Here is a 57,671-nt window from a genome sequence, read left to right as displayed (position 1 = left end):
GAACGGGACCCCGGCCCGGCGCAGCGCGTTGGTCATCACGAAATTGCCGCTGCCCACGACCCCGAAACAGTGCCCGGCACCCAGATCGGCCAGCACCCCGCCGACCACATCGGCGACTGTCGGGCCGTGGACCACATGTTCGGTTCCCGCGGGCAGCGGGGGGTTCGCCGATCCCGCGGCGGTCATGCGCCCGCGCTGCCGCGATCGAGCACCGCCAGCACCCGCGACGGGCTACCCGTGCCGCCCACGATCGGTAGCGGGCTCACCACCAGCATCGCGCCCACCGCGGGCAGGCGGCCGAGGTTGCGCAGCGAGGTGAGACCGTATTTGTCGTTCCCGAGAAAGTAGTGGTGGACCGGGAAGGCGGGGTCGAAACCACCGGCCAGACCGGCGTCCACCCCGACGGTTTCGACACCCAGACCGGTGATCGACCGTTCGGTGGCCAGCCAGCGCGCGCAGTCGGATGCCACCCCGGGCGTATGCGAGCCGGTCTCGTCGGTGTTGAGGAACTCCGCCTCCGAACCGCCGCGCGACTCCCAGCCGGTGCGCAGCAGCAGCCATGTTCCCTCGGTCAGCCTGCCGTGTTCCTGCTCCCACGCCTGGACCTCACCGATCGTGAGCAGATGATCCGGATCGGCGGCGACAGCGCCGGTGAGATCCAGGACAGCGGCGGGACCGACGAGCCGGCGCACCGGAATCTGCGAGACATCGTCTCCGTCGCGCCCGGTCACCCAGTGCACCGGAGCATCGAGATGAGTGCCGATGTGTTCCCCGGTGTGGATGTTGTTGTGCCGCCAGAACGGGCCGGGCTCGTTATAGGCGCTGACCTCCTCGAGACTGAAATCGATAAGATTCGCGAACGGTTCGGGCAGGCGCAGGGCCGGGGTCGAACTGCTCAGCGGAGTGGTCAGATCGATCACTTCCAGCTGCCCGGTGGCCAGGGCATCGAGGAAGGCGGGGAGTACCGAGGTCTCGGGGTTGCTCATTCCGGCACCCTATTCCGGTTTTCCGCCGCGCGGCACAGCCGGCGAGGGCCGCGCGGCGGCGGTGAGCCCTGATTGACACCCGGGACGGCCCGATGACAATGTGATCATCTCGAACACCGATCCGGCCACAGGGGAGCGCGCGATGATCACACTCTCGTCCGGAGTGTTGATCAATTGGGAAGAACTCACCGGTCAGAGCAAGTTCGTCGTCGATCTGATCAGTTTCCCGATATTCAGCGCCGCCGCCGGCTGGCTCACCAACTGGACCGGCGTGCTCATGCTGTTCTGGCCGCTGATGTTCCGTGGAATCCGAATCCCTGGTCTCGACGTGCTGTACCCGTATCTACCGCGCCGTGTCCAGGTACTGCCGACCTTTTCCGAGGACGGGTCGCGGCTGGGTTTCCAGGGGTTCATTCCGGCGCGCGCCGAGAAGATGGCGAGTATCTGTGTCGACAAGGCCCTGCTCCGAATCGGCAGCCCCCGGGATTTCATCCACGAGCTGGATCTCGACGGTATAGCCGACTATGTCGCGGCGCTCGCCCGTAAACAGGTGAAGAGCATCGTCGACGAGGTGATGAACCGGGAGAACCCCGATCTCTGGAATGCCGTACCCCGCGCGATGCGGCAACTGATCTATCAGCGGGTGGAACGGGAATTACCGGAACTCACCGGCCGGGCGTTCGATTCGCTCGGCGACAACGTCGATCAGCTCGTCGACGTGAAGGGTTTCGTGATCCGGTATCTCCAGGAGAATCCGGAGATCCTCAAAGACCTCACCACCACGATCGCCGCGCCGGAACTGAAGTTCATGGTGCGGATCGGCCTGCTCGGCGCCCCGTTCGGTCTGCTGCTGGCGCTCTACCTGCACATCCATTCCGATATCCCGGTCTGGGGCTGGATTCCGTCCTGGGTGATCGTGCTGGCCGCGTCGGCACTCATCGGTGTCGTGGTGAACATCATCGCTGTCCGGGTGGTGTTCACCCCGGGTGATCCGCAGCCCCGGTACAAATACATCTGGAAACAGGCCCTGCTGGCCAAACGGCAGCCGCAGGCCGCCACCGATCTGGCCCATATTCTCGCGTATCAGGTGCTCACGCTCCCCAATCTCTCCAACGAGTTGCTCAACGGACCGAACGGCGACAAGACGCGGCTGCTGCTGGAGCAGCTCATCTCCGACGAGATCCACCGGCAACTCGGCCGGACCACCTCGGTGGTGCGGGCCGCGTTCGGGCGACAGCAGTTCGACAACCTGAAGGTCGGCGCGGCAGGGGCGGCCGTCGGACTGGCGCCCTCACTGGTGGAGGACGCCGATTTCATCCGGGAGCAGGCCGAGAACATCGACGAATTCGCAGCTCGCAAACTACAACTGCTGACCCCCGGCGAGTTCATGGAGATGTTCTACGCCTCGGTCGAGCAGGACGCCTGGCTGCTCTATCTGCACGGCGCCGCGCTGGGGCTGCTGGTGGGCGCGACCCACCTTCTTCTCTTCGGCTGGTAGGCGCTCCGCACACCCGGGTTCTCGGTAGCGCGCGTCCGCGCCCATCAAATCAAGCAAGCGTGCTTGTATTTTTCTCGCGCCGCTGGAATGCTGAACCGCGCACGATGCCGTGTGCGACGGAGGTGAGGAACCGATGGCAGATCTGGACGCGCTACTACGCGACCTCGCCGCGGAGAGTGCCGACCTGGAGAGCCTGGTCGTGGGACTGCCGGAGCCGGATTGGGCCCGCCCCACCCCCGCGGCGGGCTGGACCGTCGCCCATCAGATCGGGCATCTCGCCTGGACCGACGAAGTGGCCGCGCTGGCCGCCACCGACGCACGCACCGACGGCACCGCATTCACCGACCTGCTGACCGAAGCCGCGGCCCGGGTGACGACCTTCGTGGACGAGGCAGCCGAGGCAGCCGCCGCCACACCGCCGCCGGAACTGCTCGAGCGCTGGCGGCGCGGCCGGATCGAACTCGCCACGGCACTGCGCGCTGTACCCGGCACCGCGAAGGTGCCCTGGTTCGGCCCGCCCATGCGGCCCGGTTCGATGGTCACCGCCCGCCTCATGGAGACCTGGGCGCACGGCCAGGATGTCGCCGATGCCCTCGGAATCCACCGGACGCCGACCGAGCGACTGCGTTCGGTGGCACATATCGGCGTGCGGACCCGGGATTTCGCGTATGCCGTCCGGGAGTTGCCCGTTCCCCTTACGGAGTTCCGGACGGAACTGCGCGCGCCCTCGGGTGAACTGTGGTCGTGGGGCCCCGAGGACGCACCGGAACGGGTCACCGGCCCGGCATTGGACTTCTGCCTGCTGGTCACCCAGCGGCGGCATCCCGATGATCTGGCGCTGCACACGACGGGCCCGGAGGCAGCCCGCTGGCTCACCATCGCCCAGGCCTTCGCCGGGCCGCCGGGCAGCGGCCGGGAGCCGATCCGGCAGGACTGAGCGGAGAGCCGACGAGCGTCACACCAGGTTCCCGCGGCAGCCGGACATCGTTGGCCGGATGGGCACTCACGGCAGTGGAGTACGGCGCTCGCCGGCGGGTGATAGGTACCCCCGGCGCGGTCGCCGAAACCCCGCCGCGGTCACGGATGCGACACCACCGGCTCAGCTGTGACACTCGTCTCGAGTGTCGAGGCCACTTGTTCGGCAACGCCGGGCCGCCACCTGCTCTGATACGCTCTCCGAGCGTTTCGGCCCTTTGTCACACATGGTGTCCTACGGCTATCGAATCCTCAACTGCCTGAAATAAAACGGAAAGCTATAGTACTTTTGTCGGGCAGCCGTGGAGGGAGGGCCCGTGGGCTTCATCAAATACGCGAGCGACGTGACGGCGCCGATCACCGTCGCCTTCGCTTATGCCGACAACCCCCTGTCCATCCCGAACTGGATGGCGGGAGCCACCGAGATCACTCGGCAGGGCGATCCGGAGCGCGGTATCGGCGCGCGGTACGAGATCCGATATCGGCTCGGCCCCTGGCGGCCCGTACTCCACTGCGAGATCGCCGAACATCGTCAGGACGCCGTACTGGGTTACCTCCTCACCGGCGGGCTCCTCAGCGCACAGCTGACTCTGCGATTCGACCCGCTCGGCCGCGGCCGCTCGGTACTGACCACCGAGCTCGACTACCCCAGCTCCAGGGGAATCACCGCGATCCTGCGCGATCGGCCGCGCGACGCGCTGCTGCGCCGGGTGTTGAGGCGAAGTGAATCGCGATTGCGCAGGGCGATAGAGGAATTCCACGGTACCGATCTTGTCGGCCGACTTGCGTAGGGTACATCCATGATCATCGTGAGTACCGACGGATCGTGTCTGCGAAACCCCGGCGGAGCGATCGGCTGGGCGTGGGTGGATCACGCGGGTGGCGCGGAGAGCGGCGGCGCGGCATCGGGTACCAACCAGATCGCGGAACTGCGTGCTGTACTGGAGGCGGTCCGGGCCCATCCGGGATCGGATCCGCTACTGATCGAGAGCGATTCGCTGTACGCCATCAAATGCGCGTCGGAATGGCTGCCGAACTGGCGTAACAACGGCTGGCGCACTTCGAGCGGGTCCGCGGTCAAGAACGTCGAGATCATCCGCGAGATAGACCACGTCATCGCGGGCCGTCCCGGACCGGTGCGTTTCCGCTGGGTACGTGGCCATGTCGGGAACTATTTCAACGAACAGGCCGACGCACTGGCCGGCGCCGCCGCCCGTAAGGCGGCGGCCTCGGCGCCGACGAACCGAATGACCATGGTCGCCCCGGCGGCCTCCGAAACCTCCGCGGCGGCAGGGAAGGCCGCGGAACCGGCGACCGTACCGGCCGCCGACTACGCGACAACAGCGCAGGCGCTCCACCTGTTCTGAACCCCGCCGGGACGCCGAGCGCCCGCGCTGTTGTCGCCGTAGTACTCGTAGTGCAGATACCACCCGAATAGCCTCCGGCGGTGGTGGCTCGACCCACCGCCGGAGGCGCCCGGACCTCAGCAAATGGGCGTCTAACAGGCAATATGCTGAAATCGACATCACTCTAGATCAGGGTAAATCACCCTAAATCCGGGTAAGTTGTGCCCAAAATGTGCCCACGGAAGGCGCCTTCGTCATGAAGGTGACCTCTTGCGGCCCAGGGGAGTTGCTGAACCCAACGCCCTCCGAAGGTCGGTGCTCCTCACCGAGGACGCTTTGGGTAGCAAAGTCCCCTGGTCGATTTCGGTGATCGCCGAATAACTCCAGCTCAGGAACATATTTCCGGCGCCGACAAAATGATCGGCCGGGGTACTCGATGGTGAGTACCCCGGCCGATTGCGGGATCCCGCAAGATTCGGGTTGTCGACGTCGGCAAGCTGAGCGACCTGGGGGTACTCGCTGAGGGAGTACCCCGGCAGTTGCGGTCAAAATGACCGTGACTCACTCCCGGAACAGCGCCACGGTGAACCAGGCCAGCCCGCCGGCGAGCAGGACCAGGGCGATACCGTGGCCCGTCACAGCTGCACGACCGGCCACCGGTGCCCGCGCGGGTAGACCCGGACCGGAGTCACCAGGGCGGCAACGTCGGTGATCGCGTGCCTCGCCGAATCCGCGTGCTCGAACGACGGGACGACGACTGCGGCCGCGGCGTGTTCCATGACGGCGCCGGCGATGATCAGAGCGCTTGCCAGCGGACCGGTATCGAGCCGTACCGTCCACACCAGGCGGTAGCCGTGGCGCTCGGCCACCTTGTAGACGTCTACCCCGTCGCCCTGCACATCCTTGCGAATCATCGCGATCGCCTTCGGCAGTTCCCCGACCATTGCATACCCCTGCGTCCCCCGACCCTGCAGATTGGAAGGCACCCGCCGCCGAGGTGGTCGGGGTATCAGCCCGGCGGCGAATGCTGCCAAAGAGATTCGCGTTTTGCAAGTGCCCAGAGGGACAGCGAGGGGACAGCGGCGCAGTATCGATCTACCCTCGGGACATGGGCGAGAACGTAGGCCAGCGGGTCGCATCCGAACGCAAATCGGCCGGACTCAGCCAACGGGCATTGGCAGCGCGAGCGGCGTACAGCCTGTCCATGGTCAAGGCGGTAGAGCAAGGACGGGAGCCGGCCTCTCCCGGCTTCATCTCCGCGGTTGCGCGGGTCCTGCGGGTCACCCCCGAACAGCTGACCGGCGCACCGTACGACGACGGCCGCCCGCTCTCCGATGCCGTGAACGAGCTCTCGATCCTGCTGACCGAAGGCCGCTACGCCCGAGCGATGGAACCGGGCACTCTGGCGCAGCTCGAGGCAGATCTGTTCGCAGCACAGCAGCTCTACCGCCGCGACCGCACACGCCAGACCATCGAGGTATTGCCGGGGATCATTCGGCGGCTGCACGGCGCTACCCGGGAGATGACCGGGGATCACAAGGCGCACGCCTTCACCCTGTTGACCGCGGCGTACGTGCTCGCGGAGTGGTCGGCCCGGCGCACCGGTCACCTACTGCTCACGCTGCCCGCGCTGGACCTGGCCGATACCTACGCGCCTATGGCCGATGATACGAACTGGGGCGCGTTCTCCATCCTGGCCCGCGCCCGGGTGCTCACGCACTACGGGGAATCCGAGGTGGCCGGGCAGCTCATCGACTCGGCGATATCGTCGGCCGACGAATCACACCGCGGGTTGATCCTGGGCGGATACTCCCACCTCGCCGGTGCCGTGAACGAGGCCCGGAAGCTGAACTACTCCGGGGCATCCGACCACATCGAGGCCGCGCGGGAGATGGCCGGCCGGACCGGCGAGACAGATGACTACCTGGTGAGCTTCGGACCGCTGAACGCCGAGATCCACGCACACGAAGTCGAGCTGGAAGCCGGAGACCCGAACCGGGCCGCGGTCGACGGAGCAAAGCTCACCTACCCCGACGACGCACCACGGACCCGGGTAGCGCACCACTGGCAGGACAACGCCCGCGCGTGGCTGATGTCCGGGAAGCCGGACAAGGCACTCAGCGCGTTGATCAAGGCACGGCTCGCAGCACCGCAGCAGACCCGCCTGCATCCTTCGGTCCGGGAGACGGTTCACGGTATCGCGGCCGCTCAGCGTCGACAGAGTGAAGGACTGGTCGGGTTCGCCTCCTGGCTCGGAACGTCACTGTGACACCGGTTGGGCAACACATCCCCTTGGACCGTGCGGCATTGGCCCTGAACCGTCACGGGTTGAGGACCGCTTCGATACACCCTGGTCTGATGTCACTGTTGCCAGCGTCGGGACCCACGGTTCATCGCGACCGAGTGCGACGAAGCGAAAATAGCGGGCATGTCAAGCATCTCGAGGATCTTTCTGGTTGCGGTAGAACGGCTATCGGAGGCCGTACCCCGCGTGGGATCGATTTTCGCCGGCCACTCCCGCAACGCAGGGAGCGCCGTCAACACGGCCGTGGATATTTTGGAAGCAGCCTCCCGGAAACGAATCGAGAGTGTGTACCGAGCCAGGGTGCAGGCCCGGCTCACAAGCGAAGAGGGGGAGCAGCGCTCACATTGGTTGGTATCCAGAGGCGACAATGTGTACGCGGCGACGGTGCACAACAAAAACTACGATCTGCCCCAATCCCAGGCCTTGATACGCCATCTGGACGATTGGCTCGACGCGACCTTCGGGAAAAAACGCATCATGATCGTCGAAGGACGCGTACCCGACCCCGAAATGCCCTCGGCGTTCCGGAAGGCATACGACGGGCTTCTGAAGAGAGCGTTCGCCTCCGAGCGCGGCGAGGTAGCGGCCTTAGTCCTCAAAGGGAAAGTGAACGGCGTCGAGGTCATAACGGGGGAGGAGGACCAGGCCTTCCAGTTCGCCGAGCTACTGCGCAACCATCGACCAGAGCATGTTCTCGGATATTACGTGCTGCGCCAGATGCCGCAGGCGCTCGCGGCGCGGAAGCAAGCGATCAAAATGGGGAAATCTCGTCTCGAGCTGGAACAGTACGATATGGGAAAATACCTGGATGAGACGCTCGACAGGTTCGCTCCGTATATGCCCGAGCGTACGGATGTTCGGCAGATGTTCGACGATTTGATGTCCCGCGAGTATGCCCACACCGGCTTCAGCGGGAAGTTCAAGGAAGGTGACGAACATTGGCTGATGAAGGAAACGAACGATCCCGCCGTGACAGGGAAAGCCGAGAGCCCGGTACAGAAAGTCTCCTTTGAATGCAATCAGCGGCGGGACAGACACTTCGCGAATCTTTTTCAAGAAAAGGCGGACGAGGGTTACGCTGTGTTCGGTCAGTTCGGCATAATTCACCTGCTCGACGTCGCGCCCAAGATACGCGCATTGGACAACGCTGCGCTGATCGAGCTCGGCGCCTGATCCCCGACCAGGCCGTGTGTCGAAGTGGTGAGCGGTGGGCGGGCCGATCGATCGAGAAAGGCGCATCCGGTGCCGCCCAGCATCGCCAGCTCCCACTGGTTCACGATCCAGCGGTCGCCGTCCTTCTCCATACCCGAGCGGGTCCGCGGTCAAGAACGTCGAGATCATCCGCGAGATAGACCACACCATCGCGCGCCGCCCCGGACCGGTGCGTTTCCGCTGGGTACGGGGCCATATCGGGAACTATTTCAACGAACAGGCCGACGCGCTGGCCGACGCGCTGGCCGGCGCCGCCGCCCGCAAGGCCGCGGCCACAAGTTCGCCGGCTGCCCGAACAGTGGCCCAGGTCGCCCCGGCGGCCCCGAATCTCCGCGGCGCCAGGGAAGGCCGCGGAACCGGCGATCGTAGCGACCGCCGACTACGCGAATAGCCTCCGGCGGCGGTGGCTCGACCCACCGCCGGAGGCGCCCGGGCCAGTTGTTTCCCGACGAATGCCGCAGCCTCCTGCCACTTGGCGGCGGTGATCCTGCCAAAAAAGTTCCGTGTTATATGCGGGTCCATGTAATGTCGTCGACCGAGGTATGCGATGAGCGAAGTCGGACGTGAGTTGTTGATGCGCCTCCGCGACGACATGATCGAGTTGCTCAGTCATAGAACCAGTCCTCATCTGCACGACAGATGGGCCGATTTGGTGCTGCAGGCGGTCAAGGCAAGAAGACTCCAGGCTGCCGATCACGATGGCCGCGCGCTGATCGAAGCCGACGTGGGGCGACCTGATCCGTCGATGGTGCACGGTGATCGGATCGAGCGGGATCTCGGCGATATTCCTGGTATCCAACGGGTGAACGACGGGCTCTATCGCGGCGGCGGCTACCTGATCGAACCGCGACCGGACGGCCTGCGCCTGCATCAATCCCTCGCGACTCGCGAGCGAACTGTCGCCGTGCGAATCGAACCGCACGGTGACGCATTCCGCGTGTACACACGATCGATCTATACCTACCACGGCCCGCAGACCCTGCGAGCCGAGGTATGGCGCCGTGGCGGGATGGGCAGCAGCGGGCTGGACCGGAGCTCCACAGAACAAGTCGCTGGGGAGGCAGCGCTGGATCGTCTAGAACGCGCGAGAGTTCCGCTCCACCGGCAGCTGATGGAGTCGGGATTCGACCCGATCGGCGACAACATGCTGCAACGACGGCACGGCGACCTCACGCTGACCGTCACCCTCGGCCCTGACGACACACTCACGTTCCACAGACCGCTCGAGGGCCGCGCCGGGGAGCTGGTTGCGCAGTCGCGAGTCCTGCGTGTCGAGACCATAGAACGAGAGAGTTGGCGCGGCGGCGGTACCGAGCCGGTCCTACGCCTGTCCAACGGCTGGCTCGACTACACATTTACCCCCCAGGGGTTTGTGACCGATCCCCATGTGCTGCGTGCGGTCACGGCGGCCGATGTCGGTGTCGCACCGACTGTTCCCCATACAGAACCGAGCGGTTTCGTCCGTGCCGGAGACAATCCCACCAGCAGCTTCGAGCAGCTCACCGAAATCAACGGCTACCGAATCGCCGACCTCGAACAGTGGATGCGCCCCCAACGGCCCGGCGAACCCTGGTTTCCCGGGGTGCCCAGGCAGATCGGTTCGACGGCGGGATTTCTCGGCCCACACGACAGCCTGCGCCAGACCCTGGCGCGCGACAACGACCTCGTGCGCAGTCTCGGGCTCAGCCACACAGACCTGGCTGAAGCCGTCCAGATCAACAACCGACTCGCCAACCGCTACTCGGTCCGGTCATATATCGGAGAAGGCGGGCACACCTACACCATTGGAGGAACTGGCAGTTTGGGTGTGCAGAATTCGCCGTTCCGCGACGGTACCCATGGCTCCGCGAACCGTCACATCACGAACGCCACAACCGGCGCCTCGGTCCAAGTGTCCGACCTCAGCGGTCATATGATCGAACAATACGGCTTCTACCAAGGCCCCGGCACAAGCTATCGGTCCGCGCCCGAGGACATCATCTCCACCTACGGGCACCTCCTCGACCGTGTCGGCGGGCCGCAACAACTCGAGCAAGCGCTCACCGAAATCAACGCCCGCCACCAGTGGGAACGGGAGGCCGCTCATCCATGGGATCCGTGACCACCATCTGAACAGCCTCCGGCGGTAGTGGTTCATACGCCGAGCGTCGATCACCGGAGAAGCGAGGGCGGTGAGCGATCCTTCCTGATCCGCCAGGATCGCTCACCGGATGTGATACAGGTCAGTTACCTGGCGCCGGGGCGGGTTGACCGCCCTGAGGAGCGGCCGGCGCGGGGCCCGCCGGAGCCTGCGCGGCACCCTGGCCGGCCAGGCCGCCCAGCATCGCCAGCTCCCACTGGTTCACGATCCAGCGGTCGCCGTCCTTCTCCATGCTCGCGACAACCGCGATGTCCTGGCGCTTCGGCTCGGGAGTCACCGAATTCGTCTTCATCAGTCCGATATTGACGAGCACTTTCGCGCTCTTCTCGTCACCGGACTGGAAACCGCAGGTCGCGTCGTCGACCCAGGATTTCACCTTGGATTCGGTGAGCAACTGCCGCAGCACATCCCAGTTCTGCTCCAGCGAGGAAACGACGTTGTCGGTCGCGCCGTCCTTCATCGCCTTCATGAAGCCGTCCAGATCACCCTGGTAGTCATAGGTGTTCGTGGCGCGCGCGAATTCGCACGCCGCCCGGGTGGACTGGTCCTGCGCGGACAGCTCACCTCGGTTCTGCTGGAAAGCGCGGAAATACACGACTCCCGCGACGACCAGCGCCACCAGTACCACACCCGCCACGAAGGCGGCCACCACCGGCAGCAGTCCGGACTTGTCGTCGTTGCCCGGTGTCGCCGCGGTCTCCTTCTCAGCCATAGCTTCGAGTCCTAACTTCTGTTCGTCTCGCGGCTGCAACTACTGCTGCATCATCGGTGTATCGAAGTCGGCGACCAGCCAGGTGCCGTCGACCTTCTGCATGGAGACATCGGCCGCTACCTTGACCTGCCCCGGCCCCTGTTCCTGCGGAACGTTGGCGGTGGTGAACTGCTGGTCGATGACCAGGACCACCCGCGCCTCGTCGCCGGAGCCGGATTCGTAACCGCACTGCACCGAGGTCGCGCTGGAGCTGACCTTCGATTCGGCGAACCGGGTCTTCAGGTCCGGGCCGATCTGGGCGACCAGATCCTTCCACTTACCGGTGGAGGACTGATCCAGGCGTTGCAGGTAGTCGTCGGCTTTGTCACCGGTGTAGGTGGCGAAATTGTTCCCGAAATCGCAGGCGGCCTTGGTCGCCGCGGCTCGGCGGTCCAGTTCCTCCTGCTTGTTGCCGGCGAGGAAGAAGAAGACCCCGACCGCCACCAGGGCCGCGACCAGCACCACCGCGGCTCCGATCAATGCGGGCAACGGGAACGGCAGGCCGCGACCGGCCGGTTTTTCCGCATCGGACTTCTCGCCGGCCCCGGCCTTCGCGTCGGGCGCCGAAATCTTCTCGGTGGCATCGTCCGATTTCTGCTCGGCGGCGACCGCGTCGGATTTGCTCAATCCGACCGTGGCGGCGGAATCCGGCTTCTCCGGATCGGCATCCGTCGCGGCCTCGCCGCCTGCCGCGGTCGCATCGTCGGCATCGGCGGCGGCATCGGCATCGGTGGTCGTCGTTGACTCCGAAGCCTTATCCGTCGCCCCCGCGGCAGCCGCCTTGCCGGCCTCCGGTTCACCGGCGTCCGCCGTATCGGTATCGGCCTTGTCGCTGCTGGTCACAGCATCGTTCTCATCTTTTCCGGAAGTGGCGTGCTCAGCCGCGGCGTCCGCTGGCACACCGGTGCCTTCCGGCTCCAAGGGGTCGGAGACGGGTTTTTCTGAGGACATCTGTACTGTTCACACCTTCCCGGCGCGGCTGGAGACGCGCCGTAATCTACCGGTCGAAAACGACCGCCGGGTGTGGCGGGCATCTCTGCGAGAGTATGCACCGTCGCACCCGGCGCTCCACGACCGGTCCTTCTACCGCACGGGCGGCAGCGTACGTTCGTTCGGGTCCACCCCCGGCGGAATGGTGGCACCGTTGTCCGGGATGTTCGGACGCGGCGCGTTCACCGCGCCACGGATCTGCTCACCAGGCCCGGGGCTGTCGCAGTAGTTCCACATCGGCAGCGTGCCGTCCTGCACCACCTGGGTCTTCATCGGGGTGCTCTGGTACTGGCAGTACGGCCGGAACCAGATATCGAGGATGGTGTGGAACTCGTTGTCGTGAGCGGGGACTCCGAGAGCCGCGCCACCGACTTCGAGCGCCGGGAACAAGGCCGCCAGCGCCGGGGTGCGCAGCTGCGCCGCCCGGGTGACCGCGAGGAAGTTGTTGGCCAGCGCGGTGATCGGATCACTGGTGCTGTCCAGCGTCGCGGTCACCGCCGCGAACTGCCCCGGCGCCTGGTCGAGCACCTTGATCAGTTCGGCGTTGGCCTTGTTGAACTGATCGAACAGCACCCGCGAATTGGCCGTCAGCGTTCCCAGATCCGGCTGCGCCTGCGAGGTGGTGGCCGCGATGGTGCGCAGATTGGCGATCAGGTTCGTGGTCTGCGGCAGCAGCGAATCCATTCCCGCCGTCACCAGGCTCACCCCTTCGATCAGTGAACGCAGCTGATCGGGACCGCCACTGAGCGCGATATCGAGTTCGTTCAGGATCACCGCGAAATGTTCCGGGTCCACCTGGGCGATGAGGTCGCTGGAGTTCTCCAACACCGACGAGACCGGAACCGGCGTGCTCACTCGCTCCGGATCGAAGTCGATCGACGAGCCGTCGGTCAGGAACGGGCCCTGGTCGGTGGCCGGCCGGAAGTCGATGTACTGCTCACCGGCACCCGACAGCGCCTGGACCGCGACCTTCGTATCCAACGGAATGTCGTACCGGGAATCGATCTCGGCCTTCGCCCGGATCCCGGCACCTTCACCGACGATTTCGAGGTTGCTCACCTCGCCCACCCGGTAACCCCGCAGCGTCACATCGTTACCGGGTTGCAGACCACCGGAGCGGTCGAGATTGACGGTGACGGTGTAGGTACTGCGCAACGGATTGACGCGCATGACGTTGACCAGCAGATAGGTGCCGCCGATCAGCAGCGCCAGGACCAGCCCGATATTCGACAGCAGGATCTTGTTCCGGGACAACATCACTGGCCTCCTACGCGATACTGCACGACCTGGAGGATCTGGATCAGACTGCCCGCGAAGTCCTGGAGATCGCGCACATCGTAGAAATGGCTGGTACCGGGCGCGGTCAGCATCGCGATATCGAGGTTGGTGACATTCACCTGAGCCGCCAGGCTGCTGCCGCGGAAGGTGGCGTTCACCGGGGCCTTCAGATCGTGCAGCGCGTCCAGCAGGGCGCCGAAGTTGTCACCGGTCGCCGCGAGCGCCGACATCAGGTTGTTCAGGTTGTCCAGGGTGCCGGCCAGATCGCCGCCGGTGGTGTCGGCGTAGTCGCCGAGCGCCGCGCTGGTCGTGGCGATCTTGCCGAGTAGATCACCGAGCGCGCGGTTGTTCTCCGCGATCGCGCCGATCATATCCGGCAGAGTGTCGGCCACCTGGCCGAGTTCGGTGCGCCGGGCGTCGAGTGTATCGGCCAGCACATTGAATTCACCCAGCACACTGTCGATCTGCGCCGAGTTGGCATTGATACTCGACACCACGCCGGTGATCTCGTTGACCAGGTGCACCAGCTGATCGCTGCGCCCACCGACGATCGAGTCCAGTTCGGTGCCCAGCCGGGTCAGGTGGGCGATACCGCCGCCGTTGAACATCAGCGATACCGACAGCAGCAGTTCTTCGACCGTCGCACCGGCCGAGGTCTTGTCGATGGCCAGCGTATCGCCGTCGGTGAGCAGCTGGCTGTTCTGTTCGGTGGGCGGTTTGGAGACCGCGATGAACACATCGCCGAGCGGAGTGGCCTGGCGGAGTTCGGCCGTGGTGCCGACGGGGAGGTCGATATCCTTGCGGATCTGCATATCGACGATCGCCTGGAAGTTCTTGGTCTCGATATTGGTGACGACACCGACATCGGAACCACCGATCTTCACCTTGGCCTGGTCGGGCAGGTTCAGCGCGTTCTCGAATACCGCCTTCAGGGTGAAGGTGTCACCACCGATGCCGGGCTTCGGCAGCGGTATGTCTTCTACGGTCAGCCCGCAGCCGGAGGCCAGTACCACCGTCCCGGCCGCCACGAGGGCGGCCATGGTGCGGCGGGCCCGGCGGATCGTTCGCATCATTTCGTCAGTCCCAGCAGTGCGGCGGTGAGTCCGAAGTCCGGTCCGAAATCCTCGGGGCGGCCGGTGCGGCAACCGTCGGCCTTCATCTGGATCCGTTCGCAGAACAGGCTGAGCAGCTCACCGTTGGCGAGGTTCGTGCCGATCAGCGCGTGCAGCCGGACATAACCCTGTTCGTAGTTCATCGACCGGTGGATACTCTGCAGCAGCATCGGCGCGACATCGACCACCTCGGTGACCCCGTGCGCGTTCTGCCGCAGCTGGTCGATCACCCCGTTCATCTTGGTCAGCGTGTCCACCAACTGATCCTGATGGTCGGCGAATACCGAACTCGTATTGTTCAGGAAGTCGTAGAGCTGCTGGAGGGTGGACTGCAGACCGGGCGCCTGCTCGGCCAGCATGGTGGTCATCTGGGTGGCCTGGTTGCTGAAATCGCGGACGGCCTGATCGTTCTCGGCCAGCATCGTGGTCAGCTCGTTGAGCTTGATGATGATGTTCGAAATATGATCCTTGTTGTCCACACCGACCTTCAGCGCACCGGACAGCGCGTTGAGGGTGTCGCGTAGCTTCCCGCCCTGCCCGTTGAGCATCGGGTAGAGCACCCGGCCCGACAGCGGGCCGACACCCTCCTGCCCCTCCTGGGGTTTGAGGGCGTCGGCGAATTTGTCGATGGTCTTGAGCATCGTATCCAGCTCCACCGGAACGTCGGTGCGTTCCAGCGGCAGGTGATCGCCGCTTTCGAGCGTATCCCCCTCGACGTAGCGGGGAGTGAACTCGATATGCCGGTCGGTGACGATGGAGGGCGAGACCACCACCGCCATGGCGTCCTTCGGGATCTGTACATCGCCGTCGATGGTCATATGGACCTCGACCAGATCCCCGTGCGGCACGATCTTGTCGACCTTGCCGACTTCGAGCCCGAGCACGGTGATCGGGTTGCCCTCGAACATGCCGGCGATGTTCTCGAAGTCGGCGGTGATCTCGATATCGCCGCCGGTGACACTGTTGACCACCGAGCAGCTACCGAGCGCCACCGCCGATACTCCGATGACCAGCGCCTGGGCAGCGCGTTTCACGATCCCGGTCTTGTTCTTGATCATCCCTGGCACCCCTCGGCGACTTCGGCGAAGCACAACCAGTTGTCCGGGAACAGCCACGGAATACCGACCTCGGCGTAGTTGCCGTTACCCCAGGCATTGGCCAGGTAGCGCACCGACGGCGGCATGATCGACAGCAGCCGATCCAGATTGTCCTTGTTCTTCTGCAGGCCCGACGCCATGGTGTTCAGCTGATCGAGCGTGCTGCCGAACTGGTTGTTGTTCTGGGCGCCGATCGCCTGCAACTGCGCGGTCAGCGTGGCCACATTGTCGAGCAGTGTCCGCAGCAGCTGCTGGCGTTCCACCACGCGCGAGGCGATGGCCTCGCCCTGGGTGATGATCAGCAGGGTGCTGTTGCGGTTGTCGGCCAGGATGGTGGTCACCCGGTCGAGATCCTTCAGCAGCTGGGCGACGTCGTCCTTGCGGTTGTCGATCACCTTGGCCAGTGCGCCGATACTGTCCAGCGACTGCGCTACGAGCTCCGGCGAACCCTGTAACTGCTCGTTGAACAGGTTCAGCGATTCGGCGAGCTTGCCGGGATCGAGTTCCTGGAACTCCGGGGTGCCCTTGGAGACCACATCGGCCAGATCGTAGGGGACCGCGGTGTTGGTCTTCGGGATCCGGTCGTCGGGCAGGCCCGAACCGTCACCCGGATCCAGATCCACGTAGCGAGCGCCGAGCAGGGTCGCCATCTTGATGGCGGCCCGCGCGTCCGGACCGAGCTTCACATCGCTGTTGACCTGCAGGGTCAGCAGGACGTGGTCGCCTTCGAGCTCGGCGGCGGCCACCCGGCCCACCGGCACCCCGGCGACATCGACCTTGTCGCCGACGGTGATACCCGCGGACTGGACGAATTCGGCCTCGATGGACTGCTCACCGATTCCGAGATTGCGGAATCCGCTGGAGGCCAGCACCAGCACACCCACAACGACGACGCCGATGATGCCGAGCCCGAAGTAGCGATTGTTGTTGAACCAGGTTTTGAGTTTGGTCATCATGGCCGGCACACCGCCGATTGCGAGTTGCCACCGATCTGGGAGAAGAGACCGCGTGGGAAGAGGACACCGTAGAGCGAAACGTCGAGCCGGCAGATGTAGGCGTTGGCGTACGCGCCTTCGGAGGTGAAGCGGCCCGCGTCGGCGAGGATGGACGGCAGGTCGATCGCGGCCTGATCCAGTTTGGCGCCGTTGGCCAAGAACAGGGTCAAAGCGTCACGTGTCGAATTCTGCACCGCCTCCAGCTTCGGCTGGATATTGCCCACCATGCCCACGAGGGCGGTGGTCGCACCGGCGATCTGTTCGGTCGAGCCGAGCAGTTGCTGTCCCTGCTCGTACAAACCGCCGATCAGCGCACGCGTCTGGGTTATCAGCGTCTCCAATTCGTCCCCTCGTTTGGCCAAACCGGCCATCACGCCGCTGAGGTTGGTGATCACATCACTGAGGATGGCGTCACGGCGCTGGAAATCGGTGGCCATGGTGGCGGCCTGAGTGATGAACGAGCTCAACGACACCCGGTCGCCCTGCAGGGCGAGGATGAAGGTCTCCGAGAGCCGGTTCACCTGCTCGGGTTCGAGTACCTCGAACAGCGGCTGGAATCCGTTGAGCAGCGCCGAGATATCGAAGGACGGCTCGGTGCGGTCCACCGGGATGTTGCCGTCCTCCGGTAGCTGGGAGGCGTCCCCGCCGGAACCCGGCGCCAGCGCCACATAGCGCTGACCGATCAGGTTCTGGTAGCGCACCAGCGCCTTGGTGTTGCCGAACAGGGTCTGATCGTCCTGGACGATGAAACTGACCTTCGCGTTGTGGTCGTCGGTCAGCTCGATCTTCTCGACCTTGCCGACGCGCACACCCGCCATCCGGACATCGTCGCCCTCGCGTAGACCCAGGACATCGGTGAAAACCGCGGAATACGATTTTGTACCACCGTCGACCGTGCGGGCCAGCGTATTCCACACCAGCACGGTGACCAGCACCGAGACCACTGCGAACAGGCCGAACCCGATCAGCGGTTTACGAACTCCCCTCACGAGGCGGCCTCCTCGGTCACGCGCAGGGTTCCGCCCTCCAGGATCGAACTCAGCATCAGGTACTCCATCGAGGACGGCTTCCGGCCGAGCAGCGTCGTCACGGCGGCGTCGCCCTCGTAGGTGATCGGTGCGGCCGCGGGCACCACGCCGGTGCCCGGGGTGCCGTTGTGCGCGGCCGGCGCGGGCGCGCCCGGCACGGCCGGCGGATTCTGCGGCTGTTCACCGGGCTGCGCCGCCGGAGCCGGAGCCCCGGGCAGTCCCGGAAGCTGCGGCAGCCCCTGCGGGAAAAGGCCTTCCAGCGGCGTACCAGCGAACGGGTTGTTACCCGGCGCCTGCGCCGGCGCGGGCGCCCCGGCCGCAGTGGTGACACCCGGGATCTGCGGCAGCCCGGGCAGCGGCGGCATCACCGGCAGGCCGTCCGCGGCGGGCAGCCGGCGCGGTTTCACCTGCTCGGGGAGGTACCCGGGATCAGCGACAGCGGGAGCGGTGCCACAGCTCGGACCGGCCAGCTCGCCGTAGCGCGGGCAGTCCGCCACGGTGTTGGGATTGAACGGGGTGAAGGTGACACCCGCGTTCCAGACCATCTGCCGCTGCGGTCCCCAGGTGAACACGGTGTTCAGCTTGCGGGACGAGTTGTTCAGATTGCTGATCGCATTGGTGATCGACGCCGGATTCGCGGCGAGCGCGCCGAAAGTCTGGTTCAGGCCCACGGTGAGTTCTTTACCGACATTCGGGTTACGGGCGAACAGATCGTTGATCTGGTCGGCCATACTGCTGGCGCCGGTGATCACGTTCACCAGTTCCTCGCGCCGGTCGGCGATCGTGCTCGCGGTCTGTACCGACGAGGCCAGGACATCCATCAGTTCCGGCGCCGATTCGTTGAGCGCGTGCACCGAACCCGACAGATCGCCGAGGAAGACACCGAGATCCGGGATCGACTGGTCCACCGAGGTCACCCAGCGGTCGAGCCGCTCGATGGTCGAGCCGGGGACCCGGCCGCTGCCGTCCAGCGCATAGGACAGGGTGCCGAGCACCCGGCCGAACTGCATCGGGTCGATGGCGTCGAGGATGTTCTGCACCGTGGTGAGCGTGTCCTGCAACGCGATGGTGCCCTGGCTGCGGTCCTCCTCGATCACCGAACCCTCACCGAGGTGATCGGCGTCGGGCCCGTTGTAGACCAGTTCCACCGAGGTGACGGCGAACAGGTTGCTCGGCACCACACGGGCGGTGACCGTGGCCGGGATACCGGCGGCGAATTCGGGCTTCAGGTCGATGTTCACCTGCTGCAGCTCGCCCTGGGCGGCCACCGAGACATTCTTGACCGCGCCGACCAGTACACCGCGGAACTTCACGTCGGCTTGTTCGGGCAGTCCGTCACCGGTGGTGGTGAGATTGGCCGTCACCTTCACTTTTTCCACGAAATAGCCCTGATACCGGGCCATCAGGAAGCCGAGAACGACCGCGAAGACGACAAGGCCGCAAACACCCGCGATGAGCAACTGCTTCATCGTGGGCCCGCGCCCACTCGGATCGATGATCATTACCTACCCCGAGATCCGGATGCCGGGGTTGACACCCCAGATGGCCAAGGTCATGAAGAGGTCCACGAAAACGGTCGCGATGATGCACATCTTGATCGCACGGCCGGCCGCGACACCCACGCCCTCCGGACCGCCGGAGGCGAAGAAGCCGTAGTAGCACTGGATGAACGTGGTGATGGCGACGAAGACGATCGCTTTGAGCAGCGAATAGAGCACGTCCGTCGGTATCAGGAACTGATAGAAGTAATGCTGATAGGTCCCGCTGGCCGTGCCGCCGATCAGCTGCACCGTCAGGGCGCAGGAGATGTAGGCCATCGCCAGACCCAGGCAGTACAGCGGCAGGATGGTGATCATCGCGGCGATCATGCGGGTGCTCACCAGATAGGGCAGCGGGCGGATCGCGATCGACTCGAGCGCGTCGATCTCCTCGGAGATACGCATGGCGCCGAGCTGAGCCGTGAAACGACAGCCCGCCTGGGCCGCGAAGGCCAGAGCGGCGAGCAGTGGACCGAGCTCACGGGTGGTCGCGAAGGCCGAGATGGCACCGGTGATCGGACTCAGGCCGAGCAGATCGAGCGAGGTGTGACCCTGGATGGCCACGGTCATTCCACCGAACGCGCTCAGGATGAGGACGACGCCGATGGTCCCGCCACCGACGATCAGATTGCCGTTACCCCAGGTGACATCGGAGAGCAACCGCCAGACTTCTTTGGGGTACTGCTTGAACGCCAGCGGCATCGAGCCGACCGAGCGCAGGAAGAAGAACACCTGATGCCCGAGCCGGGCCAGCATATCGACCGGTGCGCCGGCCGCTTTTCGCAGTTGCTGCAGAGGTTTGAGCAGCGGGGGCACATAGGTTGCGGACACCGGCTCACACCACCTGTGGGGGGAACAAAGTGTTGTACACCTGGGTGAAGATCACATTCACTCCGAACAACATCACCGCGGACATGACAACGGCGGTATTCACCGAGTTGGCGACACCGCCCGGACCACCGCGGGTGTTCAGTCCGGTATCGCAGGCGATGATTGCGGCGAGGAGACCGAACAACAGCGATTTCACCAGCGCGACAAGCAGGTCGAGCGTTACCGCGAAAGAGGCGAAGGTCGAGATATACGAACCCGGGGTTCCACCCTGGGCGAAAATATTGAAAATGTATCCGGTCAGAAATCCGACGAAGACCACGAATCCGCAGAGCAACACGCTGACCAGCATTGCGGCGCCGAGGCGGGGCGCCACGAGTCGGCGCAGCGGATCGACACCCATGACTTTCATGGCGTCGATTTCCTCGCGAATGGTCCGGGAGCCGAGATCGGCGCAGATCGCGGATCCGACGGCGCCCGCGATCATCAGCACGGTGACCAGTGGGGCGCCCTGCTGGATGATGCCGAGGCCGTTGGCCGCACCGATGAACGAGGTGGCGCCGACCTGCTGTGCGACCGCGCCGACCTGGATGGATACGATGACACCGATCGGGATGGCCACCAGGAGAGTCGGAGCCGCGGCCACGTTGGCCATGAACGCGCACTGCCGGATGAACTCGTTGACGGGAAACCGTCCGCGAAAAATACTGACCACGAGTTCGGTAATCGCTTCGACGGCCATGGTCATCTGGCGGCCGAGCGTCTCCAATGAACGTCTGGGGTGGTCGCGCCAGTAGTCCCGCGTCCACTCGACCGCTCCGCTCAACCGAGAACCTGTTGGTGGACTCTTGGTCGACTGCACTGACTAACCCCTCTCGACGTCGGTTACCTACCCCGACGGCTGGTTTGCTTGAGGCACCTTACTACGTAGTAGTGCGGAACACACCATAGGCGCGTGAGCGCAGTCACAGATGTTCATCACTTTGTGGCGTGACCACTGAGTTATCGCACGTTCCTTGGTGTGTATCCCAATGAGAGTTCCGCGGCACCGGAAGAACATACAGCTGACCGGCGCGAAATGTAGGGCAGAGCGCAAGAACCCTTGCGAACCGTGGTTCACTTAAATAACGGAGAGTATTCCGGGAAATTAACCCTTTCGCGGCAGTGTGGAGATTCGACCGTTACTCGACCCGCGCGCCCAAATCCGGGACAATTAATAGCGTTCGGCTATTCTTCCGAGGGTTATCGTGGCCGGAGTTCGCGCGGTGCGCGCCGCACGTGGAGCACCCCGGCCGAATGCACGACCGAAGAGCCGAACTTCCCTGTTACGCAGTCGAACTCGCGGGTAGCGGCAACTCGGGGCGCGCGTCGGGGCCTTTGCTGCCACGATGAGGTGCCACACATTGATATCGTGCGGCTTCAAGGTCTGGAGGGATATGTTCAGGAAACTCGCCCAGGCGGCCAGCGCCGTCTTCGCCGTCGCGCTGAGCACGGCGCTACTCGGCACCGGGACGGCTGCGGCCGAGCCCCGGCCTGTACTCGGTGGTGGCTCGGGGCTCATCATCTCCTCCGAGTCCGGCCAGATGTCCGAGTACGCGATCCAGTGCACGCTCACCACGATCGGTCACGACGGCGCCGGCAGACTGGTCGGCCTCACCGCGGGACACTGCGGAACACCTGGGCACGAGGTGTATTCGGAACAGGACCCGGGAGCGGGAGTGCTCGGGCGGTTCGTCTACTCCAACCAGGACCTGGACTACGCGGTACTCGAATTCGATCCCGGCCGGGTGACCCCGGTCAACCGGGTCGGCAACCTGAGCATCACCGGGGTCGGCGCGCCGGCCCAGTTCCCCAATATCGTGTGCAAAGAAGGCCGCACCACCGGCAACACCTGCGGTATCGCCTACGGTGACGTCTTCGCCAGCAGTATGGAGACCTGGTCGCAGATGTGCGTGATGGAAGGCGATTCCGGCGCGCCGGTCGTCGTCGGCTCGACCCTCGTCGGCATGGTGAACGCCTACCTGGCCATCGCCTGCTTCGGCCCGGAGGTCGGCACCAATATGGCGACCATCATCGGCGATATCGACAGCCGCAACGGCGTCGGAGCCGGGTACCGGCCCATCTAGCGGCTACCCCGGATCGAGAACGAGGTGGGCACCGGCTGGTGCCCACCTCGTTTTTTGTCGGTCCCGGCCTCAGAGTTCCTCGACGCAGACTACGAAGCGGCGTTCCGGATACACATATCCGCTGCTACCCGCACCGCAGGCGTTCACGTCGGTAGCGTTCTGCTCTATCGCGACGACCTTTACCCCGTCCGTGGCGGAAGTCTCGGTGCATTCGATCCGCTCCGGCCCGGTGGTCCCGCCGCCCACATCCATACAGCCGCCGACCACCCAGTCGATATCGAGGCACAGCGCGCCCATCTCGATACCGTTGCGGCTCTCGGCGTAGTAGTTGTCGGCATCGCTTATGCACTGCGTGCTCTGTTCGGCCTTGCCGATCACCTTGTAGTTCGACTCGTTGCTGCCACAGGACGCCTCCTCGATGCTGGCGTCGGTGGTGGTACCGCCGAGCGTCACACAGTCGCCGACCTGGGCGTCGAAACTGACATCGCCACCCTCCGGGGTGGTGGTCGGCGCGCTGGAGGTGGTGGTGCGCGACGTCGTGCCGGGAGTCGGGGTGCCGGTCACGTCCACCGCGTCGACGGTGCCCGTCTCCATCGCCGGCTGCGCCCGGCCCTCGATGGTGGAACTACAACCGGCGACCGCCAGGCCGGCAGCCATCGCGGCCCCGGCGATCGCCATTGTCAATCGAGATGATGCCCATCCAGACACGCACAGTCCTCCCGCTGTGATGCCGAACTCTGCCCCCGCGTCGAATCCGAACCTCACTGCAGCTCCGCCAGCAATTCCACGCCATGAATACACCATGACGGCGCGAGCGTCGACTCTGCTGACGCCGCTCCCGGGGAGCCTGCCGGACGCGGGCCGGGCAGCCGGGTGCGGCGGCCGCACAGCGGCGTGACATATGTCATCAACAGGTTTGGTAACGCAGATCACTCGATGTCCATCCGGAAGCACCTCCCGAACAGGAATCCCCGGCCCACCGGCCCTGCGGTGGACCGCCGGACGGGTCACCGGGGGAGCGTGGCGAGTCACACCGGCAATGCATAACAGCTATGTAACGCAAATCCGGACTGGTCACGACTTCGTAAAGGCAGTACGAAGGATCTCGGAGCGGAGGCGCATCAGCTGGATCCCAGCGAGCTTCCGCGATGCGCAACAGCCTGTCGGGACCGCTCCACAACTCCACGACCGGCAGCGCGCGGACGACCAGACGCTCACGGGCCGTACGGCCGTGGAGGGGCTCCACAGAACTCCGCGAACACTCGCCGGGGTGCTCCGAAGGCGTACCGGCGGCCCACCGGCCCCGTGCGCTCCAGAGTCGAATGGACGGACGAACACTCTTATGTATGTCTTCGACAACACCGGGTCGCAGCCGACCGGTCGCCGCACTCAGCGGCGGCTTCGGCAGGGTGTCCTGTTGACGGCCGCAGTCGCCACCGCCACCACGCTGGCCGTGGCGCCCGCGTACGCGCTGCCGGAACTGCCCACCGGTTCCGCGGCAGGCGCCACCGAGCCCGGTCCACCGGCGGCGAACTTCGCGCCGCCCGCGATCAACCCCTCCGAGGGTGAAGAGGTCGGCGTCGCGCAGCCGATCATCATCAACTTCAAGGATCCGGTCGACGACCGGGCCGCCGCCGAACGCGCCATCAAGATCACTTCGTCGAACGAGGTACCCGGCCACTTCTACTGGTGGAGCGATAAGCAGGTGCGCTGGCGGCCGAACGAGTTCTGGCCCGCGCAGAGCGACGTTGTAGTGGAGGCCGGCGGCAGCCGCAGCGCCTTCCACGTGGGCGACGCCGTCGTCGCCACCGCCGACGACAACACGAAGATGATCACCGTGACCCGCAACGGCGAGGTCGTACGCACCATGCCGACCTCGATGGGCAAGGTGGACCACGAAACGCCCAACGGCACCTACATCGTCGGTGAGCAGAAGCGTGAAATGGTCATGGACTCCTCGACCTACGGCGTCCCGGTCGACGCCCCCGAGGGCTACAAACTCGATGTCGAGTACGCGACCCGTATCTCCAACAGCGGGATCTTCGTACACGCGGCACCGTGGTCGGTCGGTTCGCAGGGCTACGCGAACACCAGCCACGGCTGCCTGAACGTGAGCACCGAAGACGCCCAATGGTTCTACGAGAACGTCAAGAAGGGCGACGCGGTCGTCGTGCAGAACACCCAGGGCGGCACCCTCAATGCCGGCGACGGTCTGGGCGACTGGAACTGAGTTGTCGGCGGGTCGGGGCCCTCGTGACCCCGGCTCTATGTGCTCGGTCGCTGTAGATCGCCGCTCCGGAACCGATTCCCTGTTACCGGGGTAGAGCATCCGGGAAGGCGAGGGTTCGACGGCCGGCAGAAACTCCATACGCAACGGTGGCCCACCCGAGACTTCGGGTGGGCCACCGTTTTGTCGCCGGGTGGGGTCACCAGATCTTGACGCGCTCCTCCGGCGCCAGATACAGGGCGTCTTCAGGGGTCAGCTCGAAAGCCTCGTGGAACGCGTCGATATTGCGGACCACGGCATTGCAGCGGAACTCCGGCGGGGAGTGCGGATCGACCGCCAGCCGACGCACCGCCTCCTCCGGACGCGATTTGGTCCGCCAGACCTGCGCCCAGCCGAAGAACACCCGCTGCAAACCGGTCAGCCCGTCGATCACCGGTGCCTCCCGGCCTTCCAAGGAAATCCGGTAGGCCTGCAGGGCGATCGACAATCCACCCAGATCGCCGATGTTCTCGCCGATCGTGAACTCACCGTTGACGGTGTGTTCGTCGGACAGATCGGCGGGGGAGAGTACGTCGTACTGGTCGATGAGCGCGCGGGTGCGCTTACCGAACTCGGCCCGATCGGTATCGGTCCACCAATCGACCATATTGCCGTCGCCGTCGTACTTGGCGCCCTGATCGTCGAAACCGTGACCGATCTCGTGCCCGATCACCGCCCCGATACCACCGTAGTTGGCGGCGTCGTCGGCGTTCATATCGAAGAACGGCGGTTGCAGGATGGCGGCCGGGAAGACGATCTCGTTCATCCCGGGGTTGTAGTAGGCGTTCACCGTCTGCGGAGTCATGAACCATTCGTCGCGATCCACCGGACCGCCGAGTTTGTTCAGATCGCGATCGTGATCGACGGCGTGGCCGCGCCGGTAGTTCCCGACCAGATCGGCCGGCGTCACCGTGATCGCGGAGTAGTCGCGCCAGCGGTCCGGATAACCGATCTTGGGAGTGAACTTCTCCAGCTTGGCGAGCGCGGCCTGCCGCGTCGCCGGGCTCATCCACTCCAGTTCGGCGATATTGCGGCGATAGGCCTCGCGCAAATTGTCCACCAGCCGAACCATCGCGGTTTTGGCCTCGGGCGGAAAGTGCTCGGCCACATAGAGCTTGCCCACGGCCTCACCGAGCAGATCCTGGACCAGCGAAACCCCGCGCTTCCAGCGCTCCCGGTTCTCCTGGGCGCCGGTGAGCGTACGGCCGTAGAAATCGAAGCTCTCCTCCACCACCGCTTCGGTGAGATACGGCGCGCGGGCCCGCAATACCCGCCACTGCGCCCACAGCCGCCACTCCTCGACGGGTTCGGACGCCCACAGCCGCGCGAAGGTCCGCAGATAGTCCGGTTGCCGGACGACCAGTTCCGCCAGCAGTTCGGGGCCACCGCCGGCGACCCCCTCGGCGAGACCGTCGGCCCATGCGGTCCAGTCGAATTCCGGCTCGGTGGCCAGCAGGTCGGCGAAGGTCGTGAGGTTGTAGCTCAGTTCGGCGTCACGACGGCGCACCACATCCCAGTGCCCGGCCGCGAGCTTGCGTTCGAGCTCGAACACGCGAGCACCCACCGGCCCGGCCGGCACCAGTTCCGCGATCCGGGGGTCGGCCGAGACCAGGGCGAACATCCGATCGATATGTGCGATATAGCGTTCGCGCACCTCGGCGTATTCGTCGGAACGGTAGTAGGACTCGTCGGGCAGGCCGATACCCGACTGTGTCGCGTAGACGAGGTAGCGCTGCGAGTTCTTGTCGTCGGTGTCGACATAGACCGCGACCGCGCCGGAGACACCGACCCGCTGCAACCCGCCCAGCAGTCCGGCGAACTCACCGCGATCGGTGGTCCGCGCGAGCGCGGCCAGTTCCTCGACGATCGGCGTCAGTCCCAGCGACTCGACGGTTTCGGTATCCATGAACGAGGCGTAGAGGTCGGCGATCTTGCGCGCATCGCTGCCGGGCTCACCGTCTGCGTTGCGGATGATCTCCTGGATGTCGAGCTCCGCCCGGTCGTAGAGCTTGCGGAACGCGCCGTCGACCGCCCGGTCGGCCGGGATCTCGTACCCGGCCAACCAAGCGCCGTTGACATGCGTGAACAGGTCGTCCTGGACCCGGACGGCCGGTTCGAGATGGGTCAGATCGATGCCGGAGGGGCTGGTCACGTCAGAAGTCACACAACCCAGTATGCCGGTGCGCCACGGTGCCGGACCGGATATGTGCCCGGCCGGGCCGTTCAGTTGGTCGGCTCCGGGGGAGCGATCGTCACCCCGTACTGGTCCTCGATCCGCTGGTCGAATTCGTCCTCACACTGCGAGACGGCGGTCTGATCGCCGTTCGCGTTGCTCACGCAGTCCACGAAATCGCGACCACCCGAATCCGACCAGATCCCCCAGCCGATGATGGCGACCACGATCACCCCGACGATCGCGAGCACACCGAGGATCAGGCCGATCACCGCCATGACCCCGCCACCGCCGGTACCGCGGTTGGCCTTCACGAGCGCGATCACACCCAGGATCACCGCGATCAGCCCGAACAGGATCCCGCCGACGATCGTCCAGAAACTCAGTACGCCGAGAATGCCGAGGACCAGCGCGGCGATCGCCATACCTTTGCGCTTCGGTGATTCCTGCCAGTACTCGGGCTGTCCGCCGGGGCCGGGATAGGGGCCGGGACCGGGTGCGGGATAGCCCGGGGGCGGTGGGTAGGACATAGTTCCTCCTCGGCTGAGCTGGTCGAGACCCCCGCGGGTCGCGCTCGGGCGGTCTCGGTCCGCATATCATTGTCGAGGGTCCATACGTTCGGGTTGACCCCCTATCCGGACTTTTCGGACGTTACCCGGCGCCGAGCCGGGCATGCATCTCCCAGATCAGTACTTCCGCCGGCTCCAGCGCAGTCAGCCGCTGGCCACCGGAAAACGTCAGGCGCACCGCGTCACCCGCGTCCAGCCGGCCCGTGCCCTCCATCTCGATCGCCCCGCGAGCGACGAACACGTGCACATACGGCGCTTCGGGCAAGTCCACGGTCGCTTTCCCCTCCGGCGCCAGTCTTGCCACATGCAGTGCCGAATGCGAACTGTTGATGGCGATGGCGGTGCGATCGCGATAGCGCCGCAACCCGGACGCGACGGTTGTCAACCCGCCCGCGGCCAATTGATCGTCGATCTCGAGCTGCTGATAGCCCGGTTCGATCCCGGGTTCGTCGGGCAGCACCCACATCTGCACGAAATGGACCGGTTCGCCGTGCTCGGGCCGGTTGCCCTCGACCCGCCAGGAATCGTTCTTCTCCGAATGCCGGATCCCGGTACCGGCGCTCATCCGCTGCGCGAGTCCCGGATAGATGACGCCGCTGTGACCGAGCGAATCCTGGTGAACCAGGGAACCCTCCAGCACCCAGGTCACAATTTCCATATCCCGGTGCGGATGGGTGTCGAAGCCTTGGCCGGGCAGGACGATATCGTCATTGTTCACCAGCAACAGACCGTGGTGGGTGTTCTCGGGGTCGTAGTGCGAGCCGAAGGAGAACGAATGCTTGGAATCGAGCCAGGATATCCGGGTCTTCATACGATCGCCCGCACGATGTACATCGATATGCGGCGTCGGCAGCGTGGACACAGCGCGACTCCTTTCCGGCTCGGGCACAATTACCTTTCCCGTATGTAGCACTCGGCGACATCACGACCTCGTCGATTGTCCGCTCCGCGCATTTTACGCGAGCGACCTCGGGGTGAACGGCCGGTGAGCAACCGGGGCGGTAATAGCGGTGTGGCACGCGTTTCGTCGAAAATGGAGATGAGGAACCGGGAGGTGGAAGATGCGCCCCGAAGCGCTCGCGCGAACCGAGCAGCGGCTGCGTGCCGCCGCGCGGCGCGACGGCGTCACCGACCTGGTCGTCGGCGTCGCCGTGTTCCGGGACGGAAAACTGCTGGTGGTGCGCCGGGTACCGGGCGACTACCTCGGCGGAATGTACGAGCTACCCGGCGGCGGGGTCGAATCCGGGGAATCGCTCCCCGAGGGGGTCGCGCGGGAACTGTTCGAGGAAACCGGGCTGGTGGCCAGCCGTATCACCGATTTCCTCGGTTCGTTCGACTACGCGACCCGGACCAAGGCCAAGGTACGCAAATTCAGTTTTCTGGCCGAGGCCGAACCCGGCGAGATAACACTGGACCCGGACGAGCACGACGATTACGCCTGGATCGACGCGGGCGCCCTGGGCACCCTACCCATGGCCCCCGATATGCGGGAGGCCGTCGACCTACTGATCACCGAACGAGTGCCCGGTCCGGCCGAAATGCCCCGCGGGCTCCCGGGCGGGTAGCGTCGCGGCGGTGTCCAGCGCTGCGCCCGAACCCACCACCACGGACCGGACACCCGGAGGGGGCGGGCGCAGACACGATCTGACAGCTCTGCGGGCCGTGATCACCGAGAGCCCCGGCGCGATCCGGCTGACCCTGGTCCGGTTCACGAGCCAGTTCGGCGACGGGATGTTCCAGGCCGCACTGTCCGGCGCGATCCTGTTCAACCCCGAACGAGAAACCGATCCACTCGCCGTCGCGGCCGGCTTCGCTGTGCTGCTGTTGCCCTATTCGCTGATCGGACCGTATGCCGGCGCCCTGCTGGACCGGTGGGATCGGCGGCAGGTCCTGTTGGTCGCCAACCTGGTGCGCGGTCTGCTGATCGCCGCCGTGGCGCTCGGGCTGCTCGCCGGTGCCGCCGCGAGCCCGCTGCTGCTGCTGGCGCTCGCGGTGGTCGGGATCAGCCGGTTCACTGCCGCCGGGGTATCGGCGGCGCTGCCGCGTGTGCTGGCACAACACCGGCTGGTACCGGCCAATTCCGTCCTCGCCACCGTGGGATCGGCGTGCGCGGCGGCGGGCGCCGGGGCAGCGGTGGCGGTGATCGGCGCGATCGGCGCCGGGGATACCGGATCGGCGGTCGCGGTGGCTCTGAGTACGAGCGGCTCGGTGGCGGGAGTGGTGCTCACGGCCGGATTCCGGCCCCGCGCCCTCGGCCCGGAAGCGGAGCCCGGGGCTTCCGCGGGCGCCATCCGGGCGGTACTGGCCGGGCTGCTGGTCGGTGCCCGCGCGGTCCGGCATTCGGTCGATGTGTCCACCGCGATGATCGGGATCGGCACCCATCGGGTGGTGTTCGGCGCCAACACTCTCGTCATGGTGCTGGTCTTGCGGGAGGCGCCGTCACACGGCGCGGCGGTGGACAGCGGACTCATCGGATTCGGTGTCGCGATCACCGCCACGGCCGCCGGAATGCTGCTGGCAGCGCTGCTGACCCCGCTGCTCATCCCACGCCTGGGCCGGTTCAGAACGATACTGCTCGCACTGTCCGCAGCGATCGCGGTACAACTCGCACTTGTTCTCCCGACTGCTTTCGCCCATGCACCCGACACCGTGCAGCGGGCCCACCATCTCCTGCTCGCCGGCGCGTTCCTGCTCGGTCTCGCCGGCCAGACGATCAAGCTCACCGGCGACGCCGCCATGCAGATGGACATTCCGGACGACCGGCGCGGACAGGTTTTCGCCCTGCAGGACACGGTGTTCAATATCGCGTTCGTCCTGGCGGTCGCCGTGACCGCACTGGTCGTCCCGGCGGACGGCAGGTCACCGGCTGTCGTGCTGGCCGGGGCGGGGTGTTACGGCGCGGGGATCGTCGCCCTTCTGCTCAACAACCGCAGGCGCAATCGCCGGGCGCCCGATGCGGCCGACCGACCGGACCACCGATGACAGGAACACCGGCCGCAGGCGCACGAGTCGAGACGCCGGCCCGGTTCCATGCCTTCCCGCCCACACTCGGCGGGCCGGCAGCAGGGCAGCGGTCCGCGGTTGTCAGGCCGGCGCCGACTGCGGTGCACGGCCGGCCCACCGTGTGAACAATGGAGGCACAGCCGGAAGGAGGGTGCCGTGGGATTGGACCTCAACAGCGACCTCGGCGAGGGGTTCGGAGCCTGGAGTATGGGCGAGGACGCCGCCATGCTCGATATCGTCACCAGCGCCAATATCGCCTGCGGTTTCCACGCCGGCGACCCCTCCATCATGCGGCGCGTCTGCGCGACCGCGGTGGCGAAGGGTGTGCGGATCGGGGCGCATATCGGCTATCGGGACCTGCCGGGATTCGGCAGGCGGGCCATGGCGGTCCCGCCCGGCGAACTGCGCGACGAGACGCTCTATCAGATCGGCGCCCTGGACGGTTTCGCCCGCGCCGCGGGTGACCGGGTCCGCTACGTGAAACCGCACGGGGCGCTGTATCACGCCGCCGCGGCCGATGCGGCCCTCGCCGAGGCTGTTGTCGGAGCGCTGCACGACTACGATCCGGCGCTCGTGCTGCTCGGACCTGCCGGTACCCAGCTGGAGAAGTCCGCTACCGCCGCCGGGACTCCGTTCGTGGGTGAAGGATTCGCCGACCGGGGCTACAACGCCGACGGTGGATTGGCGGCACGAGGAACACCCGGCGCAGTTCTCGATACCGAGAGCGCTGTCGCCCAGGCGGTATCGCTGGCGGAGACCGGAACGGCCCGGGCGGCGCACGGAGGCGGTACCGTGGCAGTCTCACCCGACAGTATCTGCGTACACGGCGACACTCCGGCCGCGGTCGAGATGGCGCGGCGGATCCGCGCGGCACTGGAGGACGCCGGAATCGCGGTGTCGTCCTTCATCTGACCAACGGAACAGGGTGGTGAATTTGTCACAACCACCACAGATCCGGGAACCGCACCCGGCCATACGGTGCGCGGGCGACCGGGCGTTCCTGATCACCGCGGGCGATCAGGAACGGGTCGGCAGGCTGGTCTCGGTATTGACCGGACGACCCGTCGCCGGAGTGGTGGACGTCCTCCCCGCCGCGGAAACCGTGCTTATCACCCTGGATTCGGTGCGATCGGGTCCCCGGGTACGCCGCGAACTGGAGCAGATCGTCGCTACGGATCACGCCGCCGAATCCGATGTTTCCCGTGGAACATCGACCGCCGCTTCCGAACCCGTGCGAATCCCGGTCCGCTACGACGGCCCGGATCTCGACAGTGTGGCCGAGACGCTCGGGATACGTCCGGAACAGGTCGTCACCGCGCATACCGCGGCGGTGTGGCATTGCGCCTTCATCGGTTTCGCTCCGGGTTTCGGGTACCTCACCGCCGCCGATTGGCAGTTGTCCGTCGCGCGCCGAGCCGCCGCGCGCACTCGGATACCGGCGGGGGCGGTGGGGCTGGCCGGCTCGTACTCGGCTGTCTATCCGCGGGAGACCCCCGGCGGCTGGCAACTCATCGGTACCACCGACCTGACCCTGTGGGATACCGAACGCGACCCGCCCGCACTGATACGCGCCGGTGCCCGGGTCCGGTTCGTCGATGTGGACGCCCCCCGATGATCGTGATCGAGCAGGTCGGTCCGCTGGCCACCGTCCAGGACCTGGGGCGCCCGGGCTGGTTCGATTCCGGAGTGGGCGTCGCCGGGGCGGCCGACCGCGGTGCTCTGCGACTGGCCAACCGCCTGGTGGGAAACCCGCAGGCAGCAGCCGGTATCGAGGTTCTATTGGGCGGTCTGACGCTGCGGGCCGAAACCACGGTACTGGTGGCCGTCACCGGAGCCCCCGCTCCGGCCACGGTCGACGGCACGGCGGTCGGCCATGCCAGCGTCCTGCCGCTCGAACCGGGCCGGCGGCTGCGCCTCGGTTTCACCCGGACCGGGTTGCGCAGTTATATCGGCATACGCGGGGGAGTGCATATCGCGCCGGTCCTGGGCTCCCGCAGCTACGACACGCTGTCGGGTATCGGACCCTCGCCGTTGCGCGAAGGCCAATCCATCCCCATCGGTCCACAACCCCGTGACTGGCCGAATATCGATATGGCGCCGCAGCAACGGTCACCCGAAATACTGGAGATCCGCGCGCTGCCCGGCCCTCGTGACGACTGGTTCACCGACCCGGCCGCCCTGTTCGCCGGGCACTGGACGGTGAACGCCGATACCGATCGGGTGGGGGCACGGCTGGACCGGGCGGACGGGCCACCGCTGCAACGGGTCTCGTCCGGTGAACTCCCCACCGAGGGTATGGCGCTGGGATCGGTGCAGGTCCCACCCAGTGGGCAGCCCATCGTCTTCCTCGCCGACCATCCGATCACCGGCGGCTACCCGGTGGTCGCGGTGGTCGCCGACGCCGATATCGATCAGGTTTCACAAGCCCGGCCGGGACAGCGGATCCGGTTCCGCCGAGCGGCAGTCTGAGGGAGCGACGACATCCACGACGCGGGCGGCTGGTTCGGGCGCGATCAGCCGCTGTCCCCGGGTGGGGTGCGGCGGGAGTCCCAGAATTCACCGAGACTTGCGAAACCCGGTGGGTAGAGCACATTCTGCGGACCGGCGATGATCGCACACCCCCACGCGTCGCCGGTGATGCTCCCGCCCTGGACCTCGACGAGACGCTCCGCGGCCCAGCGGGATGCCTGTTCGCTGTAACCCAGGGATCGGAGTCCCTCCGCGAATGCCTGCGGTTCGATGGTGTTCAGATGTGCCACCAGCCCGGCGTCGAGCGGTTGGTTCAGGTTGTCCTGGACGAAAGGGGAGCGCATCGAGTTCATCCGATTTCCGACCACATCCGGCACGACACCCGCGTTGTCGATCGCGGCGACCCGTCCCGGCGCACCGGCCCGAGCGAGCGCGTTCCGCATATGCCGATCCTGGCTGCCCATGATGTAGTCGAAAACGGCCAGCTTCTGCCCCTCGACCGTCCGGAAATCCCAGAAATAGCCGTCGTGCGGAATGTATTCCTGGAGCGAACCCGGTCCGCGGGGGCCGTGCCATTCCCGAGTGAACGGGACGATATCCAGCCCCAGCATACGATCGGCTTCGTACGCGGCCACTTCGTCCCGGATCGACGATTGCGATCCACGCGGCTTGTACACACCGATCAGCTTGCCTTCGAACCAGACGAACGCATTGGAACCCTCGCCGGGCGCACCCTCGAATTCCAACCGCTCCGCCGGCGGGAGATTGCGCACACTCACGGGCGCGGACGGATCGAAGGCGGGTCCCGAAGACCTGCCCGAGGCGGGGAAATCGGCCCCTCGTCCGTACTCCCGGGCGGTCATCAGATCCCGGAATTCGGCTCGCGGACCGGTGAACTCATCGGTTCCCGACTGCAGCACCGAGCCGAACTCCCGGGTATCACGGGAAGCGACACCCGCTCCGCCACCTGTCGACCGGATCAGGCGGTCCCGGATACTGCCCACCAGATCGGCGAGCGCCCGCCCGATCACCCTGTCTCCTCGCCGTACCGTGCCGACACCGGCAGGGCGTACATCCTCGCTGCGGGCGGCATCGGCCGACATCCGTACCCGTCGCGGATGCCGGTTCCGACGCCGGACTCCGCCCCGTGAGCGGGCACGTCGGTCACCGCCCCGCGAGCGGACGCGTCGGTCACACCGCGGATCGGGATATGCCTAGGCGGGTGGTGCCAGTCGGGCGTGCAGAAGGTACACATTGTAGGAATCCCACGCGGACAGCGTGAAATACAGGTCCCGCGACGTGGACCACGGGTGGAGGAAACCGCCGTAGGCCTTGGGATAGTCGGCCGTCGACACCAGTTGCACCGGTTCGGTCCACGTGCCCTGCGGGTCGGCGGCGGTCCGCAGCACGATCGCCCCGCGCGCCGGGTCCAGATAGCTCATCTGCCACTGTCCGCTGTCCGGGTCGACCCGCACCGACAGCTCGCTGGCGATCCCGGCCACCAACGGTGTCGCCTGATTCTCCGCCGCCGGTGCCCAGGTGCCACCGACCCAGTACTGATACGCCGATTTGTTCAGTACCTCGTCTTTCGGGACCCGGGCCAATCCGATCACACCGATCCGGCCGTTGGGTGTGCCGAACATGTAGACGTAGTCCCCGTGCGGCACCATCGCCGCCACCTGGAACCGCCCGAGCCCGAACAGGTTCTCCCACCGGGCATGCTGGTCCTTCACCCAGGTGCTGCCGTTGTCGTCGGAGTAGGCGATACCGCCGTAGTTGGTCCACCACATACCGGGTACCCGGCTCCACGCGTTCACGGACATGAAGCTCAGATACTGGCGGCCGCCGAGCGCGAACCCGGAGGTCGGGATGGTGGTGGTCTCCCAGTTCTTGATCTTGCGGCTACTCAGCAGTTCGGCGGCGTGGCAGCGGCTGTCCTGGACCATCGTGTCCAACGACAGTCCGTCGGCGAGATCACGGTCGGTGCTGTAACCCATGACATTGCTGCGCCAGTCGTCGTCGGGACCGCCCACACCGCCGGCCGACCAGCCCTTGCCGAACGTGTCCCCGAAGACCACCGCGACCTCGCCCGGCCTCGTCTCCCACATCAACCCCAGATCGGTGCCGTCGACCTGCCAGCGCATATCCGTCCGGTTCGGCGAACCGTGCCCGGTGAGCTGCTCGACCAGCCGCACCGATTCGACCCGTGGCGGTGCGACCGGCGCCGCGACCGGACCGGGTTCGGCCGGATGCACCACCTGCGGCGGCGCCGGTTGCGGCGGCTCACCCGGACCACCGGGCACCGGATAGGGGATGGGTTCGATCTCCGGTTTGATCTGCACCTCGGGCAATCGCCACGGAACTCCGGAACCGGACCCACTACCCGAACCGCTGCCGCTCGCCGACCCGCTGTCCGGGGCCGGAGGTGGTGCCGGTTCGCCGAGATCCGGCTCCGGGCCGGGCTCCGGGGGTTTCGGCGTATCACGGATATCGGGGCACGGATTGTGGCAGGGATCGACAGGTAACGGCTCCGGTGATATCCGCGTGTTGTCCGGCGGCGGATCCGGTACGGGCACCGGCTGCAGCTGCGGCACCGGGACCGGAATATCGATCCGCGGCGGCACCTGCACCGGCGGAGCGGGCGGCGCCGAGGGATCGGGTTCCCGCGCCAGCGGATCGAAACCGGTCTCACCGCAGGCGTTCACCGGTGGCGGAGCCCACGGGAACGGTGCGGCACGAGCGGGGACCGGCACAGTGGCATACCCCACGAGAATCACTCCGAGAAAGGCGAGCCCGAGACGACCCGGCCGAAAACCCGGCACTCCGAAACCAACTTGTCGCACTCTGATGTCGAGTCCCATCGCCGGAATGAACCTACCCGAAACGGGCAACATTCGCGGTCATTGATCGACACGGGTCGGCGACCACACCGGGACAGCGGTGACCTGCGCGACTCCACATGGTCGCGAACCCATCGGCCCAGTAGGCTCACAGGTGATCATGGCCGCCTACTCCGATCCGCGATCGGCCTCCCCGTTCTCCGCGCTGCGGGCCGTCGACCTCGGCAGACGACTGTTCGAGCAGACCCGGCTGGAACAGTGGATCAGCTATACCACCGCCTGGGTCGAACCCGTGGCCGACCTCGGGGCCGGGACCGTGACCGCCCTGCTCCCGGACAGCCTGCTCACCGTGCTGAGCGAAGGAATCCTGAGCCGGTTCGGCGGCCAGGAGATCAGCGCGACGCTGCTCGGTCATCGGCTCACCGGCACCCTGGACGTGCTGAAGGTGCGCCGGCGGGGCGCGCATTTCCAGACCAAGACCGTACTGCGAGAGTTGCGCTGGGACGAACGGCCCATCGACGAAGTGACCGTCATCGCGCACGAGGTCCGGCTGGTACCCGGCGTACCGACCCGGGTGCGAACCAATCAGGTCGACATCGAGGGCACAGTCGGCCTGGAAACCCTGGTGGACTGGCTCGCGAGCCGGCAGCGGGAATGGGAACTGACGGTCACCGGATCGGGACTGATCCGCGCAGTGCACCGCCGCAAACGCATCACCGCCGAACTGGACAGCTCGGTCACCGACGATGTACTGCACCTGGCCGTGCGCCGCGCCACCTGGGCCGGGCTGCCGGTACCGCGGCGATGGCGCACGATCAACCCCATCCCGATGGCGGAACTGCCCCGGGGTGCGCGGGTGCGCTGGGCCGTTCGCGACGGCGCGCTGGTCCGGTTCCGGATCGAACTCGCACCGATCAGCGGGTCGTTCGACCTGGCGCAGATCCGTTCCGCGATCGTGGCCGGAACCACACTCATCGTCTTCTGACCAGCGGCTATTTCTGGGTCTGCCACCACTGCTCGAGTGCCTGTTCGGCCTCCTGCCGAGTGAGCGGGCCACGATCGAGACGCAACTCCTTGAGATACCGCCAAGCCCGGCCGACCTCCGGTCCCGGCGGCAGGCCCAGCAGTTCCATGATCGCGTTTCCGTCCAGATCGGGCCGCACCCGCGCCAGATCCTCCTGCTCCCGCAACCGCGCGATCCGGGCTTCGAGATCGTCGTAGGTGGATCGCAGCGCCGCCGCCCGGCGTTTGTTCCGGGTGGTGCAGTCCGCCCGCACCAGCTTGTGCAGGCGAGGCAGGAGATCCTCGGCATCGGTGACATAGCGGCGGACCGCCGAATCGGTCCACTGCCCCTTGCCGTAACCGTGGAACCGCAGATGCAGGAACACCAGCCGGGCGACATCCTCGGTGAACTGCTTGGGGTACTTCAGCGCGCGCATCCGCTTGCGCACCATCTTCGCGCCCACCACCTCGTGATGGTGGAAACTCACCCCGCCACCGGGCTCGTTGCGTTTGGTGTCCGGTTTCCCGATGTCGTGCAACAGCGCGGCCCAGCGCAACACCAGATCCGGATCGCCCTCTTCCTGGTCGATGGCCTGGTCCAGCACTGTCAGCGAATGCCAGTACACGTCTTTGTGCTGATGGTGCTCGTCGATCTCCAATTTCATGGCCGGTACCTCCGGCAGCACCCGCTGCGCCAGGCCCGTTTCGCACATCATGTTGATACCGTCGATCGGATGGGCGCCGCCGATCAGCTTGTCCAGCTCGGTCCGCACCCGCTCCGCGGTGATCCGATCGATCTCCGGCGCCATCTCGGCGATCGCCTTCCGCACCCGCGGATGCGCGTCGAAACCGAGCTGAGCGACGAAACGCGCCGCCCGCAACATCCGCAGCGGATCGTCGTCGAACGAGTCCTCCGGAGCGGCAGGCGTATCCAGGACCCCGGCGAGTAGCGCCGACATCCCGTCCAATGGATCCACGAACTCCAGCGACCCGTCCGCCGCGATCCGGACCGCCATCGCGTTCACCGTGAAATCGCGGCGGACCAGGTCGCCTTCCAAAGTGTCACCGAAGCTGACCTGCGGGTTCCGCGAAACCCGATCGTAGGTATCACTGCGGAAGGTAGTGATCTCCAACTGCTGGCCGTTCTTGGCCGCACTCACCGTCCCGAATGCCAGCCCCCCGGTATCCCACAACTGATCGGCCCAGCCGCGCACGATCTCCAGCACCTGCTCGGGCCGCGCGTCGGTGGTGAAATCCAGATCGGTGCCGAGCCGCCCCAGCACCGCGTCCCGCACGCTGCCGCCGACCAGGAACAACTGGAACCCGCGCGCGGCGAACATTTCCCCGAGCGGGGTCAGTACATCGGAGAGCCGGCCCAGCGTAACAGCGGCCGCCGCGAGCAAACGGGTACGGCGATCCTGCACAGCGTCGTCGGAGTCGGTCGAAACCACAGCAGAACCTTACCGAGTAAGGGCAAATGCGATTCCGCGGCCGACGGTATGGTCCGGCGCGCATGGATCCGGACCGGAAGCGAGGGCACGGGCAATCGTCACCCGTCGTCCGAGTGTGGAGGACGGGGCTGCTCACGCGGGGCATCACGCACCTTCGCGGTGTATCGCTCGACGTCGGTACCGGACTGCGTCTCCGACATGTCCCGACGGGTGGGCCGCCTCGTGGGGGCGATATCGGTTCCGTCTGTTCGGGGCGAGCGAGTGCCCGTGGATGTGCGGGTCGGGTTGTTCGGAACGCGAGGACGGGCCGGACTGCTCGTGAAGGGAGCGGGCTCGCTGGTCGAGGTGAGGACGCGAAACCAGGCGCCAAGGTCAGGACGCGAAACCAGGCGCCAAGGTGCTGTGTTTTTGGCGCGCTGGCGCGCGCGGGGTCGAGGCCCCCGAAGTCTCGCCGTTCAGGCCTCGAGACTCGAGCCTTCGGCTCATGCGACGTGCAGTCGGCCATCCGGGGTATGCAGCCGTTGCGCACCTTCGGCCAAGGGCGAGACGGGCCTCAACCCTTTGAGGTGTCTCGTAAAACTCGACGCATGCGGGTTGCGGCGGCATCGACGGCCTGGTCGGCATGCGGACGTGCTCGTCTCGGGGCACGGTGAGCTCCGTAATTCGGTCGCTTTGTTCTGGGTGGCGACGAATGCGGTCGGCGGCACGCGCCACATTCCGACCGACGGGAGATCGTTCGGCTGTCGAGCGGGAAACGACCGTGCGCAAACACTCACCGCGCAGTCGATATCCCGGTCTACGGAATGCGCGGCATTCCTTTTCCTCGCTTTCCGAACGGCCGGCATCCATGGTCGGGGCCCGCCCCGGTTCTGGACTGACGGAGCGGGGGAGCGAAGCGGAGGAGCGGAGGAGGGAAGAACCGGGGTCACGAGGGCCCCGACCCCGCGGCGCCGGAGGCGCCGCAAATAAACACTGCTCTAGTATTGCGTAGTGTCTCCGGCCGATCGTGCGAACAGTAGACGCCGCCAGCCGCGGCGTCGTGGTTCGGCCGGTGGTGCGGCGAAACCTCGTATGCGTACCGTGCGGGAGACCTCGGCCGGGGGATTGGTCGTCGATGGGCTCGACGGTCCGCCCGAAGCGCGTTGTGCCGCGCTGATCGGCCGTACCGACCGCCGGGGGCGGCTGCTATGGTCGCTGCCCAAAGGACATATCGAAGAGGGTGAATCCTCGGAGCAGACGGCGATCCGTGAGGTTGCCGAGGAAACCGGTATCCGGGGCGTGGTGGTCGCCGAATTAGGCAGTATCGATTACTGGTTCGTCACCGAGGGCCGGCGGGTACACAAAACAGTGCATCATTTTCTGCTGCGTTCGGTCGGTGGCGAATTATCCGACGCGGATGTGGAGGTAACCCAGGTCGACTGGGTACCGCTGAGCGAATTGAACTCTAGGCTGGCCTACGCCGACGAGCGCAGGCTGGCCGAGGTGGCGAACCGCCTGATCGACCGGATGGAGACCGGCAAGCGATGACGCGTGGACTGAGTCGGATCATGCTCGTGGTCCTGACCATCCTCGGCTCGGCGGCGCTGCCCGCGCTGCTCGGATCCTCGGCGTACGCCCAGCCGACGGGGTCGGCCGAGGACACCTCGGCGCCGCAGTTCCTGAAATTGTCCCTCGATTCGGTGAGCCCCGGCACCGTCACCACGCAGAGCGAACCGATGCTCACGGTAGCGGGCACGGTCACCAATATCGGTGATCGCGGGGTGGACGAGGTGGCCGTGCGGGTACAGCGGGCGCGGCCGGTTGCCGACCCCAGCGAGCTGCGCACGAGTCTGAAGCTCGATCAGGTGAACTACGAGTTCCCGACACCGTTCCAGGATGTGGCGGTGCGGCTGGAACCGGGCCAGCGTCAGCAGTTCACCATGACCGTCCCGTTGCGGGACGCGTCGGGGACATCGCTGAACATCACCGAAGCCGGTGTGTATCCGCTGCTGCTGAACGTGAACGGGACCCCGGACTACGGCGGTCAGGCCAGATTGGACGATGCCCGGTTCCTGCTGCCGGTCTTGGGTCTGCCGGCGGCGGCGGACGGCAGTGCGCCGCCGCCGCCCGCGCCTGCCGCGCCGCCGGTGCAGACCACTCTGTTGTGGCCGCTGGCCGATCGTCCGCGCATGGTGGCCGGGCAAACCGGCGATCTGGACCGCGAGGTCGAGCTGACCGACGACGAACTCGCCGCGTCGATGAGCCGGGGCGGCCGGTTGGACGAACTGGTGGGGGCGTTGGAATCGGTGTTCGGGGACGACCGGGCCGCCGACGGTCCGTCGTCGGCGGTCTGTCTGGCGATCGACCCCGATCTCTTGCTCACTGTGCAGGCGATGACCAGCGACTATCGAGTTCTGGCCAGTCCGTCCGATCCGGACGGTGCGACCCGGCCCGGATCGGGCACCGAATCGGCGAAGGCCTGGCTGGACCGGCTGCGGAATCTGGCTTCGTCGATGTGCACGGTGGCGCTGCCGTTCGCGCAGGTCGATATCTCGGCGCTGGCGGCGGCCGCCGATCCGGCGCTGACCGCGCGGGCACTGGATTCGCCGGCGTCGATCATCGATTCGATTCTGAACACCCGGTCGGTGCGCGGGGTGAGTCTGCCCGATGCCAGCAGCCTGGATCAGAACGCGGCGCAGTTCCTGAAAGCACAGGGGTTCGGGACGGCGGTGCTCGCGGGCAGCGCGGTGGCCCCCGAAGGCGGTGTCGGCGACCCGTACGCGACCGTGCCGGATATGGTGCGGCTGCCCGGGGTGCCCGGTGCGATCCCCCCGCCCACCCCGGCACCGGAATCCGGTGACACTCCGGAGGCGGTACCCGCCGGTGAACAGACCGAGACCGGAACACCCGCCCCCGCACAGACCCCGGCGGGCGCCACGCAGGCGGGTAGCGGCGGCGCTTCGACGGCCGATCCGGCATTGCGGGTGGCGACCTTCGACATCTGGCCCGCCGCCGCCCTGGCCGGCGTCGGGTCGAATCCGCCCACCCCGGCCTATGTTCCGGAGTCGGCACGGTACGCCGTGACCAATGATTCCCGGACGGCGCGGCTACAGGACGCGCTGGGCGCGGTGTCGTGGCGGGCACTGCACACCGATCCGGCCCGGCCGCGTTCGCAGCTGATCATGCCGCCGCAGCAGTGGGGCGCGAACCGCGATGAGGCCGCCGCCCTGTTGCGGCAGTTGAACCTGCTGGTCGAGAACAAGCTGGTCGATCCCCGGCCGTTCGACGACCTCGTCGGCCAGGCCCCCGATCCCGCCCCGTATCAGCTGGCTCCGCTGCCCGAGGCCGCCGTGGAAGCGGTGCCCGGATACTTCGCGGCTCCCGCGCGTGAACAGTCCCATCGGATCTCTCAGTTGCTGCAGGCGATGGTCGAGGTTCCCGAGACGGCACCGACGCCACGCGCCTACCTGGACCCGTTGCGTGACGATCTGGTGCGCGCACTGTCGCTGTCGGACCGCCGGGGCGGGCCCACCGCGCAGGCCGAGGTCTTCGCGCAGCGCCGGATCGAGAAGGCCACATCCACCGTGGACGAGATCTTCCGTTCGGTATCGGTGCTGCCGCCCGGCGGTGTGTACACGCTGGCCTCCGAGTCGAGTCCGTTGTTGCTGGTGGCTCGCAACGATCTGCCCGTCTCGGTGCGGATCCGGTTCCGGATCGACGCCCCGCCGGAAACCAAGATCACCGATATCGGCGAGCAGTTGCTGCCCCCACGGGGCACCCGGTCTTTCCAGATCCCGACCGAGGTCAGCGACAGCCGCAAACTCGTGGTGCCGATCTCGCTCAGCACCCCCGAAGGAGTTCCGCTCGGCCACGCCACCTCGATCTCGGTACGTTCCAACGCCTACGGTCAGATCCTCGCGATCATCACCGCATGCGCGGCGGCCCTGCTGTTCCTGCTGGCCGGACGCCGGTTGTGGCGGCGTTTCCACGGCAAACGCGATCCGGCCGACAAGGGTATCGATCCCGGGCTCCGGCAGCGCGTCGTCCGGCTGGGCCGCGCTCGCCGCCGTGGACGAGGCCGTGCCGGTTCCGAGTCGAGCGTGGCGGCCCGGCAGGCGGCCGACCAGAAGGTGCGGGGCCGGGAACACGTCTAGCCGCCGACGGTGGAGCCGGGCGGCGGCGGACCTCGTACTCAGGCCGGGGAGGATGACCCGGACCCACGTCCCATGGAAGATGGAGAGTGCGCACCGGCCGTCCGGAGATCCGTCCGGGTGCCGGTGCGCAGCCGGACGCGTTACCGCCGATGGACCGTGCAATTCGTCGCGCGGTGACCTCGGGACAATGTGTTCGACGCGACACAGGGGACAACCGCCACGCGGGGTCCGGGCGATACAGGAGGCATGATGAGCGACGATGAATCCTCCGCTCATCGGCAGCAGCCCGGTCGACAGTCCGACGGTCCACGAGACCGCCGGCCCCCCAGCGCACCGTGGGAGCGAGTGCATCGAGCTCCCGGCCCGGAGACGGATATGACCGGTCACCCGGGCGATCCGGAACTGGACCGTGAACGCCCCGGCGCGTTCCGGGAGCCGCCTCCGCAGATGCGTCGGCCCGAACGTCCCGGCGCCGCGCCGGATCGGGCTGCCCCGCCCGGTCCGCGGCCGGCCCCGCGCCCCGGACCGCATCCGGGGGAGGACCGCTACACACCCACCCGGCAACCGAACCCGGATCCGCGCCTGCCCCGGAATCCCGCGCCGGGCCGGCCGCCGATCCCGCCGCCCGGCCCCCGGCCCGCCGTACCACCGGACCAGCGGTCCGCACCGCCGTCCGGCGCGCGCCCGGCCGTCCCGCCCGACCAGCGTCCCGCGACGCAGTCGCCCGCCCGCCCGGCGCCCGACCAGCGATCCGCACCGCCCTCGGGCGGGCGCCCGGCCGTCCCGCCGGAGCAGCGATCCGCGCCGCCGTCGGGCGCACTGGGCGCCGTACCGCCGATGCCCGGGGGCCGGCCGCAACCGGCGCCCGGCCGACCGCCGATGCCCCCCGGCCGACCGCCGGCGTCCGGTGTCCGGCCGCCCGCCCAGGGCCGCCCCGAAGACGGCCGGCCCCCACAACGCCCCCGCCCCGACGGGGGCGTCCCCCCTGCGGGGCCGTCCTCGGAGCCGTTCCCCGCGCAGCGGATGAGACCGATGCAGCCGCCTCCCCCCGGCGGACCACCGCCGGTGCGCTCGGGTCCGCAGGACCGGCCGCTCCCGCCCGGCCGGGGCCGCCCGCCGCAGCCGGATTCGCAACCGCGGGTCCGGCCGGGGCCCGGCGCACCGGTCCGGCCCCCGCATCAACAGGCACCACATCAACAGGCACCGCAGCGACAGGCACCGCCTTCCCAGCCGTTCCGGCAGGTACCCCCGGGCCGCGAACCCGCGCGCCCCGCTGCAGCCGCCGCGGCGGCTCCCGCGCGCGGCGGCGGAACAGGTACCGGCGCCATGGCCGCGGTGGCGGTCGCGGAGAAACCGCCGTCCGGCGCGGCGCCGGAGAAACCGGACCAGGGTCAGGCCAAGCTGCTCAAGGATTCGGGATCCATCGCGATCGCGACCTTGATCAGCCGCATCACCGGTTTCGGTAAACAACTGCTCCTGCTGGCCGTGCTGGGTCCGGCGATCGCCAGTTCGTTCACCTCCGCCAGCCTGATCCCGAACATGATCGCCGAACTGGTACTCGGCGCTGTGCTGACAGCGATCGTCGTACCGACGCTGGTCCGGGCCGAGCAGGAGGATCCGGACGGCGGCGCCGCCTTCATCCGGCGCCTGGTCACGGCCGCTTCGGTGATCCTGGGAACCGCGGCGCTGCTCGCCACTGCGTCCGCGCCGATCCTGGCCACCCATGTCTTCGTCTCGTCGAACGGCAAGGTCAACACCGCGCTCACCACGGCACTGACCTTCCTGCTGGTGCCGGCCGTGCTCTTCTACGGCTTGTCCGCGTTGTTCACTGCCGTCCTCAACACCCGGGGCGCGTTCAAACCGGGTGCCTGGGCCCCGGTCCTCAACAACGTGGTCGTTCTGGTGGTACTGGGTCTGTACGCGCTCACACCCGGCGAGATAACCCTGGACCCGGTTCGTATGAGCGATCCGAAACTGCTCGTCCTGGGATGCGGGGTGACCCTCGGCGTCATCGTGCAGGCGGCCAGTCTGCTGCCGGCGATCCGGCGCCAGGGCATCGATCTGCGCCCGTTGTGGGGGATGGACGCCCGGCTCAAACAGTTCGGCACGATGGCGGGCGCCATCATCCTGTACGTGCTGATCAGCCAGATCGGCGGCATCTTCGCGAACAATATCTCCTCGCAGGCCGACGAAGCGGGCCCGGCGATCTATCAGAACGCCTGGTTGCTGCTCCAGCTGCCCTACGGCGTCATCGGTGTCACCCTGCTCACCGCGATCATGCCCAGGCTCAGCCGTAACGCGGCCAACGACGACACCCCGGCGGTGGTGGACGACCTCTCCGCCGCCACTCGGTTGACGATGATCGCGTTGATTCCGATCGTCACCTTCCTGACCGTTGCCGGTCCACAGGTCGGCGATGCGCTCTTCGGCTACGCCAAATTCGCCGAGGACGCCTCCCGGCTGGGCACCGCGGTCAGCTTCTCGGCGTTCACGCTGATCCCTTATTCGCTGGTGCTGATCCATCTGCGCGTGTTCTATGCCCGCGAGCAGGCATGGACACCCACCTGGATCATCCTGGGTATCACCACGATCAAGATCCTGTTCTCCGCGCTGGCCCCCCTGATCGCCGACACCAGTCAGCAGGTCGTGATCGTCCTCGGGGTGGCGACCGGTCTCGGATTCACCACCGGCGCGGTGATCGGCGGTTATCTGCTGCACCGCAGCCTCGGCGATCTGCGGATGGCCAATGTCGGGCGGACGGTCAGCCGGGTGTTGCTGGCTTCGCTGGCCGGCGGCGCGGTCATGCTGATCGCGGACCGGGTCATGGGTTTGGACCGGCTGACCGAATCGCTCGGCGGTCCCGGTTCCTTCATCCGGGTCGCCATCACCGGGATCGTCATGTTCGCGGTGGCGTTCGGGCTGATGCGGCTGGCGGGTATCCCCGAGGTGGTCGCCATCACCGTCGCCGTCTCGCGGCGTCTCGGCATCACCCCGCCGGCCCCGGAGATCGATCTCGGTCCCGCCGAGGACGAGTACGCCACTCGCATCCTGCAGCGCCGCGATCCGTATCTGGCGTACTCCGGCTTCGACTCGGCCATGGACGCGCAGAGCACCATGGTGCTGCCCATTATCCGGCCGGACTCGGTTGAGCGCACCGGCTCGGGCCAGTTCCCGTACCCTGTTCGGCAGACGAGCACAAGAGGCAGGACCGCTGAAGTTGCGGCATACCAGGGCGAAGGAGGTCCGAGGGTGAGCGACGACGCGGTGGGCGAGCGCCCAGCCGCCGATTCTTCCTCGAATCCGGCGAGCGGTCGCCTGTCCACCGATGTTCCCCCGGAGCAGACGGAACCGGGCGACCCGCACACCCAGCGCGTGGGCGGAGGACCGTCCACGCACGATTCCGCGAACCCGGAGGAGCACTGGGCGGAGTCGGGGGCATACCCCGGCGACGACGAAGCCGACGGTTTCGCGGACGGATCGGACGAGGGATACGAACCGGAGGATCCCGGCGAGAACTTCGCGGAAGAACAGCTGCACCAGGCCGGTTCGACGGTGTCGGCCACCGATCCGGTATACGACACCGGCATGATCCCGGTGCCGCCGATAACCCAGTCCAGCCGGGTCCAGCGCGGTCCCAAACTGATCCCCGGCGCCTCGGTGGCCGGTGGTCGCTACCGGCTGCTGGCCGGCCACGGCGGCGCGCGCGGGCTGCGGTTCTGGCAGGCACTCGATATCAAACTCGACCGTGAGGTCGCGCTGACCTTCGTCGATGCCGATCAGAAGGCCTCCGGTAATTCCGGCCAGGACGGCCCGCAGGCGATCCTGTCCCGGACCCTGCGGCTGGGCCGGATCAATTCGCCGGGTCTGGCCCGGGTACTGGATGTGGTGCGCGGTAGTTCCGGCGGCATCGTGGTCGCCGAATGGACGCCCGGCCGGTCACTGCGCGAGATGGCCGAAACCGTTCCGTCACCGATCGGTGCGGCCCGGGCCATCCGCGTCCTCGCCTCGGCCACCGAGATGGCCCACCGCAGCGGCGGAGCCCTGTCCATCGACCATCCGGACCGGATCCGGATCAGCGCGTCCGGTGACGCGGTACTCGCCTTCCCGGGCACTCTCGGAGATGCCGACCCGCAGAGCGACGTGCGCGGTCTGGGCGCCATGCTGTACGCCCTCATGACCGCCCGCTGGCCGCTGCGCCAGGGTGGGATGAGCGGGAACGCCGCCACGGTCGGCGGGCTGCACCTGGCCGATTTCGGTCCGGACGGAACTCCGGTGGAGCCACGTCAGATCCGTCCGGAGGTCCCGTTCGAGATCTCCGCGGTCGCCGTGCGCTCGCTGGAACCGAACAAGGGCGTTCGGACCGCGGCCACCATCCAGCACGTGCTGGAACAGGCCTCGGTGGTGGATCAGAAGACCGATTTCATCCCGGTGCTGCGCCTCGGCCAGCGCGCCCCGGCACCGGCCGACGAATCACTGGCAGATCCGGAGCTGCTCGCCGCCGAGCGCGAGAAATCACAGCGGATGATGTGGATCATGGTGGCCTTGGGCATCCTCACCGCGCTGGTCGTCGGCATCGTGATCTGGTGGCTGGTCAGTGTTTTCGCCCCGGGTGATTCCAGTGAGCCGCTGAACGAGCAGAAGGTCATCGGCCTCACCACGAGCCGGGCGCCGGACGCTTCGGAAACACCGGCGGGGGCCGCACCGACTCCCGCGGCGGCCGACGGCGTACCGGTACCGGCCAGCGGAGTGGTCGTCTTCTCTCCGGAGGGCACCCCCGACGATCCTTCCGGCGCCGCCACCACGACCGACGGCGACCCGGCGACCGCCTGGCACACCGATCAGTATTTCCAGCAGTTCCCGGCGCTCAAGAAGGGAGTCGGCCTGCTGGCGACACTGCCCAGCCCCGCGACCCTGACCAAGGTCTCGATCACCTCCTCCACCCCCGGAACCAGTGTCGAGATCCGCACCTCGCCCACCGAGACCGCCACGCTGGACCAGACCCAGCTCGTCGGCACGGCGGTCCTCGGCGACGGGGTGACCGAGGTTCCGATCCAGACCGACCAGGCGGCCCGTTACGTCCTGATCTGGGTCACCGGATTGGGCAATTCGGGGGCGCAGTTCCAGAGCTCCATCGCCGAGCTGGGGTTCGAAGCCAAGCCCTGATCACCGCGTCCCGGACCGCTCACGTCCGCCGCTCGCGGACGCCGAATCGGTTGCCGCAGAATCGGTTGCCGCGTTATGATCTCGATCCGCGCTCTCAGCAGGGAGCCCGGCGGGATCAGGGGTACGATTCCGCACGCTGCCCACTCGCAGTGGCTGTCGGTGCCGGATCGCCGACCGTCGTTGCTGTCGTGAGCGCTGTCCAAGGGGTTGGCTATTGTCGTCCGAACTGAACGTGGGGGGTCGTGCAGGGACCGGTGCGGTGGGAACAGGGGAATCCCGGCTGGATACGACAACCGATATAGATCTGCTGCGGGCGCACGCGAACGGCGCTCCGCATGCTTTCGCCGAACTGATCCGCAGGCACAACGAACATCTGTGGCAGACCGCCGCGCGGGTCTGCTACACCCCGGAGGATGCGGCCGACGCCCTGCAGGAGGCGCTGCTGTCCGCGCACCGCAACGCCGGTTCCTTCCGTGCGGAGTCCGGGGTCCGCACCTGGCTGCACCGGATCGTGGTCAATGCCTGCCTGGACCGGATACGCCGCAACCGTGCGCGGCCGGCGACGTATCTGCCGCCGGAGGTATGGCCCGAAATATCGGACGACTCGGATGATTTCAGCCGGGTCGATATCTCGCTCGTGCTCGAACGCGCACTTTTTCGGCTTCCCCCGGACCAGCGTGCGGCGGTCGTCGCGGTGGACGTGGAAGGATACAGCGTCGCGGATGCCGCGGAACTGCTCGGCGTCCCGGTGGGCACGGTGAAGAGCAGATGTGCCCGGGCCCGGCAGCGCCTGAAGATCGAACTGGATTCTCTGCACGTCGAGAGGAACCAGATGTAGCCCCGCCGCGTCAGTATCAGTGACACATTTTTCCTCCCGAACGGTATCTACCCGAGGGAGTACACGATCACCGGCCGCAGGAAATCGGTACCCGAGTCAGATGGACGCAGCAGCATTGGAGGTGTGCAGGTCATGAGCCCTATTCCGCAACCTCCTTTCACCCCGGAGTTGCTGGCCGATCTACACGCCGGAAATATCGATCCGGAGCTCGGCGCCCAGCTGTGGCCCGTGGTGGAGCGCGACCCGGAGGCCAAGCGCTATCTGGATTCGCTCGACGAGATCCGCGGGTCTCTGGCCGCCCTGGGTGGTTCGGAACGGATCACCCGCCCCATCCCGGTCGATATCGCCGCTCGCTTGAACGCACTGGCCGAATCGCTGGGCGACCCGGCGAACGATTCGGGAGGGGATACGGCGCGCATCGAGTTCACCGAGCCTCCGGTTGTCCCGCCGGCGAGCCGCCCACCGTTCCCACCGCCGGTCCCCGATCTCGAGAGTTCAGGTCCGGCAACGCCTTCCGGGTATTCCGATGCCGTCGCGGCCCCGATTTCGCTGGACGCGCACCGCCGGAGGAGCCGGACAGCGGCGGCACTGGCTGCCGCGGCCGTCGTCGTGGTCGCCGCCGGCGCCGCCTTCTTCGCGGTGGGTGACACCGATCGCGAAACCACACCCGAAGCCGCTCCACCGCCCTCCGTCGGCCTCGAGCCCGACCCCGCGCTCGACAGCGCGGTCGCGCTGCGCGCACTCGGTCGCAACGATGTGCGCGGCCGCCTCGCCGACCCTGCCGCTCTCACGGCGTGCGTACAGGCCGCGGGGATAGATCGCCCGGTGCTGGGGTCCGCGGATATGGACTTCCGCGGCCGCGAGGCGGTGCTGATCCTGGTCGGAGGGCGCAACGGAGCCCAGGTCACCGCGCTGGTGGTCGGCTCCGGATGCGGACCCGGCAATCCCGAGGTCCTCGCCACCACCGATATCGGCTAGCTGTGCCCGCGCTCCGCCCCGTATACGAGCCCTGGACGCGCTTCGCCCACCCGCCGGGGCCGGGGGAGTGGGAACAAAGCGCGTCTACGCTGTTGTTGACCGAATCGTCCCCGCTAGCCTTTCTGGAAGGGTCTCATGAGCACGCCAGTTCGCGACCTGATCATCGTCGGCTCCGGACCGGCCGGCTACACCGCCGCTGTGTACGCCGCCCGCGCCGAGCTCCAGCCGCTGGTGTTCGAGGGCACCCAGTTCGGTGGCGCGTTGATGACCACCACCGAGGTGGAGAACTACCCCGGTTTCCGCGACGGCATCATGGGCCCCGACCTCATGGAACAGATGCGTGAGCAGGCAAAACGCTTCGGGGCCGATATCCGTACCGAAGATGTCGACGCCATCGATCTGAGTGGTCCGGTGAAGAAGATCACCGTGGGCGACGATACCTACGAAGCCCACGCGGTGATCCTGGCCATGGGTTCGGCCGCACGCTACCTCGACGTTCCCGGCGAGCAGGATCTGCTCGGCCGCGGCGTGAGCGCGTGCGCCACCTGCGACGGCTTCTTCTTCAAGGGCCAGGACATCGTGGTCGTGGGCGGCGGCGATTCGGCGATGGAAGAAGCGATCTTCCTCACCAAATTCGCCGCCAGCGTCACCATCGTGCACCGGCGCGAGGAATTCCGCGCCTCGCGGATCATGCTCGAACGCGCCAAATCCAACGAGAAGATCCGTTTCCACCTCAACGCCGAAGTCGTTCGGGTGCACGGCGAGACCAGCGTCACTTCGCTGACACTGCGTGATACTCGGACCGGCGAGGCCTCCGAGCTCGCAGCCACCGGCCTTTTCGTCGCCATCGGCCACGATCCGCGCAGCGAACTCGTCCGTGGCCAGATCGATCTGGATGCCGAAGGCTACGTGCAGGTCCGCGATCCGGGTACCCAGACCACCGTCGAGGGTGTTTTCGCCGCCGGTGACCTGGTGGACCACACCTACATGCAGGCGATCACCGCCGCCGGTACGGGCTGTCGCGCCGCCATCGACGCCGAACGCTGGCTCGCCGAGAAGGGCGATATCACCAGCAATACGCTGCCGCACGCCGACCAGCCGATCGATGTCGCCGTAGCGAACTGACCCCGCGGGCGAGTCACGCCCGGAGATCAAGGAGAACACCCATGTCCGAGAGCACCAATACGGTTACCGTCACCGACAAGTCGTTCGCCGACGACGTGTTGCTGAGCGAGAAGCCGGTGCTGGTCGATTTCTGGGCCACCTGGTGCGGACCGTGCAAGATGGTCGCCCCGGTGTTGGAGGAGATCGCGGGTTCGCACGGCGAGAAGCTCACGGTGGCGAAGCTGGATATCGATGCCAACCCCGAAACTGCCCGCGATTATCAGGTGATGAGCATCCCGACTATGATCCTGTTTGCCGGTGGCAAGCCGGTGAAACAGATCGTCGGAGCCAAGGGCAAGGCCGCTCTCCTGCGGGAACTCGAAGACGTTATCTAGGCGTCTCGAATACGCCAACAGGCAGCCGTGACGCGGCGACGCGCCGTAGTATGCCCTGACCAAGATTGTCGAATTCCGGTCCGGGTCTGACAGAATCGACCACGCTCCGTCGTGCGAGGGTGTACGCCGTCGCATGAGTGGGTACCCGGGATTGACGGAAGGAAGGGCCCTCACGCATGCACCGACTTCGTCACGGCGACACCGGTCCAGCCGTAGCAGAGGTTCGGAGCACCCTGGCAAGTCTGGGGTTCCTGCACGCGCACAACGGCGTGGACACCGATGGCGCGGGCGAATATTGGAAAGACACCGAAGCCACCTTCGATTACCAGCTCGACTCCGCGGTGCGTGCGTTCCAGCAGCACCGCGGGTTGCTGGTCGACGGTGTTGTCGGTCCGGCTACCTACCGGGCTCTGAAAGAGGCGTCATATCGACTGGGCGCCCGGACCCTCATCTATCAACTCTCCGCACCGCTCTACGGCGACGATGTCGCGACACTGCAACGCCGGCTCCAGGACCTGGGTTTCTACGTGCACCGGGTGGACGGTTTCTTCGGGCCCCACACCCACGAAGGTCTCACCTCCTTCCAGCGCGAGATCGGCCTGTCGGCCGACGGCATCTGTGGTCCGGATACCCTGCGCTCGCTGGAGCTGCTCGGTGCCAGGGTCACCGGCGGTAATCCGCACCGGATCGCCGAAGAGGAAGTCGTGCACCGGGCGGGTCCGCAGCTCACCGGTAAGCGCATCGTCATCGACCCGGGTCTGGGTGGCGACGATAGAGGCCGCGCCGTACCCACCGAGTTCGGCGAGGTGTACGAATCGGAAGTTCTGTGGGATCTGGCCAGCCGGCTGGAAGGCCGGATGGCCGCTACCGGGATGGAGACGTTCCTGTCGCGGCCGTGGGGCAGCAATCCGACCGATGTGGAACGCGCGGAAACCTCCAACGCTTTCGACGCCGATCTGATGATCTCGCTGCGCTGCGCCTCGAACTCCAGCCCGATGGCCAACGGTGTCGCGGGGTTCTATTTCGGTAATTCGCACGGTTCGGTCTCCATGATCGGACAGGTACTGGCGGGATTCATTCAGCGGGAGGTGGTGGCCCGGACCTCGCTGCAGGACTGCCGCACCCATCCACGCACCTGGGACCTGCTCCGGCTCACCAAGATGCCGACAGTTCAGGTCGATCTCGGCTACGTGACGAACCAGTACGACGCGACGGTGCTGGCCAGTGCGCGGATGCGCGATGTCATCGCGGAAGCCATCCTGATCTCGGTGAAACGCCTCTACCTGCTCGGACAGGACGATCAGCCCACCGGCACATACACTTTCGCCGAGCTACTGGCCGAGGAACTCGCCGCCGCCGACAGCGGATAACGGTTCCCCGGCCGCGCGGCCGCTACAGGGTGAGCACCCGGGTCGGCACCGTCATGGATGCGGCGGCGAGCAACTGGTCGAGGGCGTGCTCGACATCTTCCTTCCAGCCGTGGTCGGAATCGAGTTCCAGCCGCAGCCGCGGGAAGCGATGGTGTTGTGCCACCACTTCGAATCCGACCTCCTCCAAGAAGTCGGATTCGATCATGCAATTCTCCGGGTAGCACTCCAGGCTCGATCGCCGCGCACCACGGTCGGGCGCTCCGATCCGTTCCATGAGGCGCATGGTCCCGGTGGGCCGATCGGAGAGGGCTGTGCTCGGCGGAGTACCCCGGATACCGAATGCCTCCAGCGCGCGGACACCGCGCCGAACCAGATCTGTGACCACGCCCTGCACCAGTCGGTAAGCGATATCGCCGTCGAGATCCGGATACTCTGTGCCCAGCGTGGTGAGCAATACCGCGTCGGGGCTCACCGGGGAGGTGGGGAAGAGCCCGGCGCGGGGCACGACACGCGGCGGGGCGTACAGAGCGCATCCGACGGTTTTGTCGTCGACCGTCGCGAGTTGGCCGCACGAACCCCATTCGAGCATGACCGTCGAGATCCAGGCTTCCTTCTCGAACACCGGATCGCTGAATCCACAGGAGTCCGCGGCCACCGCCGGGTCCATTTCCCAGAACACGCAGCGGCGAGCATGTGCCGGCAACCGGCTGATGCTCTCCAGGGTTAGTCCTGTGACGCTGGTCGACACCGCTCTGCTCAGCCTCCAGCTATCCGATTCTTCTACGCTCACGCCGCATCATAGTTTTCTCGACAGCCAGAATATGCGATCAAGCGAACCCGCCTCATTTCGCGTCACCGTGATCTTCGATTTCTGCCGCCATCGCGTTCGTTGCCTCGATCCCGATCGTTGTCACAGTGACGTTTCATCTCCGAGGGAGAGTGAGCGCGATCGACGCGGCAAATTGTCAATTCTCGAGTGCGGATTGCATCATCAACTCGACGATCCGTTCCAGATCGTCCACCGATCCGAACTCGACCACAATCTTGCCCTTCCGTTTGCCGAGACTCACCGAAACTCGAGTATCGAAAGAGGTGGACAAACGATCGGCGACATCCTGTAGACCAGGGGAGTGGATGGGCGGCCGCTTCGGTGCGGGAGGTTTGGGTGGTTCGGTTTCCCGGTTCGCCAGCTTCACGGCTTCTTCGGTTGAGCGCACCGATAGCCCTTCGGCGACGATCCGCGCCGCCAGCACTTCCTGTGCGTCCGCGCCGCCTTCCAAACCGAGCAGTGCGCGCGCGTGCCCGGCCGACAGCACCCCGGCCGCGACCCGGCGCTGCACCGGAATCGGCAGCTTCAGCAGCCGGATCATATTGGTCACGACCGGCCGGGATCGACCGAGTCGAGTCGCGAGCTCCTCCTGGGTGACCCCGAACTCCTCCAGCAGCTGCTGATAAGCCGCCGCTTCTTCGAGGGGGTTCAGCTGAACGCGATGAATATTCTCCAGCAGGGCATCCCGGAGCATGGCATCGTCGCCTGTTTCGCGGACGATGGCCGGGATCGTTTCCAGTCCGGCCTTCTGACAGGCCCGCCACCGGCGCTCACCCATGATCAGCTGATAGCGGCCGCCACCGGACTCCAGCTCGCGGACCACAATCGGTTGCATCAGCCCGAACTCACGAACCGAATGGATGAGCTCGGCCAGCGCCTCGTCATCGAAGTACTGGCGTGGCTGCTTCGGATTCGGCTCGATCTTGTCGGGAGCGATCTCTCGATAGACAGCGTCACCCGCCGGTGCCAGATCCGGCATCTCCACCGGTGCCGGCACATGGTGCAGGTAGGCGGATGCGGGTCGGGGCCCGGGATCCAGACCTATCACTGCATCGGCCGCCTCGGCGCCGAGCCCCGCCGCGACCGGAGCCGGTCCCGTCGGGATCAGCGCCGCAAGCCCGCGTCCCAGTCCACCCTTTTTCGACTGACTCACCGGCCTATCCTTTCCCTTGCCCGCGTCCACAACCACGACCGATCACACACCCGATCCATACACTCCGCGTCATTCACTCCGCGCCGTCTGTCACCGCGGCGACTTTCACCGCACCGCGCGCGGCGAGCTCCCGGCCGGCGTCCAGATAGCTCAAGGCGCCGCGGGAACCCGGATCGTAATCGAGAACCGTCATCCCGTACCCGGGTGCCTCGGAGACCTTGACGCTGCGCGGGATCACCGAACGCAGTACGACATCGCCGAAGTGACTACGGACCTCTTCGGCAACCTGATCCGCCAGCTTGGTGCGACCGTCGTACATGGTGAGCACCACAGTCGACACATGAAGTTCCGGGTTGAGGTGGGATTGCACCAGGCCGATATTCCGGATCAGCTGTCCCACACCTTCGAGCGCGTAGTACTCGCACTGGATCGGGATCAGCACTTCCCGCGCGGCGACCATCGCATTGATGGTGAGCAGTCCGAGCGAGGGCGGGCAGTCGATCATGACGTAGTCGATGTCGTAGCCGGCGATATTGGCCTCTTGGATAGCCCCCTTGAGCCGGGCCTCGCGGGCCACCATGGACACCAGTTCGATCTCCGCGCCGGCCAGATCGATCGTCGCCGGAATGCAGAGCAGGTTATCGCTGTGCGGACTCTGCTGGATCGCGTCCTGAACCTTGATCTCACCGATCAACAATTCGTAGGTGGACGGCACTCCGGAATGATGTTCGACCCCGAGGGCGGTACTCGCATTGCCCTGTGGATCCAAATCGATCACGAGGACCTTCATCCCTTGATGCGCCAGCGCCGCGGCCAGGTTCACCGTCGTCGTGGTCTTACCCACCCCGCCCTTCTGATTGGCCACGGTGATGATGCGTTGCTCATGCGGTTTCGGCACTGTCACCTTTCCTGGGTGCATTAGCTGGCTCGCGCGGTGCGCCTCGGCAGCGATCGGCGTCTCGGTAGGGGAGATATGCCCGTATGGGGTACTCCCGAAGGCTTCCGGGCCGATATTGCTGCCGTCCAGCATTCCCGGTACGCGTGATGTTTCCCGTGAAACATTCGCTGAACCGCTCGACATAGACCGCTCCTAACGCGAGAACTGCAAAATCACGTGGCCTGACGGATGCCGGCGCCGTGTCGTCGAAACAAGCCGTACTGGATCGAATCACGCTCCACGGCGACCTCGGCATCTGCATACGGACCGGACGGCTTCGCATAGTGCGTGGTCACGCGAAGCTACCTCCTCCGACGCTGACGCTCAGCCGCCAGTCGACCGAGCGGAGCCCTGCCGCCGCAACACCAAGATTCCTTACGTGGCACCGACGCTCACGCCCGACGCTCAATAGCTTGCCAGCCACAGGCGCGATTAGAAAGCTGAATCGCGGCGACGCGCCCATGACACACACAAGTTTTCTGCATCCCGCCCGATATCGACGTGTCCGGCCGGTCCGGACGACGATGTTTCCCGTGAAACATCGCGGCGCCGCTCCGGAAACAACAACAGGTAGCCGCGTCGATCGCCCAACGCGGAGACCGTCTCCGGCATCGGTCCGCCCTGGTTCGGCGACGCACGACCGAGTCGCGACGACCGCCACGAATCCTTCGAACGTCTCCGCTTCCGGAGCAGCGATCCCAGGCGGTCCCCGCGCATGCACTGCTCTGCCTCATGCGCACAGACACCGGCGAACAACCACTCCCGACGGTCAGTGCGTCGATCGCCGCACCACCAACGCACATCGGGCCGCAACCCTGTTGTCACAGTGACGTTCTACGAGGTGGGTAGACCCCACCGGCGAACACGGCCTCAGAAGCGCAGGACCGACGAGCAACAGGTCGACGAGCCCGCGGAAATGAGTACCGAGTCGCCTCGCCCGAGATTCCGGCTACAGCGGCGGGTGCTCCGCATACCACCGCAGCCGGTGCTCGATGCTGTAAGCGCTCACTGCCCTCGCCCCCGACAGGGGAAGCTCACCACTGAGGTCAGCCGGCCGGGGTCTCTTCCATACCGATGAGCCCGAAGCCCGCTGGACAAGTGCGCGCAGGGCGGCATTACTTCCGGCTCGCTCCGCACCGGAATGCCTGTCGATTGTCGACACGACCCCACCACACCGACGCGGCATCGTTTCCGGCGACCGGGCCGAGCCCCGAACGCAGAACTCTGGTGGTTGGTACCCGCAGTCGTTCCGCTCGACGAATTTCGTCATGCCACCTGAGGGGCCGCCGGAAATGCGCCGATGTCCATCAGCCGAATCGCACAACGTGCGCCGCCCAGGACCGGACTCGCATGCCGACACAAACCGCGCCCACCAACCCACCAACCCACCAACCCACCAACCCACCAACCCACCAACCCACCAACCCACCAACCCACCAACCCACCAACCCACCAACCCGGAGGAGGGTGCCACGTCGACCGGTTCCCATGGAACGACTCGGATAGGAGAGACAACTCCGAGTAGGGGTCGTCCCGACGAGACCTGAGACCGGCAACGCACGGCGATACCCACCCTTCCGGGAGTCCGCCTCGGGCCGACTCGGACCGAACATGCACAGCCTTCCGAAGTATCTGCCGACTACTGATCGAGTAGCGCCGGCCACTGATCACGCCGACCCGCTCGTGCCTCGCCTCTGCTCATGAACTGCCACACTCCGCATCCGGCGGGCCGATCCGCCCGGCTGCCGTTCAGCCTGTCGTTCCCCTTGTGGCTCACGCCGCCGCCGGCAGTCACAGTCCAGCGGCGGCCGCGTTGGCCAGGGGCTCGTACAAGCCCACCGGCGCCTGGATGCTGGTCGACGATCGCATCGGCGAACCGGAAGCCCATGAGCTCGCCCCTCCGCCCCCTTTGCTCGGCTACCCGACGACCCAAGGTCCTGGGTGAGGTTTCGGCAACGCATCCGGGAACCGCTGGGCAGGCACCCAGGGGATCGCCGAGTAGGCATCCGAGAGCCACTTCGGAAGCAGGGACCACCGATCGGCGAAGCCCCGGACTGCCCGCTGGACCGCGGCACAGACTCGGTTTCACGTGAAACGATCCACGTGTCGATCTCGGCAACTTTCGACCCATCTACCGTTGTGCCCGGAATTGGTTACCACTTCATTTCGGCCGAGTCGGCGCAGCGACCAGTTCTACGCCTCGCGGGAACCGTCCCTCGGATCGCAGCCACGGGCGATGTCTGTGGCTCGCCCGCGTCGACAAATCCGGTATAGATGCAGACGCCCAACTTTCGGCGATCATGCCCGGCCGTACCGGGACGCCTCCGGACTGAGCGACACATTCCTTCCGGTGATCCGCTCGCGACTGTAGGAGCGGCCGGCCGTCATGGACAATGACGGCCGGAGCGGATTCTCGCGTGTCGGTAGTCATCGCACCTCGGGGGATCATGCGCCTGCGTGCGCTGATCGAACACGTCGTCACCGGCGCCGACGAGCGCCCGACCGCACAGCGCATTCTGGACCGGTCCGGCTATTCGGTGACCGGACAGCGCACCCGGCCCTGGACAAGAAGCTCCAGCAGCTCCCGCGTAGGCATGAGGCACCGGGCAGATGAGCGGGCGGAATCGCCGACAGCCGACCGGTCGCGATAGACAGAGGCACACCATTCCGGTCCAGGATCGGTTGTCCGGGCATCGATCACCGACTGCCGGTTCCACCGACTCGAGCGACGAGAACGCGACGCCATCGCACCGTTGAGATCGCCGACGATATACGCCCACCGGTCGATTCACT

General features: G+C 66.5%; 48 protein-coding genes (1 of these 48 running past the window's edge). 24 read left to right on the top strand and 24 right to left on the bottom strand.

The annotated features are described in order from the left end of the window. Nucleotides 1-186: the start of a thiamine pyrophosphate-binding protein gene (locus ACWCPQ_RS12570; protein ID WP_449897719.1), read on the bottom strand. It extends 1,530 nt beyond the left edge of the window; the window shows 186 of its 1,716 coding nt (coding positions 1-186); its start codon is at nucleotides 184-186; its stop codon lies off the left edge, out of view. After that, nucleotides 183-986 (bottom strand): cyclase family protein, encoded by an 804-nt coding sequence (locus ACWCPQ_RS12565; RefSeq protein WP_449897716.1) that lies wholly within the window; start codon nucleotides 984-986, stop codon nucleotides 183-185. Before ACWCPQ_RS12565 ends, ACWCPQ_RS12570 begins: the two co-directional genes overlap by 4 nt. Nucleotides 987-1,128: 142 nt before the next feature. Between ACWCPQ_RS12565 and ACWCPQ_RS12560 the strand changes: the two genes are divergently transcribed. From ACWCPQ_RS12560 to ACWCPQ_RS12545, 4 genes are all read left to right on the top strand, one after another. Continuing rightward, a complete protein-coding gene (locus ACWCPQ_RS12560; RefSeq protein ID WP_449897713.1) occupies nucleotides 1,129-2,484 on the top strand; it encodes a hypothetical protein in 1,356 nt (451 codons plus the stop codon). Nucleotides 2,485-2,617: 133 nt separating this feature from the next. Next, a complete protein-coding gene (locus tag ACWCPQ_RS12555; protein ID WP_449897711.1) occupies nucleotides 2,618-3,421 on the top strand; it encodes a TIGR03084 family metal-binding protein in 804 nt (267 codons plus the stop codon). A gap of 355 nt (nucleotides 3,422-3,776) precedes the next feature. After that, nucleotides 3,777-4,250 carry an SRPBCC family protein gene (locus ACWCPQ_RS12550; protein WP_449897708.1) on the top strand — a complete coding sequence of 158 codons (474 nt, stop codon included), beginning with the start codon at nucleotides 3,777-3,779 and terminating at the stop codon, nucleotides 4,248-4,250. A gap of 9 nt (nucleotides 4,251-4,259) precedes the next feature. After that, on the top strand, nucleotides 4,260-4,826 hold the full coding sequence (locus ACWCPQ_RS12545) for a ribonuclease H family protein (protein WP_449897707.1): 567 nt from the start codon (nucleotides 4,260-4,262) through the stop codon (nucleotides 4,824-4,826). Between the two features lie 614 nt (nucleotides 4,827-5,440). Here ACWCPQ_RS12545 and ACWCPQ_RS12540 read toward each other — a convergent pair. After that, entirely contained in the window at nucleotides 5,441-5,749 is a 309-nt protein-coding gene (locus ACWCPQ_RS12540; RefSeq protein WP_449897704.1) for a hypothetical protein, read from the bottom strand. Nucleotides 5,750-5,913: 164 nt separating this feature from the next. Here ACWCPQ_RS12540 and ACWCPQ_RS12535 point away from each other — a divergent pair, with 164 nt between their 5' ends. The 4 genes from ACWCPQ_RS12535 (at nucleotide 5,914) to ACWCPQ_RS12520 (ending at nucleotide 10,423) form a co-directional block, all read left to right on the top strand. Continuing rightward, on the top strand, nucleotides 5,914-7,074 hold the full coding sequence (locus ACWCPQ_RS12535) for a helix-turn-helix domain-containing protein (protein WP_449897703.1): 1,161 nt from the start codon (nucleotides 5,914-5,916) through the stop codon (nucleotides 7,072-7,074). Nucleotides 7,075-7,233: 159 nt separating this feature from the next. After that, on the top strand, nucleotides 7,234-8,283 hold the full coding sequence (locus tag ACWCPQ_RS12530) for a hypothetical protein (RefSeq protein ID WP_449897701.1): 1,050 nt from the start codon (nucleotides 7,234-7,236) through the stop codon (nucleotides 8,281-8,283). Nucleotides 8,284-8,317: 34 nt separating this feature from the next. Continuing rightward, complete coding sequence (locus tag ACWCPQ_RS12525; protein ID WP_449897699.1) at nucleotides 8,318-8,713, top strand: RNase H family protein; 396 nt, start codon at nucleotides 8,318-8,320, stop codon at nucleotides 8,711-8,713. Nucleotides 8,714-8,869: 156 nt separating this feature from the next. After that, nucleotides 8,870-10,423, top strand: coding sequence for a hypothetical protein (locus tag ACWCPQ_RS12520; protein WP_449897697.1), 1,554 nt, complete (start codon nucleotides 8,870-8,872; stop codon nucleotides 10,421-10,423). A 121-nt stretch (nucleotides 10,424-10,544) separates the two neighbouring features. On the opposite strand, the gene ACWCPQ_RS12515 is transcribed toward ACWCPQ_RS12520, so the two are convergent. The 10 genes from ACWCPQ_RS12515 to ACWCPQ_RS12470 form a co-directional block, all read right to left on the bottom strand. Continuing rightward, nucleotides 10,545-11,174, bottom strand: a complete 630-nt coding sequence (locus ACWCPQ_RS12515) for a hypothetical protein (protein ID WP_449897694.1) — start codon at nucleotides 11,172-11,174, stop codon at nucleotides 10,545-10,547. A 39-nt stretch (nucleotides 11,175-11,213) separates the two neighbouring features. Next, nucleotides 11,214-12,056 (bottom strand): hypothetical protein, encoded by an 843-nt coding sequence (locus tag ACWCPQ_RS12510; protein WP_449897692.1) that lies wholly within the window; start codon nucleotides 12,054-12,056, stop codon nucleotides 11,214-11,216. A 240-nt stretch (nucleotides 12,057-12,296) separates the two neighbouring features. Next, on the bottom strand, nucleotides 12,297-13,460 hold the full coding sequence (locus tag ACWCPQ_RS12505) for an MlaD family protein (RefSeq protein ID WP_449897690.1): 1,164 nt from the start codon (nucleotides 13,458-13,460) through the stop codon (nucleotides 12,297-12,299). Continuing rightward, nucleotides 13,460-14,554, bottom strand: a complete 1,095-nt coding sequence (locus tag ACWCPQ_RS12500; RefSeq protein WP_449897688.1) for an MCE family protein — start codon at nucleotides 14,552-14,554, stop codon at nucleotides 13,460-13,462. Before ACWCPQ_RS12500 ends, ACWCPQ_RS12505 begins: the two co-directional genes overlap by 1 nt. Further along, nucleotides 14,551-15,651: an MCE family protein gene (locus ACWCPQ_RS12495; protein WP_449897686.1), complete on the bottom strand. Its 1,101-nt coding sequence runs from the start codon at nucleotides 15,649-15,651 to the stop codon at nucleotides 14,551-14,553. Before ACWCPQ_RS12495 ends, ACWCPQ_RS12500 begins: the two co-directional genes overlap by 4 nt. Next, nucleotides 15,648-16,643, bottom strand: a complete 996-nt coding sequence (locus ACWCPQ_RS12490) for an MCE family protein (protein WP_449897883.1) — start codon at nucleotides 16,641-16,643, stop codon at nucleotides 15,648-15,650. Before ACWCPQ_RS12490 ends, ACWCPQ_RS12495 begins: the two co-directional genes overlap by 4 nt. Beyond that, on the bottom strand, nucleotides 16,643-17,674 hold the full coding sequence (locus ACWCPQ_RS12485; protein WP_449897683.1) for an MCE family protein: 1,032 nt from the start codon (nucleotides 17,672-17,674) through the stop codon (nucleotides 16,643-16,645). The genes ACWCPQ_RS12490 and ACWCPQ_RS12485 overlap by 1 nt, the downstream gene beginning before the upstream one ends. Continuing rightward, complete coding sequence (locus ACWCPQ_RS12480) at nucleotides 17,671-19,215, bottom strand: MlaD family protein (RefSeq protein ID WP_449897681.1); 1,545 nt, start codon at nucleotides 19,213-19,215, stop codon at nucleotides 17,671-17,673. Before ACWCPQ_RS12480 ends, ACWCPQ_RS12485 begins: the two co-directional genes overlap by 4 nt. 3 nt (nucleotides 19,216-19,218) lie before the next feature. Beyond that, the gene (locus ACWCPQ_RS12475; protein WP_449897678.1) at nucleotides 19,219-20,082 is read right to left on the bottom strand and encodes an MlaE family ABC transporter permease; all 864 of its coding nucleotides are present in this window, start codon (nucleotides 20,080-20,082) and stop codon (nucleotides 19,219-19,221) included. A gap of 4 nt (nucleotides 20,083-20,086) precedes the next feature. Continuing rightward, the gene (locus ACWCPQ_RS12470; protein WP_449897676.1) at nucleotides 20,087-20,905 is read right to left on the bottom strand and encodes an MlaE family ABC transporter permease; all 819 of its coding nucleotides are present in this window, start codon (nucleotides 20,903-20,905) and stop codon (nucleotides 20,087-20,089) included. A gap of 610 nt (nucleotides 20,906-21,515) precedes the next feature. Here ACWCPQ_RS12470 and ACWCPQ_RS12465 point away from each other — a divergent pair. Next, nucleotides 21,516-22,205 (top strand): serine protease, encoded by a 690-nt coding sequence (locus ACWCPQ_RS12465; protein WP_449897674.1) that lies wholly within the window; start codon nucleotides 21,516-21,518, stop codon nucleotides 22,203-22,205. Between the two features lie 69 nt (nucleotides 22,206-22,274). Here ACWCPQ_RS12465 and lppU read toward each other — a convergent pair whose 3' ends face one another. Further along, nucleotides 22,275-22,883, bottom strand: a complete 609-nt coding sequence (gene lppU, locus ACWCPQ_RS12460) for an LppU family putative lipoprotein (protein ID WP_449897672.1) — start codon at nucleotides 22,881-22,883, stop codon at nucleotides 22,275-22,277. 664 nt (nucleotides 22,884-23,547) lie between these two features. Here lppU and ACWCPQ_RS12455 point away from each other — a divergent pair. Continuing rightward, nucleotides 23,548-24,435, top strand: a complete 888-nt coding sequence (locus ACWCPQ_RS12455; protein ID WP_449897671.1) for a L,D-transpeptidase — start codon at nucleotides 23,548-23,550, stop codon at nucleotides 24,433-24,435. A gap of 196 nt (nucleotides 24,436-24,631) precedes the next feature. On the opposite strand, the gene ACWCPQ_RS12450 is transcribed toward ACWCPQ_RS12455, so the two are convergent. From ACWCPQ_RS12450 to ACWCPQ_RS12440, 3 genes are all read right to left on the bottom strand, one after another. Next, a complete protein-coding gene (locus ACWCPQ_RS12450; RefSeq protein ID WP_449897670.1) occupies nucleotides 24,632-26,635 on the bottom strand; it encodes a M13 family metallopeptidase in 2,004 nt (667 codons plus the stop codon). Nucleotides 26,636-26,694: 59 nt separating this feature from the next. Next, on the bottom strand, nucleotides 26,695-27,174 hold the full coding sequence (locus ACWCPQ_RS12445; protein ID WP_449897667.1) for a DUF4190 domain-containing protein: 480 nt from the start codon (nucleotides 27,172-27,174) through the stop codon (nucleotides 26,695-26,697). Nucleotides 27,175-27,295: 121 nt separating this feature from the next. Then, nucleotides 27,296-28,075 carry a pirin family protein gene (locus tag ACWCPQ_RS12440; RefSeq protein ID WP_449897665.1) on the bottom strand — a complete coding sequence of 260 codons (780 nt, stop codon included), beginning with the start codon at nucleotides 28,073-28,075 and terminating at the stop codon, nucleotides 27,296-27,298. Nucleotides 28,076-28,274: 199 nt separating this feature from the next. Between ACWCPQ_RS12440 and ACWCPQ_RS12435 the strand changes: the two genes are divergently transcribed. From ACWCPQ_RS12435 to ACWCPQ_RS12415, 5 genes are all read left to right on the top strand, one after another. Next, complete coding sequence (locus ACWCPQ_RS12435; RefSeq protein WP_449897662.1) at nucleotides 28,275-28,778, top strand: NUDIX hydrolase; 504 nt, start codon at nucleotides 28,275-28,277, stop codon at nucleotides 28,776-28,778. A 10-nt stretch (nucleotides 28,779-28,788) separates the two neighbouring features. Then, nucleotides 28,789-30,195, top strand: coding sequence for an MFS transporter (locus ACWCPQ_RS12430; protein WP_449897660.1), 1,407 nt, complete (start codon nucleotides 28,789-28,791; stop codon nucleotides 30,193-30,195). Nucleotides 30,196-30,372: 177 nt separating this feature from the next. Next, on the top strand, nucleotides 30,373-31,128 hold the full coding sequence (locus tag ACWCPQ_RS12425) for a LamB/YcsF family protein (protein WP_449897657.1): 756 nt from the start codon (nucleotides 30,373-30,375) through the stop codon (nucleotides 31,126-31,128). Nucleotides 31,129-31,144: 16 nt separating this feature from the next. Then, complete coding sequence (locus tag ACWCPQ_RS12420) at nucleotides 31,145-31,831, top strand: 5-oxoprolinase subunit B family protein (protein ID WP_449897655.1); 687 nt, start codon at nucleotides 31,145-31,147, stop codon at nucleotides 31,829-31,831. Next, nucleotides 31,828-32,685, top strand: a complete 858-nt coding sequence (locus ACWCPQ_RS12415; RefSeq protein ID WP_449897653.1) for a 5-oxoprolinase subunit C family protein — start codon at nucleotides 31,828-31,830, stop codon at nucleotides 32,683-32,685. Before ACWCPQ_RS12420 ends, ACWCPQ_RS12415 begins: the two co-directional genes overlap by 4 nt. Before the next feature lie 44 nt (nucleotides 32,686-32,729). Here ACWCPQ_RS12415 and ACWCPQ_RS12410 read toward each other — a convergent pair whose 3' ends face one another. Both ACWCPQ_RS12410 and ACWCPQ_RS12405 read right to left on the bottom strand, forming a co-directional pair. Further along, nucleotides 32,730-33,716, bottom strand: coding sequence for a hypothetical protein (locus ACWCPQ_RS12410; RefSeq protein ID WP_449897651.1), 987 nt, complete (start codon nucleotides 33,714-33,716; stop codon nucleotides 32,730-32,732). A 183-nt stretch (nucleotides 33,717-33,899) separates the two neighbouring features. Beyond that, nucleotides 33,900-35,453, bottom strand: a complete 1,554-nt coding sequence (locus ACWCPQ_RS12405; RefSeq protein ID WP_449897648.1) for a DUF4185 domain-containing protein — start codon at nucleotides 35,451-35,453, stop codon at nucleotides 33,900-33,902. 232 nt (nucleotides 35,454-35,685) lie between these two features. On the opposite strand from ACWCPQ_RS12405, the gene ACWCPQ_RS12400 reads away from it, so the two are divergent. After that, complete coding sequence (locus ACWCPQ_RS12400) at nucleotides 35,686-36,510, top strand: hypothetical protein (protein ID WP_449897646.1); 825 nt, start codon at nucleotides 35,686-35,688, stop codon at nucleotides 36,508-36,510. Between the two features lie 7 nt (nucleotides 36,511-36,517). Here the strand turns inward: ACWCPQ_RS12400 and ACWCPQ_RS12395 are convergent, their stop codons facing one another. After that, a complete protein-coding gene (locus ACWCPQ_RS12395; protein WP_449897643.1) occupies nucleotides 36,518-37,978 on the bottom strand; it encodes a CCA tRNA nucleotidyltransferase in 1,461 nt (486 codons plus the stop codon). 990 nt (nucleotides 37,979-38,968) lie between these two features. On the opposite strand from ACWCPQ_RS12395, the gene ACWCPQ_RS12390 reads away from it, so the two are divergent. The 8 genes from ACWCPQ_RS12390 (at nucleotide 38,969) to ACWCPQ_RS12355 (ending at nucleotide 51,959) form a co-directional block, all read left to right on the top strand. Then, entirely contained in the window at nucleotides 38,969-39,505 is a 537-nt protein-coding gene (locus tag ACWCPQ_RS12390) for an NUDIX hydrolase (RefSeq protein WP_449897640.1), read from the top strand. Beyond that, complete coding sequence (locus ACWCPQ_RS12385; protein WP_449897638.1) at nucleotides 39,502-42,111, top strand: DUF6049 family protein; 2,610 nt, start codon at nucleotides 39,502-39,504, stop codon at nucleotides 42,109-42,111. Before ACWCPQ_RS12390 ends, ACWCPQ_RS12385 begins: the two co-directional genes overlap by 4 nt. Before the next feature lie 1,326 nt (nucleotides 42,112-43,437). Then, entirely contained in the window at nucleotides 43,438-47,274 is a 3,837-nt protein-coding gene (locus tag ACWCPQ_RS12380; protein WP_449897635.1) for a murein biosynthesis integral membrane protein MurJ, read from the top strand. A gap of 259 nt (nucleotides 47,275-47,533) precedes the next feature. Further along, nucleotides 47,534-48,112: an RNA polymerase sigma factor SigM gene (gene sigM / locus ACWCPQ_RS12375; protein WP_449897633.1), complete on the top strand. Its 579-nt coding sequence runs from the start codon at nucleotides 47,534-47,536 to the stop codon at nucleotides 48,110-48,112. 132 nt (nucleotides 48,113-48,244) lie between these two features. Next, on the top strand, nucleotides 48,245-49,090 hold the full coding sequence (locus ACWCPQ_RS12370) for a hypothetical protein (protein WP_449897631.1): 846 nt from the start codon (nucleotides 48,245-48,247) through the stop codon (nucleotides 49,088-49,090). 135 nt (nucleotides 49,091-49,225) lie between these two features. Beyond that, nucleotides 49,226-50,215 carry a thioredoxin-disulfide reductase gene (gene trxB / locus ACWCPQ_RS12365; protein WP_449897629.1) on the top strand — a complete coding sequence of 330 codons (990 nt, stop codon included), beginning with the start codon at nucleotides 49,226-49,228 and terminating at the stop codon, nucleotides 50,213-50,215. Then, the gene (gene trxA / locus ACWCPQ_RS12360) at nucleotides 50,212-50,589 is read left to right on the top strand and encodes a thioredoxin (RefSeq protein ID WP_449897881.1); all 378 of its coding nucleotides are present in this window, start codon (nucleotides 50,212-50,214) and stop codon (nucleotides 50,587-50,589) included. The genes trxB and trxA overlap by 4 nt, the downstream gene beginning before the upstream one ends. 176 nt (nucleotides 50,590-50,765) lie before the next feature. After that, nucleotides 50,766-51,959 (top strand): N-acetylmuramoyl-L-alanine amidase, encoded by a 1,194-nt coding sequence (locus ACWCPQ_RS12355; RefSeq protein WP_449897627.1) that lies wholly within the window; start codon nucleotides 50,766-50,768, stop codon nucleotides 51,957-51,959. A 22-nt stretch (nucleotides 51,960-51,981) separates the two neighbouring features. Here the strand turns inward: ACWCPQ_RS12355 and ACWCPQ_RS12350 are convergent, their stop codons facing one another. The 4 genes from ACWCPQ_RS12350 to ACWCPQ_RS12335 all read right to left on the bottom strand — a co-directional run bounded on the left by ACWCPQ_RS12350 (nucleotide 51,982) and on the right by ACWCPQ_RS12335 (nucleotide 55,174). Continuing rightward, nucleotides 51,982-52,707, bottom strand: a complete 726-nt coding sequence (locus ACWCPQ_RS12350; RefSeq protein ID WP_449897624.1) for a GNAT family N-acetyltransferase — start codon at nucleotides 52,705-52,707, stop codon at nucleotides 51,982-51,984. Between the two features lie 217 nt (nucleotides 52,708-52,924). Beyond that, nucleotides 52,925-53,941, bottom strand: a complete 1,017-nt coding sequence (locus ACWCPQ_RS12345) for a ParB/RepB/Spo0J family partition protein (protein WP_449897622.1) — start codon at nucleotides 53,939-53,941, stop codon at nucleotides 52,925-52,927. A gap of 73 nt (nucleotides 53,942-54,014) precedes the next feature. Next, nucleotides 54,015-54,971 (bottom strand): ParA family protein, encoded by a 957-nt coding sequence (locus tag ACWCPQ_RS12340; RefSeq protein ID WP_449897879.1) that lies wholly within the window; start codon nucleotides 54,969-54,971, stop codon nucleotides 54,015-54,017. A gap of 80 nt (nucleotides 54,972-55,051) precedes the next feature. Continuing rightward, nucleotides 55,052-55,174 (bottom strand): hypothetical protein, encoded by a 123-nt coding sequence (locus tag ACWCPQ_RS12335; RefSeq protein WP_449897620.1) that lies wholly within the window; start codon nucleotides 55,172-55,174, stop codon nucleotides 55,052-55,054. Nucleotides 55,175-57,671: the final 2,497 nt, after the last annotated feature.

It is taken from the genome of Nocardia sp. NPDC001965, assembly GCF_053594175.1.
This window is presented reverse-complemented; position numbering and strand designations above follow the sequence as displayed.

Excerpts from the sequence above, each read along its gene's own strand:
- ACWCPQ_RS12380 (WP_449897635.1), top strand. The coding sequence starts at position 43,438 with ATGGCCGCGGTGGCGGTCGCGGAGAAACCGCCGTCCGGCGCGGCGCCG.
- ACWCPQ_RS12490 (WP_449897883.1), bottom strand. The coding sequence starts at position 16,643 with ATGACCAAACTCAAAACCTGGTTCAACAACAATCGCTACTTCGGGCTC.
- ACWCPQ_RS12520 (WP_449897697.1), top strand. The coding sequence starts at position 8,870 with ATGAGCGAAGTCGGACGTGAGTTGTTGATGCGCCTCCGCGACGACATG.
- ACWCPQ_RS12495 (WP_449897686.1), bottom strand. The coding sequence starts at position 15,651 with ATGATCAAGAACAAGACCGGGATCGTGAAACGCGCTGCCCAGGCGCTG.
- ACWCPQ_RS12385 (WP_449897638.1), top strand. The coding sequence starts at position 39,502 with ATGACGCGTGGACTGAGTCGGATCATGCTCGTGGTCCTGACCATCCTC.
- ACWCPQ_RS12415 (WP_449897653.1), top strand. The coding sequence starts at position 31,828 with ATGATCGTGATCGAGCAGGTCGGTCCGCTGGCCACCGTCCAGGACCTG.
- ACWCPQ_RS12370 (WP_449897631.1), top strand. The coding sequence starts at position 48,245 with ATGAGCCCTATTCCGCAACCTCCTTTCACCCCGGAGTTGCTGGCCGAT.
- ACWCPQ_RS12340 (WP_449897879.1), bottom strand. The coding sequence starts at position 54,971 with ATGCTGGACGGCAGCAATATCGGCCCGGAAGCCTTCGGGAGTACCCCA.
- ACWCPQ_RS12355 (WP_449897627.1), top strand. The coding sequence starts at position 50,766 with ATGCACCGACTTCGTCACGGCGACACCGGTCCAGCCGTAGCAGAGGTT.
- ACWCPQ_RS12435 (WP_449897662.1), top strand. The coding sequence starts at position 28,275 with ATGCGCCCCGAAGCGCTCGCGCGAACCGAGCAGCGGCTGCGTGCCGCC.
- trxB (WP_449897629.1), top strand. The coding sequence starts at position 49,226 with ATGAGCACGCCAGTTCGCGACCTGATCATCGTCGGCTCCGGACCGGCC.
- lppU (WP_449897672.1), bottom strand. The coding sequence starts at position 22,883 with ATGGCGATCGCCGGGGCCGCGATGGCTGCCGGCCTGGCGGTCGCCGGT.
- ACWCPQ_RS12445 (WP_449897667.1), bottom strand. The coding sequence starts at position 27,174 with ATGTCCTACCCACCGCCCCCGGGCTATCCCGCACCCGGTCCCGGCCCC.
- ACWCPQ_RS12535 (WP_449897703.1), top strand. The coding sequence starts at position 5,914 with ATGGGCGAGAACGTAGGCCAGCGGGTCGCATCCGAACGCAAATCGGCC.
- ACWCPQ_RS12555 (WP_449897711.1), top strand. The coding sequence starts at position 2,618 with ATGGCAGATCTGGACGCGCTACTACGCGACCTCGCCGCGGAGAGTGCC.
- ACWCPQ_RS12545 (WP_449897707.1), top strand. The coding sequence starts at position 4,260 with ATGATCATCGTGAGTACCGACGGATCGTGTCTGCGAAACCCCGGCGGA.
- ACWCPQ_RS12465 (WP_449897674.1), top strand. The coding sequence starts at position 21,516 with ATGTTCAGGAAACTCGCCCAGGCGGCCAGCGCCGTCTTCGCCGTCGCG.
- ACWCPQ_RS12560 (WP_449897713.1), top strand. The coding sequence starts at position 1,129 with ATGATCACACTCTCGTCCGGAGTGTTGATCAATTGGGAAGAACTCACC.
- ACWCPQ_RS12480 (WP_449897681.1), bottom strand. The coding sequence starts at position 19,215 with ATGATCATCGATCCGAGTGGGCGCGGGCCCACGATGAAGCAGTTGCTC.
- ACWCPQ_RS12565 (WP_449897716.1), bottom strand. The coding sequence starts at position 986 with ATGAGCAACCCCGAGACCTCGGTACTCCCCGCCTTCCTCGATGCCCTG.
- ACWCPQ_RS12500 (WP_449897688.1), bottom strand. The coding sequence starts at position 14,554 with ATGATGCGAACGATCCGCCGGGCCCGCCGCACCATGGCCGCCCTCGTG.
- ACWCPQ_RS12515 (WP_449897694.1), bottom strand. The coding sequence starts at position 11,174 with ATGGCTGAGAAGGAGACCGCGGCGACACCGGGCAACGACGACAAGTCC.
- ACWCPQ_RS12400 (WP_449897646.1), top strand. The coding sequence starts at position 35,686 with ATGGCCGCCTACTCCGATCCGCGATCGGCCTCCCCGTTCTCCGCGCTG.
- ACWCPQ_RS12455 (WP_449897671.1), top strand. The coding sequence starts at position 23,548 with ATGTATGTCTTCGACAACACCGGGTCGCAGCCGACCGGTCGCCGCACT.
- ACWCPQ_RS12530 (WP_449897701.1), top strand. The coding sequence starts at position 7,234 with ATGTCAAGCATCTCGAGGATCTTTCTGGTTGCGGTAGAACGGCTATCG.
- ACWCPQ_RS12505 (WP_449897690.1), bottom strand. The coding sequence starts at position 13,460 with ATGTTGTCCCGGAACAAGATCCTGCTGTCGAATATCGGGCTGGTCCTG.
- ACWCPQ_RS12540 (WP_449897704.1), bottom strand. The coding sequence starts at position 5,749 with ATGGTCGGGGAACTGCCGAAGGCGATCGCGATGATTCGCAAGGATGTG.